Genomic DNA, 57671 nt, shown 5'->3' with positions numbered 1-57671 from the left:
GCCGGCGCCCAGCTTGTCCAGCATGAACATGATGCCCGGCAGTTCCTTGTCATCGCCGCCGAGGTAGCGCTCGATGCTGCCGGTCATGTGGGTGAAGAGGGTCTGCACCGAGGGGGACGCGGAGAGCGCCCGCAAGGCCGGCGCCGCCAGTGTCAGGTTGCGGCGCAGTTCCTTTATGTCGTCCAGCGACATGAACAACAGGCCGTTGTCCCGGAAGAAGGGGAGCGCGTACGGATAGAAGACGTCGGAGAAGTGTCCCTTGTCCTTCGCGAGCGTGTCGTACAACCGGGTGCCGAAGGCCCCCACCCTGTCGGCGTCCTGCCCCTCGATCACCACCACGATGTCCTCCATGCTGCCGAACTCGGCACGGAAGGCGCGGTAGTCGCGGTTGAAGGTGGTGTTTTGCGGCATCAGGTCGTCGCGGCCGGTGAGAAACTCCATGCGCTGGGCGGTGAGCCAGATGGAGAGGACGGACAGGACCAGCGCCAGGGCGAGCACCAGCCAGGGGCGCCGCGCCGCGAGGGAGAACAGGAGGCTTGTCTTCGGGGCTTCATTCATAGGATCATTGGCCTTTTCGGTTCAAAAAATTAAGCCCCTGCAACCTAGCACACACCGGACGGACAATCAACTGCACCAAGCAAATCCTTGTTTTCATTAGGAAAAAAAATCAATGCAAGGAAAAAACAGTGTACCTTTTGTCAAATACGTGGTAGATTTCGAGCCTTGTAACTATGAGCAAAGCAGCTACACTGAGTTAATCCGCCCCAATCCGGCAGAAAGGAGTATGTGGTGACGTCCCCCTTCAAACACCCCATATCACATGCACTCACCTCATTCAACGGCACCGTTTGTGAGCCGGAGTTGAACGTCGAACACAAGGCAGGGGCGACAGTCCACCAGTTCCCCCCCGCTCTCTGGAAGAGTAAACCGGGCAAGGCAAAGAGTCCTCTTGATCTCGCCATTGAAGGGAGCCGAGACTTCTTCTTCCGTGAACAGCTCCCCAAAGGTTATTGGTGGGCCGAGCTGGAATCCAATGTCACCATCACCGCCGAATATATAATGCTGCTCCACTTTCTTGGGCTGGTTGATCACGAGCGCCAGCGCAAGATGAGCAACTACCTCCTCTCCAAGCAGACCGAGGAAGGGTTCTGGACCATTTACTACGGCGGCCCGGGCGACCTTTCCACCACCGTGGAGGCGTACTTCGCGCTGAAGCTGGCCGGCTACCCCGCGGAGCACCCGGCGCTCGAGAAGGCGCGGGCGTTCATCCTCTCCAAGGGGGGCGTGATCAAGTCGCGCGTTTTCACGAAGATCTTCCTGGCCCTCTTCGGCGAGTTCGACTGGCTCGGCGTCCCCAGCATGCCGGTTGAGCTGAACCTGCTCCCCAACTGGGCCTACATCAACATCTACGAGTTCTCCAGCTGGGCCCGGGCCACCATCATCCCGCTCTCCATCGTCATGTTCAAGCGGCCGGTGCACAAGCTTCCTCCCGCGCAGAGGGTGCAGGAGCTGTTCGTGCGGCCGCCGCGCGCCATCGACTACACCTTCACCAAGGAAGAGGGGATCTTCACCTGGAAGAATTTCTTCATCGGCCTGGACCACATGCTCAAGGTCTACGAGCGCAGCCCGCTCCGCCCCTTCCGCAAACGCGCCATTGCCAAGGCGGAGGAATGGGTGCTCGAGCACCAGGAGGAGTCCGGGGACTGGGGCGGGATTCAGCCGGCCATGCTGAACGCGGTGCTGGCCTTGAGCGTTCTAGGCTACGACAACGGGCACCCGGCCGTGGCCCAGGGGCTCAAGGCGCTGGAGCACTTCTGCATCGAGACCGACGAGCAGCTCGTCCTGCAATCCTGCGTTTCGCCGGTGTGGGACACGGCGCTCGCCCTCAAGGCCCTGGTCGATGCCGGGGTGCCGCCGGACCATCCCTCCCTGGTGAAGGGAGCGCAGTGGCTTTTGGAGCGCGAGGTGAGAAAACCAGGGGATTGGAAGATCAAGTCCCCCGACCTCGATCCGGGTGGGTGGGCCTTCGAATTCCTGAACGACTGGTACCCCGACGTCGACGATTCCGGCTTCGTCATGATCGCCCTGAAGGGGATCGAGGTGAAGGACCGCAAGGCCATGAACGCCGCCGTCAAGCGGGGCATCGAGTGGTGCCTGGGGATGCAGAGCAAAAACGGCGGCTGGGGCGCCTTCGACAAGGACAACACCAGGCACATCCTGAACAAGATCCCCTTCGCCGACCTGGAGGCGCTCATCGACCCCCCCACCGCCGATCTCACCGGCAGGATGCTGGAGCTGATGGGGACCTTCGGCTACGCCAAGACCTATCCCGCCGCGCAGCGCGCGCTGGAGTTCCTCAGGAAGAACCAGGAACCGGAAGGCCCCTGGTGGGGGCGCTGGGGGGTCAACTACCTCTACGGCACCTGGAGCGTGCTCTGCGGGCTGGCCGCCATCGGCGAGAACATGGAAGAGCCCTACGTGAAGAAGGCGGTCAACTGGATCAAGTCGCGCCAGAACATCGACGGCGGCTGGGGCGAGACCTGCGAGTCGTACCACGACGCCACCCTGGCCGGCATGGGGGAGAGCACGGCATCGCAGACCGGCTGGGCGCTCCTGGGGCTCATGGCCGCGGGCGAGGCGCACTCCTCCACCGTGGTGCGCGGCATCCAGTACCTGATATCGACGCAGAAGCCGGACGGGACCTGGGACGAGACGCAGTACACCGGGACCGGGTTCCCGAAGTACTTCATGATCAAGTACCACATCTACCGCAACTGCTTCCCGCTCATGGCGCTGGGGACCTACCGCACCCTCACCGGCGGCACGGAGTAGGGGCTCGGGATGAAGGCCTTCGTCACCGGAGCCACCGGCTTCATCGGCGCGAGCATCGTGCGCGAACTCCTCAAGGACGGATGGCAGGTGCGCGTGCTGGTGCGCCCCGGCTCGGACCGGCGCAACCTGGCCGGACTCGACCTTGAGTTCCACGAGGGGGATCTCTCCGAGCGCCAGCAGCTGATCAGGGCCCTGTCGGGGTGTGACGCCCTCTTCCACGCCGCCGCCGACTACCGGCTCTGGACCCGGACCCCGCAGGCGATGTACGACGCCAACGTGCTGGGCACCCGCAACATACTTTCCGCGGCGCTGGCCGCGGGCGTTGGGAAGGTGGTCTACACCAGCAGCGTGGGGACCCTGGGAAACCCCGGCGACGGCACCCCCGGCACCGAGGAGACCCCGGTCGATTTCTGCGACATGGTGGGGGATTACAAGAAGAGCAAGTTCCTGGCCGAGCGCGCCGCAGAGTCGTACCTCGACAAGGGGCTGCCGCTGGTGATCGTCAACCCGTCCACCCCGGTCGGGCCCATGGACGTGAAGCCGACGCCGACCGGCAAGATCATCGTGGACTTCTTGAACGGCAAGATGCCCGCCTACCTCGACACCGGGCTCAACCTGATCGACGTCGAGTCCTGCGCGCGCGGGCATCTGCTGGCGGCCCAAAAAGGAAGGATCGGGCAGAAGTACATCCTGGGGAACCGCAACCTCACCCTCGCCGAGATCTTCGAGATGCTCTCGGCGCTCACCGGGCTGAAGGCGCCGCGGGTGAAGCTCCCCTACTACCCGATCCTGTGGGCGGCCTACGCGAACCACGCGCTCTCCCTGGTGACCCGGCGCGAGCCGCTCATCCCGCTGGCCGGCGTGCAGATGGCGAGGAAGTTCATGTATTTCGATTCCGGCAAGGCGCAGGCCGAGCTTGGGTTGCCGCAGACTCCCGTGGAGGACGCCCTGGAGCGCGCGGTGAAATGGTTCAAGGACAACGGCTACGCCCAAAACCGTTAGCCACGGAAAAACCTGAGGAAACCTGAGAAAGGCACAAAAACTAATTCCAAGGTTTAAAACCTTTCCAGAGATTTTCGTTTTTACCTTTTACAGGTTTAGGTTTTCTCCGGAGTTCTCAGATTTTCTCCGGGGCAAATGGTTTAGGTTCAGGTTTCTCAGAAATTCTCAGATGTTCTCCGTGGCCAATGGTTTGTTTTTTAATCGTGAGGGTTCTCAAGGAGATCCATGTACACATTGCTCAGCAAGATAAACGGTCCCGACGACCTGAAGAAGCTTGATGCCGAGGAGCTGGTGCTGCTCGCAGACGAGGTGCGCGGCTTCCTCATGGATACGGTGGCGAAGACCGGCGGACACCTGGCCTCCAACCTCGGTGTGGTCGAGCTCAGCATCGCGCTGCATTACTGTTTCGACTCCCCGAAGGACAACATCGTCTGGGACGTCGGCCACCAGGCCTACACGCACAAGATCCTCACCGGGCGCCGCGACAGCTTCCACACCCAGCGCTGCTACAAGGGAATCAGCGGCTTTCCCAAGCGCTCCGAGTCCCCCCACGACGCCTTCGGCGCGGGACACTCCTCCACCTCGATCTCGGCCGGCCTCGGCCTCGCTGTGGCCCACACCTTGAAGGGTGACGACGCCCGGGTCATCTCGGTCATCGGGGACGGCTCGCTCACCGGCGGCATGGCGCTGGAGGCGCTGAACCAGGCCGGACACCTGAAGAAGAACCTGATCGTGGTCTTGAACGACAACGAGATGTCCATCTCCAAGAACGTGGGCGCCCTCTCCTCCTTCATCTCCAGGAAGATGACCGGCACCTACTACCGCAGCCTCAAGAAGGAGATGGAAGGGCTCCTGGCCGGGATTCCCGCCATCGGCGGCAATATCCTGCACTTCGCCAAGAAGGCCGAGAACTCCCTCAAGGGGTTCCTCACCCCGGGGACGCTCTTCGAGGCGCTCGGCTTCGAGTACGTCGGCCCCATCGCCGGGCACGACATCCCCACGCTGCTGGGTGTGCTGGAGAACGTGAAGCGGCTGGAAGGCCCCATCCTGCTGCACGTCATGACCAAGAAGGGGAAAGGGTACGGCCCCGCCGAGGACATGCCGGACAAGTTCCACGGCGTCGCCCCCACCAAGCCCGCCAGCACCACCGCGACCAAGCAGGCTCCGCCCTCCTACACCAGCGTCTTTGGCAACACCCTGGTGAAGCTCGGGGAAAAAGACGAGAAGATCCTCGCCATCACCGCGGCCATGCCCGACGGCACCGGCCTCACCCCGTTCGCCGAGCGGTTCCCGGAGCGCTTCTTCGACGTCGGCATCGCGGAGCAGCACGCCCTGACCTTCGCGGCCGGGCTCGCCGTGGAAGGCTTCCGCCCCGTCGCCGCCATCTACTCGACCTTCACCCAGCGCGCCTATGACCAGGTCTTCCACGACATCTGCCTGCAGAAGCTGCCGGTCACCCTGGCGCTGGACCGCGCCGGCCTGGTAGGCGACGACGGCCCGACCCATCACGGCGCCTTCGACCTCTCCTACCTGCGCCACCTCCCCGAGCTGACCGTGATGGCGCCCAAGGACGAGAACGAACTGCAGCACATGCTGAAGACCGCCATCTACCTCGGCCGCCCCGTTTCGCTGCGCTACCCGCGCGGGGCCGGTTTCGGCGTCGAGATGGACAAGGAGTTGAAGTCGCTCGAGGTCGGCAAGGGTGAACTGCTGGTCGAGGGGAGCGATCTCACCCTGGTCGCCGTCGGTTCCACCGTCTACCCGGCGTTGGAAGCCGCCGCGCTCTTGAAGCAGAAGGGGATCTTCGCCTCCGTGGTGAACGCCCGTTTCGTGAAGCCTTTGGACCGCGAGCTGATCCTCGCCGAGGCCGGTCGCACCGGCTGCGTCGTCACCGTCGAGGAGAACGCCCTTCAGGGCGGCTTCGGCAGCGCCGTCCTCGAGGCCGTGGCCGACGCGGGGCTGACCGGCGTGCGGGTGAAGCGGATCGGCATCCCCGACGCCTTCATCGAGCAGGGGAGCCAGAGCCAGTTGCGCGCGGACCTCGGCCTCGACGGCGCCGGCATCGCCGCCACCTGCCAGGCCTTCCTCAAGGGAGCCGGCAGCGTCCATCCGCAATTGACCGTAGTGAAGTAGCAGCGCTTTAGTTATCAGTCAGGCAGCTAGACGCGGGACAGGCTGAAAGCTTCATCTCCTCGGCCTGTCCCGCAACTGTCTTTATCAGCCGTCAACCTAAGAACAGCCGGAAGGATACCTCTACAATGCGTTTTCCGATGCGATTGAATTACGATCTCACCCGTTACATCATGGGCAACAAGATGAAGAAACAGGAGAAGTATCCCCTGGTCCTCATGCTTGAGCCGACCCACCTCTGCAACCTCGCCTGCTCTGGCTGCGGCCGCATCAGGGAGTACGCCGATACCATCCAGGAGATGATGAGCCTCGAGGAGTGCCTGGACTCCGTGGACCAGTGCCCGGCACCGGTGGTCACCATCACCGGCGGCGAACCGTTCCTGTACCCCCACATCTTCGAGCTGATCGACGCGGTGCTCAAACGGGGCAAACACATCTACCTCTGCACCAACGCCCTGCTCCTGGAGAAAGCGCTGGACACCCTGAAGCCGCACCCCAACTTCGTGATCAACGTGCACCTGGACGGCATGGAAGAGACCCACGACCGCATCCTGGAGCGTCCCGGCACCTTCAAGATCGCCATGTCCGCCATCAAGAAGGCGAAAGAGCTCGGCTTCCGGCTCTGCACCAACACCACCATCTTCAAGGAAACGAACCTGATCGAGATCGAGATGCTCTTCTCTCACCTGAAGGATATCGGCGTCGACGGCTTCCTGGTCGCCCCCGGTTTCGGCTACGAGGCCGTCGGGGAGAAGCTGTTTTTGGAGCGGCGCGAGATCCAGAAGAAGTTCGAGTCCGTGTACGAGATGAGCAAGCGTTTCCGGTTCTTCTCCACCCCGATGTACCTGAGGTTTCTCAAAGGGGAGAAGGAGCTTGCGTGCACCCCGTGGGGGAACCCGACCCGCAACCCGCGCGGCTGGAAGGCCCCCTGCTACCTCATCACCGACGAGCACTACGGCAGTTTCGCCGAGATGATGGAGAAGACCCAGTGGGACAAGTACGGCGTCGGCAAGGACCCGCGCTGCGCCCAATGCATGATGCACTGCGGTTTCGAGCCCAGCGTCGTCGAGGAGATCGGCAAGAGCTGGAAAGAGATGTGGGAAATGTTCCTGTGGAACCTGACCTAAGGTCAGGGCCGTTCAAGATCTGTTAAAAACGAGAAGGGGCAGCCTCACGGCTGCCCCTTCTACGTTTGCACTGTCGACACGCCAATCTCAAACCGAGAGGAGTTGCCTCTTCATCTTCCTCTTATTCGACCCCAGTCACCTTCATTTCCACCTTGTCCAGGAACACCTTCCCCTTCAGGTCAAAGCGGTATACCTTCCCCGTCTTCCACTCCTTCTCGAAGCGAAGGCGGATATCGTTGCGCCCCTTTCCAGGGGTCCCGTCAACGAAGACCTCGCCGTTCTTGTAGTGGAGCGAGATCGTGCGGGTTTCAGCCCCGGACTTTACCGTCAGTTCCCGGCTCTCTCCCTCGGCAATGCGCACCGCGGTTTGCTCCACCGGCTGCTTCTTGCCATGCACCGTCAACTCCCCCGAGAGGAGGGCGACTGTCACGGCGCGCGGAGGACGCGCCGCCAATTGGGCGGCTGGCTGACGCACCGGCGATGGGGTGGCTGGCTGTCCCACCGGCGATTGTACGGCTGGCTGACGCGCAGGCGCAGGAGAAACCGGAGTTACCGGTTGCGGCTTTGGCCGCTCCCTCTCGACGATCATCGCAGGCGGCGGAGGCGCTGGGCGTTCCCTTTCCCTTATCACCACCGGCGTTTCCTCACGGATGATGACCAGTCGCGGCACCTCCCGCTCGAATCGGGAAGAACGGTCGTGAACCTGGACGAAGACATCCACACCCCGTAACGCCAGCGGTCCGGAGGTTCCCGTGTCAGTATAGAGTTCACCCCTTGCCCAGCGGCGGTCGTAGGGGAAACGGAGTCCTTCAAAGCTAAGGGCACCGCCGGCATAGGTTACGGTGAGATCCACCTCTCTCCCCTTGTAGTCAGCCACGGCGATCCTGCGGGTTTCACCGTCGGCGATGGTGAAGGTCAACGGTTCGTAGTGGTGGTGCCGGTCTCCGATCTTGATTTCTCCCCCCTGCAAGCGCACCCGAATCAGTTCCCCAAAGGCACCCTCACCCCGGTGTATGGCATCGATCCGTTCCTGTCGTTCCCGCTCCAGCGTGGCTTGACGTGCCCGTTCACGCTCCCGTTCTATCGCCTGGCGGCGTGCCTGCTCCTCCGCGGCCTGGCGGCGTGCCCGCTGTTCCTGTTCGTACACCCGGATTGCCTCTATCCGCTCCGCTTCACTCATCCGGTCCCAGCTTTCCTTGGGTACGCCGTACATGTAATTTGTGCAGCCAGCAAGCAAGGAAGCCAGGATGAGACAGATAATGGATATTTTCTTCATGTTATGTATCTCCGGTGATGTGGGAAATCGGCGAAGAGACGGGGGCCATCCAGGATGGGGACCGCCCTGAGATGTTGCGTTTAGCTCTCTACGCATGACTGTACGTCAGCCAGGCGGCGCTGGGCTATTACGCTTCCCAGACGCCAGGCTTCTTCAACGGACAAGATCGTTGCATGAGGGTGCGTGGATCGCCATTCATCCGCGGCCTGAAGCGAGCTCATGAAATGGACCTGGCTGCAAAAAGCGTTGCGCACATTACAGCAACCTGCTTGGGCGGCAGGTACCACGAGAGACACCACAGTTTCGACCGGAGTCAGGGCGGTAATTCCCGTTGGTGTAACCGTTAATCGAACCGCAACTCCTGTAACCGGGCACTGTGATTCCACCAGAGCCACCTGCCGCAGAGCCACAGGGTACATCAGAGCATCCAGTGCACACCATGTAAACAGATTGCAGCCGTCCACACTAAAGCGATGAGATGTCGGGACCAGAGAAAGTCCGCAGGCAACCACGTTGCCATCACCGTCATACACTGTGTCTTTAAAATCCATCAAAGCCGTATCTATGTCTTCCAGGGCCATATCCAGCGCGGCAGCTATGCTCGCCTTAGTCACTGGTTTGCCTTTTGCCAGCGTGCGCAACAAATGCAACCAGAACCTCGGATGACAACAATGCAATGCTACCAGGAGACGCTCTTCCAATAGATCGATGGACAATGGATCCCCCTCCCCTTTACCACCCAACGTCGGGAGAAAAGGGGACAGGCTACTTTTATATTCTCTACAGTCTGAACTCATAAAGTAGCCTGTCCCCTTTTCCCTTGTGTCTCAGAAGTAGACGATCCACCGGATGCGCCAACGGATCACCGCGGCATCAGCGCGAATACCCCCCAGCCCAGGTACTCACGCGTGTAAGCTGCGTGGCGCACGGGTTCCGAGGTCAGTTGGGCTCGGACCTCTTGCGCTAACTCGTCGTCTGGATTGGCTTCAAGCCATCGGCGCATGGTGAGCCATTTGGCCGCCTCGTATCTGTCCCAGCTGTCCTGGTCAGCCAGAACCATTTCAACGACATCATAACCAAGGTCGCCGAAAGAGGCGATAAGTTCTGGAAGCGTGAGAAATTCGGAGATCGAGTTGGCAAAACAACTCTTGGCAACATCTTCCGACGGCGGCAACTGCCGCCAATAGGGCTCGCCGATGAGGATAATCCCCCCGGTGCGCAGGCTCCGCGCAAGAAGCTCAATTGTGCCGGCGACTCCCCCGCCGATCCAGGTGGCCCCGACGCAGGCGGCCACAGCGACCTTCTCCTCAGAGACGTAGCCCACAGCATCGCCATGAATGAAATTGACTTGATCGGTGACGCCGAGTTCTACAGCACGCAGTTTCGCTTGTTCGGTGAACAACGGGCTCATATCGATGCCGGTGCCGATGACACCATGATCGCGTGCCCAGGTGCAGAGCATCTCTCCCGAACCGCTGCCCAGATCAAGCAAGCGGGTTCCCCTTTCCAGACGCAACGCCGCGCCAAGCGTGGCGAGCTTTTCTGGCGTGAACGGGTTATGGATGCGGTGAGCACTTTCAGTTATGTTGAAGATCCGAGGAATGTCCATTTCGGGAAATCTCCTTACAGAAGTGAATAGACTTGGTCACAGCCCAACGGCTTGAAGTTGACCGGCCGGAAGTTGGACCCGGTCCCTTTGGGGTTCAATCCCCTCCTCCGCGTCAAGGTGCCACCGCCGTTAGGCACTGTAAATTAATGATAGCTCCTGTTCAAGATAATTTTTCCCACCTATTCAGTCGGACCTCTCACCGCACCCGGTGACCCGCACGGTGCGTCCGATGAATCATACGGTGCGTCCGATGAATCATACGGTGCGTCCGATGAATCATACGGTGCGCCCGATGAATCATACGGTGCACCCGATGAATCATACGGTGCGTCCGATGAATCATACGGTGGGCCCGATGAATCATGCGGTGGGCCCGATGAATCATACGGTGGGCCCGATGAATCATACGGTGCGTCCGATGAATCAAACGGTGCGCCCGATGAATCAAACGGTGCGTCCGATGAATCAAACGATGCGTCCGATGAATCATACGATGCGTCCGATGAATCATACGGTGCGTCCGATGAATCATACGGTGCGTCCGATGAATCATACGGTGCGTCCGATGAATCATACGGTGCGTCCGATGAATCATACGGTGCGTCCGATGAATCAAACGGTGCGTCCGATGAATCAAACGGTGCGTCCGATGAATCATACGGTGCGTCCGATGAATCAAACGGTGCATTTTTTTGGGGGGGGGACTAGAGGTGGGCAGCGGGAATGTGCAGGCTCAAAGCACCCGCTTTTAAGGCTAGAAGGGCTATAGGACAATAAAGTTAGGGGGCACCTCACGGCACCCCCCTTCTTTTGCATCTGCGTACTGCGTTTATTTGTGGCGGAATTTGGAGGAAATCAAACAGGAATACTGTTGCCGTCTCCCTGCTCGTCGTGCGCTGCAACAGCTTTCTTGACCCTGGGGCGCCCCCTTCTTTCTTTCGCAAGATCGAATCCCGAGACGATAAGGATCTCAGGGGTGCGCACCGCTGCCATTTCCAGAAGAGAGACGATCTCATCCAGGTACTCGACGAGCAGTGCCTGGAGAGCCTCGCGCTCCGCGATAACTACTTTGCTCCCCAGCATCGACTCGTGGTAAATTCCGTCATATTTGTCCGAGCCCCCGAAATACTCCTCACGCAGCTTTGGGTGTGCCGCCCAGAACGACTCCGGAATTCTCGATGTATCCGAAAGAGACATCCTGAATCTTCGGTTTAAGAAATGAAACCTCGTTGGTCCTACGCTACGGTAGTTTCTCAAGATCCGGTGATATGCCACCTGATACCTCCTTCCTTCGCGTCTGCGAAGGGTCGGCGTTAATTAGTTTAATCCAATCTTCCGCCACGCTGAAATATACAATGGCGCAAAAAGCGACGCAAGCCAAAGGAGCAAAAAAAATGAGCCGTCCTCGGAAGGGGGAACAAGATAATCGCTCGCTGACGATGACGTTATCCACTTATCGAAACATCTACGCCGTAGTATCCCGGATCCCCCTGGGACAGGTGGCGACGTACGGACAAATCGCGTCACTGGCCGGCCTGCCGGGACATGCGCGCCAGGTCGGCTACGCCTTGAGCGCCCTCAACGATGCTGCCATCCCCTGGCACCGCGTCATCAACGCCAAGGGGGAGATCAGCCCGCGTTCCGGCGGCGGCCACGACGAACTGCAGCGGTTGCGCCTGGAGGCAGAGGGGGTCCTTTTCGACGCGCGCGGCCGCATCGCGCTCCAACGTTACCGGTGGCGCCCGTAACCGAACCTGCGTGAACAAGGAACCCGCGGCCGCAGTCGCCTTTGTCCCGGCAACGGTCACGGACTGAGCCCTACGCTCTCGGGTGAAATCTTCCTGCAAGAACAAATTGACATAAGGAACCAAAAAAGATTAGATTAGCCCCATTGTTTCATGTATCAGCACCCACACCCCCATCCTTCGCTTTGGCATAGACAGCTTGTTCTGATCGGGTATTTCCCTTGGAGGCTGCTGTGGACACCTATTTCGCTCCCGCCGAACGCGCTACCAACGAGAGAATAAATGAAGAGATCGCGATGGTCACCACCAGCCCGGTCATCCAGGAACTGCTGCACAGCATCGGCGGGCTGATAGCGGTACTGGACGAACACCGCCAGGTTGTCGGACTTAACGATTCCTTTCTGAAAACCCTGGGCATCGAGGATCCCTCGGCGGTGCTGGGGCTTCGCCTGGGCGAGGTGCTGGGATGCGTTCACAGCGGTGACGAACCCGGCGGCTGCGGGACCACGCGGTTTTGCAGCACCTGCGGCGCGGTGATCGCCATGGTCGCGGCGCTCGACGGCGAGGGGCCGGTGGAAGAGCTCTGTTCGCTGAGCACCTACAAGGGTGACACGGCGGCCGACTACGCGATTATGGTCCGCGCAAACGTCCTCAAACTGGATGGGCAAAACTTCATCCTGCTCTTCCTGCACGACGTCACACTGGAACACCTGCGCGCCGCGCTGGAGAGAACCTTCTTCCATGACATGGGGAACATGTTCACCGGACTGCTCGGCGCGAGCCAGTTTCTGGTCAGGGAAGATCACTCCGAGCTCGCGGCCATGATCTATCGCGCCGCACAGAGGCTGCACAAGGAGCTGGAGATCCAGAGATGCCTCTTCAAAAACGACTTCCTGGAGTACCGCCCGTCGCGCGACGACACCACCGCGGGCGAACTGCTGGCAGAACTGAAAGGGATCTTCTCCAAACACGACGCCGCCACAGAGAAGTCGATGCTGCTCCCCGACTCGCTCCCCCTACTCACCGTGAAGACCGACAAGTCCCTCGCCTTGCGGGTGATGTCGAACATGGTCCTCAACGCCCTGGAGGCGACGGAGGAGCACGGCGAGGTGAAAGTGTGGTTCGAGCAGGAGCATGACGCCCTGCGCTTCTGCGTCTGGAACGAAAAGCCGATCCCGGACGAGGTGCAATGCCGGATCTTCCAACGCAGCTTCAGCACCAAGGAGGGCTCCGGCCGCGGCGTGGGAACCTTCTCGATGCAACTGATCGGTGAGAAGATCCTGGGAGGAAAGGTGAGCTTCTCCTCTTCCGCACAGCAGGGGACGCTGTTCAAGTTCCGGATACCCTCCACCTGACCCACCCTAGCCCACCGCTCCAGCTTAAAACGCCTCCTGTTCCTGTCAGCAGTCAAAGCTCATCCTGATCGCACAACCTCCCGCGATGGCAAAGCCCCTGGCTCGTGCTATAGTCATAGCTGTGATTATTTCGCTATCAAGGGAGGATAAGGTAATGAGTCAGTATCAGATAGCCGTTATCGTAGGGAGCCTGAGGCGCGACTCGATCAACCGCAAGCTCGCCAACGCGCTGATAAAGCTCGGCCCCGCCGATTTCTCTTTCAAGGTCCTCGAGATAGGTGACCTGCCGCTGTACAACCAGGATGACGATGACAACCAGGCGCAGTCCGTGGTGCGACTGAAAAGCGAGGTGAAGGCGGCAACGGGGCTCATCTTCGTGACACCCGAGTACAACCGTTCCATGCCCGGCGTGCTCAAGAACGCCCTGGACAACGCCTCGCGTCCCTACGGCACCAGCGCCTGGACCGGCAAACCGGCCGGCATCCTGGGGGCTTCCATCGGCCAGATCGGCACGGCGCTCGCCCAGCAGCACCTGCGCAACACCTTGGCCTACCTCGACGTTCCGACCATGGGGCAGCCCGAGGTGTTCATCCAGGTCAAGGAAGGCTTCTTCGACGCCGCCGGGGACATCACCAGCCCCGACACCGTCAAGTTCCTGCAAGCGTGGATGGAGCGCTACGTAGCGTGGGTGAAGCGCCACGCTGCCTGACCGCGGCGACCGCAAAGGAAAAAGCCCACCGGCTGAGGCCGGTGGGCTTTCTTTTTTACCGCCGCGGACAACCTCTCTCAGATAATCCGTTTCGCTCCCAGGTAGCGCGGCCGGTAGTAGTCGCTGTTCATGTCGGATATGGTCACCTCGCCTTTCCCGGAGGAGGCGTGGATCATCTTGCCGTCACCAAGATAGATGCCGACGTGGGATGGATAGGATGCGTAGGTCTGGAAGAAGACCAGGTCCCCCCTGCGCAGCTCGCTCGCCGGGACGTCGCTGCCGACGTTGATCTGCTCCCGGGCCGTTCGCGGCAGGTCGATCTGGTTGGCGTGAAAGACCTGCTGCACGAAGCTCGAGCAGTCGATCCCGTCCGCCCCCTCGCCGCCGAACCGGTATGGGGTGCCGAGATAGCGCGCCGCGGTCTCGCTGATGTGCTCGATCTCCACCTCGGTAGCGCCGGTCATCGGGGGAAGCGGGGCGGGGACCGGCTCGCCCGCCACCTCCGCCGTCTCGAGGGCGGCGCTCCCGCGATAGTCGCCGGGGAGGCCGAGTCCGAAACCGAGGGGTCCGGGTACCGACTGCGATGCCTGGCCGGAGGCGGCATCGGACCGGGAGTCCGAAACAGCCAGGGCCAGGGTGCTTCGCATCATCTGGATCCGGAGCATCTCGGCGGCGACCTGCGGGGAGACGGTCTCCCTGCCGGCCGCACCCGTCGCCGACTGCAGCAGGGACTCGAATCCGGAAGGGGTGGCAGGCGCCTTCTTTGCCAGGGACCCGTCGCGTGGCGAGTTGATGGGGAATGTTGACTGCAAAGGATTTATGGTCATGTTGAGCTCGTCTCGCCGCTCCCCCGGCACATCGGGGCACCGCGGTGGGCGCGTTTTTGACACGCGGAGTCATCGCTCCGTCACCGCGCCGGATCCGGAGCACCGGGGAGCCCCGGCGTTGCTGTCTTTTCTGCGCGAAAAGGTACTAACGTGCCGAAGCTTGCAATTTGGCAGCCAAGATGGAGTGGGAAAGGCTCGATGAAAGATGGGTGCTGGGGCTTGGCTGGTGACGGGGTGTGCGGGGTCAGTCGCCGAAGGCTTCGCTGTCGTAGATCTCGGCAGATTCCCGGGAGGTCTTTACCACCGTGCCGCGATAAAGGATGTATTGTCTTTGACAAGCGCAGGAATAGGACAACCTCACGCTCCAGTGCGCCTGCACGTAACCCGGGTACTCGTTACGCAGGCCGCACTCACAGGTGAACCCGTTCTTGTCGTGCTCTATATTCGCCATGAAGTCCCCCTGCCCTGCCACAACAAAATAATGAAGATTCCAATTCCAAATTCAGTGCGCAGGTTTTTCTTCGTCATATCAGTCATTTTAACATGAACATCCGGCCGTCGGCCCCATTAAAAAGGGGGCCGACTTTTCTGTATACGATTCTATGCAGCTTCACATGAAAGTCAACTTCGCGGGGGGGATCGACCGCAAAAAGTCGATTCGCCCCGCGGGGAGGAGGGTCGCCGGGGGGTGCCAACCACAGCGGGAACCGGCAAATGCCAGTTGCTTTCTTGCCCGGCAATAGGGTAATGTATTCAACGCCATAGACATAGCGCTCGGTCCCCCCAGCGCCCCCACATACAGATCGATACACGATAATACTAAACCACCCGCGAGGGTGGGGCGGAAAGCCCATTGGGTCTCACGAAGACAGCCGGGTTGCCGAAATATCATATTAGGCAGCCCGGTTTTTTGTTCGGTAACCGAAATACGGATACTGGAGGTCTCATGCTGGCACTCGATAGCACCATTGGCTGTATCGAAGTATCCGAATCCGATGTCGTTGAAATATACCGTTCCGCCCCGATCACCCGCGCCGGCGACAAGCGCCCCGAGACCGTGGAGGCCTACGTCTGCGCGATCAGGAGGAAGACCCTGGTCAAGGTCTACCTCGGGCTGGTGGTGAACGACCAGCGGCTCTACTTCTACTCAAGCCCCGGCAAGGGGAAGAGCGACCAGGACTATGCCCACGAGGTGGAAAAAGCCCTGGACTACGCGAGGGCCATGGGGTTTGCGCCGGAACGGGTCGATCTCAGCTACAGCCCCGCGATGCGCGAAGTGGTGGTGCGCAACACCAAGGTCCTGCGTCTGGCCGGGACCAAGGGGACCGGCGCCCTCAAGCACGGCCTGGCCGGCGCCCCCGTCCTCCCCATCCTCCAGAAGAACGCCGTCGAGGCTCCCCCCCCCTCCGCCAGTCCCGCTCCCGTTGCCATCCCCGTTGCGCCGCCCGTTGTCGCCTCGACCGGCGCGGCCGCCAAAGTAGACAGCGACGGGGGAGAACTGCTCGGGGCGCTGGCCCAGTCGCAACACGAGCAGCGGAGCCTGGTCGCGGAACGGGACGCGCTGACCCAGCAACTGCGGCAGCTCTCGGCGCTGCACCAGGCCGCGACCGACGAGTTGGGCGCCGCGCGGCAGAGCAGGGAGGAACTGACCGGGGAGCGGGACGCGCTCCTTTGCTACCGGCGCCAGGCCGAAGAGTCCCTGGCATCGAAGGAGGCAAGGATCGCCGAGCTCGAGCTGCAGGCCGCGGAACTCCAGCAGCAGGCCGCCGACCTGCGCCGGGAGCTGGAGGTGCTGGCGAGTCGGCACGCGGAACAGTCCGGCGAGCGGGAAGCCCTGGTGGAAAACCTGGCCCAGGCCCGGCAGGACATCACCCGGCTCAGCGCGGAACGCGACTCGGCGCTGGCGGGCGCTGGAACGGTGACGCAGCGACACCTTGAAGCCACAGGCCAGCTCGAGGAGATCCGCAAGGAACTCGCGCAGGCTGCCGAGGCGGCCGTGCAGGCATCGCGACGCATCGAGGCCCTGGAGGAGTCGGGGAGGGTCACGGAAAAGGAACTGGCTTCCCTGCGGCGGGAAGTCGCGGCCGTCACCGCGGAACGCGATGCGGCGCTCAAACGGTTGGCCGTCCGGGACGGGGAGCGGGGAAGTGACGAGGCCGAACTGGAGCGGCTGCGCCAGGAGCTGGGGCGTGCCGCCGAGGAGAGGGATGCGGCCCTGGCGCGGCTTGCGGCCGCCGAAGAGCGGCGGGCACCGGAGACCGAGCGCGAGCCGGCGCGGTTGCAGCCGGAACTGGAGCGGCTCGAGGCGGAACGGGACGCCCTCCTGCGGCGAGTCGCGGCACTGGAGGAGGAACAAGCGGGACGGATGGAAAGCGTGCAACGCCAGCCGGAGTGGCAACGCGCGCAACAGGAAGAGAGTCCGGAGCCCGCGCCGGTAGCGGCTCCCTCCATGATGGCTTTCGAGCCCGCCGGCCCGGACGAGGAAGTCGCGCCGAGCCGGATCCTGCCGGGGCTTCAGGACGGCGCCTCGCAGCCGCTCCCGACATTCACCGAAGACACCCTCCCCCCCTTCGACGAGCTGCAGGCGCCGCCCGAGCCTTCGGCTCCCCTCCCGCCGGCTGACGCCCCCGAGGTCGCGACAACGGCGGAGACGCGAGGGTTCTCTTTCGGAGGGCAGGAAACCGCCTTCCTGCCCCTGGGTGACCTGCAGGACGGCTTCTTCTCCGCCGCCGGCGATGGCGAGCCGGTCCGCTTCCTGCTGGAAACCGGCCGTGACGCCATCGACTGCCCGTCGGCGGACGACGTGCTCGAACTGCACCACTCCATCAACAACGCCTACCTCTCACCGGAGGGAAGCGGTGGACAGGAAAGCTGCCAGGGATTCGTCTGCTGTCTGCGCAAGGGAGAAGGGAAAGAGGTGGTCGCCGCCATCTACGGCACGGCCAGCCATCGGACGAGGGTCTACCTCCCCGAAAGCCAGCCGGTGGACGAGGAGTCCTACGCCAGGACCGTGCGTGGTGCCATAAGTTTCGCCGAGGAGGTGGGACTGATGATGGAGCGGGTTCCGCTCGAGGCGACCGGCCAGAAACGGCAGGAGCGCCTCAAGCGGTGCCCGGCATTGAGGATACCCGAGCAGCGTTGACGCCGCGTCAGGCCTGCTTTCTCTTGAAGAGGAAGTCGCTCCACCTCTCCCCGGCCCTGGTGAGAGGCTGCTGCGACTTCCGGATCGGATCGCGCCCGATCTGCACCCACCCGGATGACCGCTGAAAGGCGACGATCTTGTTCTCCCGGATCAGGTAGTCGAGCATATAAGAAGGGACTTTCTTCTCGTCCCCGTTGTGAAAAATCACCGTGATACCCATGCCGTTCTCCGTTTCGATGTACTTCCCTGTCTGACCGAAAAAGTCGAATTCGACACCCACCTCCCTTTTCATAAACCATGCCAGCCCCTTAAGCATTCTAGCCCACAGGTCCCACCGATTCAAGACCTTATTGGCGCCACCCTACCACCCAGCGCTCCCCAGACCGCCCCCATCGCCCATAGAGCTTCGCTCTTCCGACATGCCACATCCCCCCGCGACCGTCCCCCAAAAAACGTCCCGCGCCCTTGCTATTTCATGAACAGCTGCTAAGTTTCTACATTGTGTTTGAAATCTCTAATAATAATCAGGAGGTGTTCACATGATTGTGACGGACTACGACAGCTCATAAATCCCGCCGGCACCAAGATCCCCCGTTGCACAAATCTGCTGTGGCTTTCTTTCCGGGTCCGAAGCAGCCTTCACGCGACACCAGAGACAAGGAGGATTTATGCAAGACAAGCTTTTGAAACGGTTTTCCGCTTTCTTGATTGCATCGACCGCGGCCACCGCTCTGTTGCTGGGCGGCTGCGAAGGGGACCGGGGTCCCCGGGGCGCGCAGGGGCCTGCCGGCACCGGCGTCTTCACGAACCTGAGTTCTTCCACTGCCGATCAGCAAGCCAACATCACCTTCGATCAGCAAAACAGCACCGTCAACAGCGTCACCATCCAGAGCCCCCCGGTGGTAACCTTCACGCTGAAGACCGCCAGCGGCCAGCCGGTGGAGGGGATCGGCAGGAGGAACGCCTCCGGTCAGCTCACCAACCTGGCGTTCTCCATCGCCAAGCTGATCCCGGCCAGCAACGGGACACCGTCGCACTGGGTCAACTACATCGTCACCACCGTCCCCACCGACGGCTCGGCGCCGCAGGCGACCAGGCCGACCAGGGACCGCGAGGGGACGCTGGTGTACTTAGGCGACGGCAAGTATCGCTACACCTTCGCCCGTGACATCAAGCTGATCCAGAGCCAGGTCAACGCCCTGACCTTCAGCGGCAACAACCGCAGAAACGATCTCGGCGACCTCACCTACGAGCCGACCCTCACCCATCGCCTGGTGATCGAGTACGGCGGCAACATCGCCAACACCTCGCCCCAGCTGATCTACAAGAACGCGATCAACATCGTCTACGACTTCATCCCCGCCACCGGCGCCAAGGTGACCTCGTCGACCACGGGCGCCGCCGAGCGCAACATCGTGCTCACGAAGTACTGCAACGAGTGCCACGGCAACCCGGGCGACCCCAACGACCTGAACCAGCAGGGGTGGGGCCTGGGCATCACCACCCCGCATGCCGGGCGTGTCGATACCCGCTACTGCGCGATCTGCCACACCAGCCAGCGCGCCTACGGCAGGGCCATTTCCAACCCGACCAACGGCGCCTTCACCGGCACCACCTACGTGACCGCCGACGCCGGCGTCACCGACCCCACCACGGGCGAAGCGCAGGTCCTGGGCGAGTTCGTCACCCTGATCCACAAGCTGCACATGGGGGGCAACCTGACCGAGACCGGCTACAACTACGCGGGGATCAACTTCAACGAGATCGGCTATCCGCAAAGCGCCGGCCTGTGCCGCAAGTGCCACCGCGCCGAGACGGACCAGCAGCGGGCGGTGACCCCGCAGGGCGACAACTGGCGCACCATGCCCAGCCGCAAGGCCTGCGGCAGCTGCCACGACAACATCCACTTCGCCACCGGCACCAACACCACCGGCGCGGCCCATCCGGTCTACACCAACGATGCGAGCTGCAACGCCTGCCACACGCCGACGGCGATCACGGAGTCGCACGCCCAGGCCCTGGTGAGCCCGCTCAACCCGGCCGCTCCCGCCGGGCTGACCAACTTCCAGTATGAGCTTGCCAGCGCCACCGTGGACGGCAGCAACAACCTGACCATCAAGTTCCGCATCCAGGGCAACGGCACGCCGGTCACCCTGGCCACCCCGGCTCCGGGACTCACCACCGCGCTCACCGGATTCACCGGCAGCCCGAGCTTCATCCTGGCCTACGCGATGCCGCAGCTTGACACCGGCGGCGCCGTCCCCGCCGACTACAACAACCTCGGCAAGGTGGCGGCTCAGCCCAGCACCATCAGCATCGCACAGCTCTTGAACACCAACAACGCGGCCATCGGCAACATCACCGGTCCCGACAGCAGCGGCTTCTACACCGCGACCATCAACTCCGCGTCCGCCTTCCCGGTCGGCGCCCAGATGAGGGCGGTCGCCATGCAGAGCTACTTCACCCAGACCGGCTTCGACGCCTCCATCGCCGGCCGCCACACCCGCGCAGTCATCGTCCCGGTCACCGGCGACGCGGTGCGCCGCACCGTGGTGGACCCGGACAAGTGCAAGAACTGCCACGAGTTCTTCGAGGCCCACGGCGGCCAGCGCGTCTACCAGACCCAGGTCTGCGTCACCTGCCACAATCCGAACCTGACCACCTCGGGCCGCACCATCGCTAACATCGCCACCTTCGCCTTCACCCCGATCCAGCTCGGCATCCTGACCACCTGGGACCCGAACTTCGCCACCAACAGGACCACCCTGGGTTACGCCCTCACGCTGCCCGAGTTCTCCAACAACTTCAAGGACCTGATCCACGGCATCCACGCCGGCGCGACCCGCACCAACCCGATCCGCGACGTGCGTAACGGCCCGGGCACCGGCATCACCCTGATCGAAGGCTCCGAGATCGCCTTCCCGAACATGCTGGGCAACTGCGACGCCTGCCACGTCACCCAGCAAAGCTACACTCCGGACGTCATCGAGGCGCTGCGCCCGAGAACGCTCCCGTCGACCCAGGTGACCAGGAGCGCCGCGTCGGTGGCCGCCCCGACCACCGCCACCCTCGCCGCCGCCCGTGCCACCGTGCCCAACCCCGAGGACCTGGTGGTGGCGCCGGTGACCGCCGCCTGCGTGGCCTGCCACGACACCCCGCTGGCCAAGGCCCACATGAACGCCAACGGTGCCCAGCTCGGCGCCGCCCTGGCCGGTCCTTCCTACACCAACATGGGCGTCGCCCGCTCGACCCTGCCGTCCGCCACGGAACAGTGCACCCTGTGCCACGGCCAGGGGCGCGTTGCCGACGTGATCACCATGCACGGGCAGAACCGCCCGGCGCTGGTCCCGTCCAGCCTCAACACCGGGAGCACCGCCGCGCGCATGGTGAAGATGCTCCTGAACTGGTGATGTTCAGCTTCTGATCCGCCGGGGGCGTTCGCGCCCCCGGTTTCATTTGCGACTGCATTTCCCCACGGTAACCAGATCCAACCAAGAAAGGAGGAAATGTCTTGAAAATCAAAACAAAATCAAGAACTCCAGCGCCCCCCGGCGCGCTCAAGGCGGTGGGAAGCTTGCTGTTGGCCTGCTCGCTGCTGCTCCTGGGGCACCAAAGCGCCGGGGCCACCGCGATAAACGGGGATTCCGAAACCATTTTGCGCATGAGGGAGGGGGTGTTCGACGACCACCTGTTCCCGCTCTACGAATACCTGAACCTCTCCGCCAGCGACGCCGCCGGCCCCGGGGCGATCTCGCTGGAGATCGGCGGCTGGGGGCGCGTCGACCTGGGCGACAGGAGCTTCGAGCACCGCACCGAGGGGGACATCCAGTACGGCTACCTGAGCTATCGCGCCAACCGCGGCAACTTCACGGCCAACGCGGGGCGGCAGTGGGTGGTGGAGGGGGTGGGGACCGAGAGGATCGACGGGCTCCACTTAAGAAGCGACCTGATCGGCGGCTTCACCGCGGCGGCGTACGTCGGCAACCCGGCGGTGACGCAACCGGACATCGACGGCGGCGACCTCATCTACGGCGGGCGGCTGGCCCACTCGATGCCGAAGTACTACTCCATCGGGGTGAGCGCGCTGAGGACCGAGGTGAACGGCGACGGTATCCGTGAGGAGGAGGGGGTGGACCTGTGGCTGCACCCCATCGCCCTGGTCGACATCACCGGCCGCTCCACCTACAACTCGCTCACCAAGGGATGGATGGAGCACGCCTACACGGCCAGCTTCACCCCCACCGAGACGCTCAGGCTCTCCGCGTCGCTGCAGAACGTCCATTACGAGGACTACTTCTACCAGGTCACCACCAACACGCTGAGCCTCGCTAACGGGTTCATCGCCCCCGGCGAGGAGATGTGGAACGTGGGGGGGAGCGTCGGCTACAACGCCACCAAGAACATCGGGCTTTCCGCCGAGTACAACCACTACGAGTACGACCTGGCCGGCGGCGCCGACTACTACGGGGTCACCGGCAATTTCAGCACCACGACCGGCCTCGCCGCCGGGCTCTCCTTCCACCGCATGGACGGCTCGACCGACCGGCTGCGCTACAACCAGTACCGCGCCTGGGCCACCCAGAAGTTCGGACCCGCCGACCTCACCCTGGACTTCTTCGACGTCGATTTCGACGGCAGCATCAACGGACGGGAGAACACCTTTTCCCTGGCGGCCGCCGCCGGGTATGATTTCAGCCGAAACCTCAGGGTCGCAGCCGATATCGACTACATCCGCAGCGCCGACTTCGACAACGAACTGCGCGGCCTGATCAGGCTCAGCTACGCCTTCGGCTTTGGAAAGGAGGGGAGATAGTGAAAAAGACAGCTTACGTGATGGTGGTGGGAATGATGCTCTCCTTCCTTTACGCCTGCGCCAACACCAACAGCGTCGCGAGGGTGCACCCGGAAGAGGTGAAGGGGCTTCCCAGGTGCGCGGAGTGCCACACCGACCAGTGGACCGCGCTCAGCCACCAGACCCAGGACTTCTACCTCAAGCACAAGATCTACGCGACGCAGCAGCGCGACGCCTGCAACACCTGCCACAAGGAGTCGTTCTGTGTCCGGTGCCACGCGCACAAGGAAGAAATCAAGCCCAGCGACAAGTACAAGGACAGGCCCGAACTGTCGCTGCCTCACCGGGGCGACTACCTCAGCCGGCACAGGGTTGAGGGAAGGATCAACCCCGCTTCCTGCCTGAAATGCCACGGGCGGCAAAACAATGAGAGGTGCAAAACATGTCACAGGTAACTAGACCAGCTCAAGCTCTTGCCATGCTTTGGTGCCTTTTGGTCCTGTCGCTTGTCGGCTGCGGGGATAACAACAACCACGCCAACTTCGATCCCGACAAGGGTGCCCATCCCGATGACTGGCTGCCGGCCCGGCACGCGGTGGCCGCCATCGGGCACCTCGAGGACTGCTCGCCCTGCCACGGCACCGATTTCAGCGGCGGCATCTCCAAGGTCGCCTGCACCAGCTGCCACCTGGGCAACCAGGTCGATATCCACCCGGTCGAGTGGGGCGGCCACGATTACGCCCGGCACGGCGAGTGGATCAGGGAGCGGGTGGTCGCCGGCGGGGTCGCTCCCGGCGCGCTCACCACGGGGGCCCTGGCCACCACCTTCCCGACCCAGGCCCGCGCCGCGACCGCCAGTTGCGCCACCAGCCTCTGCCACGGCACCGACTACCGCGGCGTGCGCAACTCCGGCCCCTCCTGCTTCGACGACCAACCGGGCTCCGTCGATTCGAGCTGCCACGCCGGCAACGCCTTCTCGGTCCACCCGCTGGACTGGTTCCCGGCACGGTTGACGGTCCGGGCCGGGATCGCCATGCCGACCATACTCCCCGCGCATGGCCCGTACGTGCAGACCTACGGCGCGGCCGAATGCATCGTCCCGGTCTGCCACGGCAACGGCTCACCGCCGACCATCAACGTCGGCGCCGGGAGCACCAGGATCACCGGCACCACCCCGACGACACCCAACTACCAGAGCTTCGGCTACCCCGGCTTCGTCAGCTTCACCACCGGCCGCAGCCAGGTCACGGTGACCAACACCGGACGCCTGTGCGCGGCCTGCCACACCTAGCAGGTCCCGAAGCCGGGAAAAGAGAAAGGGGGCCCCGGTCCGAAACCGGGAGCCCCCTTTTTTTTTGCCTCACCACAGCCGATCACACCTCGCACAGGGCGTCCGCGACCTCCTCGAGCTCGCGCGTCTGCCGCTCGGGATTCCACCCAAGCTCCGCCGTCATCAGCTCGACCACCACCGGCGCCGCCGCGCGCGCCCCCTTGCGGTCCAAAAGCCCCAGGGGGACGCGTCGTTCCAGGAAGTCGAGCGCACGCAGGGCCATCTCGTGGTGCACCGCGTAAAGGACCTCCCCCTTCAGGTAGGGATGCCCCGGGACCAGCCTCCCGCCGAGGGCGCCGCGGCAGTACCCGGCCACCTCCAGGGATCGGTCGCCGTAGCAGCGGTGCAGGTGCCTGGTGACGTCGGGGGGGAAGCCGTGCTTGCGCTCCAGTTCCTTCAAGAGCTCCTCGGTGAAGTTCTCCCCCCCCTGCAGCACGATGCGGTCGGTGCGGCAGGGGTGCCGGGGCGCGAGCCCCGCGTTGCTGACCGCGAAATCGACCGCGTCCAGGGCCATCTTGCGGTAGGTGGTCCACTTGCCGCCGACGATGGTGATGAGCCCGGTGGGGGAGCAGCTGACGACATGGTCGCGGGCGAGTTCCGCGGTGTCGGCGGTGAAGGGGTCGTGCACCAGCGGCCTCAAGCCGGCCCAGGAGGCGGTGATGTCGCCCGGCTTCGCGCCCAGGTTGAAGTAGCGCCGCAGGTGGCGCAGCAGGTAGTCGACGTCCTTCTCCCGGGCCACCGGGACTTCGCCCGCCTCGGCCGGCTCCTCGGTGGTCCCCACGAGGCAGGCGCCCTCCCAGGGGAGGATGAAGAGCACGCGGCCGTCGTCGGTCTTGGGGATCATGACGCCGGCGCCGGCGGGCGCGAAGCTCCCGGGGAGGATGATGTGGATGCCGCGGCTCACCCTGAGCAGGGACGCCGCGGTCGGGTCGTCCAGGCGGCGCACGATGTCGGCGGAGGAGCCGCAGGCGTTGACCACGCAGCGGGCGCGGACCTGCCAGGAGGCCCCCACCAGCGGGTCCCGCACCAGGGCGCCGGCCACCCTCCCCTTCTCCCGCATCAGCGCCACCACTTCCACGTAGTTGCCGATCACCGCCCCTTCCCTGGCGGCGGTCTGGGCCAGCGCCACGTTCATGCGCACGTCGTTGAACTGGCCGTCGTAGTACTGCACCCCCCCCTTCAACCCCTCCGCCCGGATCATGGGGAAGCGGCGCAGCATTTCGCCGCGGCCGACGAAGCGGCTGTGGCCAAGGCCCGCCTCACCGGCCAGGAGGTCGTAGAGCTTGAGCCCCGCCCAGACGTAGGGGACCTGGGCCAGGCCGTAGAGCGGGGTGACCAGGGTGAGCTGGTGGCAAAGGTGCGGGGCGATCTTCAAGAGGATGTTGCGCTCGCGCAGTCCGTCGCGCACCAGGTTGAACTGCACCCGGTCCCGGTGCAGCACCGCCGACTCGAGGTAGCGCACGCCGCCGTGGATCAGCTTGGTGCTCTTGCTGCTGGTGCCGCAGCCGAAGTCGCCGCGCTCCACGAGCGCCACCGACAGACCGCGGCTGGCGGCGTCGACCGCGATGCCGCACCCGGTCGCGCCCCCACCGATCACCAGCATGTCGAAGGTGCACCCGCTTTTCAGTATTTCCAGATTCGCGTTCCGGTCCGTCACTACTGCCTCCACAAGCAAAAATCGGTTTTTTAACGCAAAGGCGCAGAGGCGCAAAGGTAAAACTTCTTGGGCTGCGGCTGCCTCTACGGGGTTTGGCTTGCGGTACCGGTTTTCTCTGCGACTTTGCGTCTTTGCGTTACATACGCTTTGTCTTTAACGCCTTTGCTTCCAGCACCTTTCTTACTTAGCCCAACCAAGCGAGAGTTGCACGCATTTTTTCCAGCCGCGGTGCATTTCCTCGCGGCGCTCCCGGCTCAGGCGCGGGGCGAAGCGCCGGTCCAGCGCCCACAGGCTCCCGATCCGCGCCGTGTCGAGCACCCCGGCGCCGATCCCCGCCAGGAAGGCGGCTCCCAGGGAGGTGCTCTCCGTGCACCGGGGACGGAGCACCGGAGCGCCCAGCAGGTCGGCCTGGATCTCGAGGAGGAGGTCGTTGCGCGTCGCACCGCCGTCCACCCGCAGCTCGCTCAGGAGGACGCCGCCAGCCCCTTCCATGGCGCGGACCGCGTCGACGGTCTGGTAGGCGATGGCCTCGAGGGCGGCGCGCGCCAGGTGGGGCCGGCCGCTGCCGCGGGTGAGACCGGCGATCACCCCCCTGGCATAGGGGTCCCAGTACGGGGTCCCCAGCCCGGAGAGCGCCGGGACGAAGTAGACCCCGCCGGTGTCGGCCACGCTACGGGCGAGCGCCTCGACCTCGCCGGGCCCCTCGATCATCCCCAGCCCCTCCTCCAGCCACTGGACGGCGGCACCGGCGATGAAGATCGATCCCTCCAGCGCGTAGCGCACCGTCTCCCCGGGAAGTTGCCAGGCGATGGTGGAGAGCACCCCTTCGCCGCTCCCCGGGCGGGTGCCGCAGTTCATGACCACGAAGGCACCGGTGCCGAAGGTCGCCTTGGCCATCCCCGGCGCGAAGCACCCCTGCCCGAACAGGGCGGCCTGCTGGTCCCCCGCCACCCCGGTGATGGGGATCTCGGCGCCGACCACGGCGGCAGAGGTGTGACCAAAGTGGGCGGCGCTGCCGCGCACCTGCGGCAGCATGGCGCGCGGGACCCGGAAAAGCCGCAGGAGCTCGTCGTCCCACTCGAGGGTCTCGATGTTGAAGAGCATGGTGCGGCTCGCGTTGGAGAGGTCGGTGACGTGGCTCTTGCCGCCGGTCAACCGGAAGATGAGCCAGGAATCGACGGTACCGAAGCAGACCTCGCCGCGCTCGCAGCGCGCCCTGAGCCCCGGCACGGCATCCAAAAGCCAGGTGAGCTTGCTGGCCGAGAAGTAGGGGTCGAGCAAAAGGCCGGTGCGCTGCCGCACCATGGGCTCCACCCCCTCCCGCTTCAAGCTTTCCGTGAACTCCGCGGTACGCCGGTCCTGCCAGACGATGGCCCGGTGCAGCGGCTTGCCCGTGGCGCGCTCCCAGATCACCGTGGTCTCGCGCTGGTTGGTGATGCCGATGCCGGCCACGCTCCCCGCTTCGGATCCGGAGAGCGCCTTGCGCACGCAGTCGAGCTGCCCGAGCCAGATCTCCTCGGCGTCGTGTTCCACCCAGCCGGGCTGGGGGTAGTGCTGGGTGAGCGGCTGGGAAAAGGTGGCGACAGCCTCGCCATCGCCGCCGTAGAGGGTGGCCCTGCTGCTGGTAGTGCCCTGGTCGATGGATAGGAGCTGGCTCACGTATCCTCCTTTAAAGGGGACAGGCACCTGGCGGAGCCAGTCCCCTATTTGAACCTGAAGATGAACCGGGTGCCGACCCGCTCTTCCTGGTGCTGTCCCGTGGAGGACCACCCCCCGGCCGGGTCCTGGTCGTAGTAGAGCATGAGGTCGGTGCGCGGCGTGAGGTGCACCCCCACCTCGCCGGTCCAGCGCGGCGCACGCCCGAGGGTGAAGTCGTAACCGGGGCGGTAGCCGGTTTCGAGCCGGCCTCCCAGTTCCTGGCCTCCGGCGAGCCCCTTGGTGGCCACGGTCACGATGGAAAACTTGGCGGCGGCAGAGAGGTAGAGGCTCTCGGACAGCGACAGGCGCCAACCGGCCTGGGCATGCAGCCGATGGGTGGACTGCTCGATGCCGCCGTGCAGCTCCTGGCCGGTACCGCGGTACCCCACCCCCAGCTCGGGCTCCAGCGTCAACTGGTAGCTCGGGCTGTAACGGAGACCTGCGTTGGTGAGGAAGTGATCGGGGTCGAAGAACTTGGCGGTCGCCGCCGGTTCGGCAGGGGCGAGGGTGGCCATGGGGTCGGAGAGGGTCGGCGCGCCCAGCCCCGCCGCGTACAGCTCCACAACCTGGATCAGGAGTAATGAGAGGGTAGCCAACAGGACTTTCATGGGGAACAGTGTAGCAAAAATCCGATTCACCCGCTTGCTATTATTAATTAACAAGGCCCGGACCAGCAAAGGGAAAGGGCCCCGGAAACGTTCCCGGGGCCCTTTCTTCGCCTCTTTGGCCGAGGCGCTTGCTGTGCCTGCGCCTGGGCGCAGGGTTAATGGTCTACGCTAGTCGTCGCCGACGACCGAGAACCGGTGCACGTTCCAGATGGCGTTCGGACCGGTGGTGCCGTGGCAGGTGATGCATGCCTCACCGGCGGGGTTGACCGCGCTGCGGTTCACGTCGACCTGGCCGCCCATGGTGGCGAAGTGGGCCAGGGCGTTGGGCCTGCTGTGGCAGGCGCGGCAGGTGGCGGTGAACGGCGAGTTCACCTTGTCCTGCAGGTTGGGCACGGACTTGCGGTCCGCGTCGACCTGGGTGACGTTGTTGCCGACGCCTACCGCGGTCTGCAGGGTGAGCGCCACGCCGGTCGTGGTCTGCCAGGTGCTCGGCTGTACCTTGTCACCGATGCGGGTGTAGGTCGCCTTGGAGGCGTCGACCGCGCCGCTGCTGGTCAGGGTGTCTTTGTGGCAGGCCCTGCAGTCCTTCAGGACGCCCGGGAAGGTGACTTCCTCGAAGTTGAAGTCGAAGTCGCCGCTGGTCCCCCTGTCGCGCACGAAGGCGAGCGGGATGCCGACCACGAGCGAGTTGTTGCCGGCGTGGATGCCGTGGACCATGTCCTTGAAGTTGTTGGAAGCTTCGGGGTACTGGGTCGGGTCGCTCCCGAGGGTCGCCACCAGTTCGGTCATGGCGTCCTTGGCTTCCTGGCTGATGGTGCCGGTGAAGGCGGCGTTGGTCAGGAAGTTGGTGACCGCGCCGAGCGAGGTGCCCACCGGGTTGGCGACGATGAACTGGATCAGCGACTGCTGAGCGCCGCGGCCGGAGGTGGAGAGGTTCGGCACGTGGCACAGGGTGCAGATTGCCTCGCCCACGGTATCCTTGCCGATCACGCGGTTGCCGCCGTGCCCTTCGAACCACTCGTGGCAGTTGGCGCACTTGGCCGGGTCGATGACGACGCGGCGGGCGGTGTCGCCGGTGACGGTCTTCACCGAGGAGAGGGCGTGACGCGCGGTGGCCGTGGCGATGCCGCCGGTGCCGGCTGACTGGGTGAAGTAACCCTGCAGGCCCACGGCCCTCATGGTGGCGCCGACCGGGAAGGCGGAAGCGGAGTTGACCACCGCGGTGTAGTAGCCGCTGCTGTCCGGGGTCCCCAGGGTGCCGGTGGTCCCGCCGACGAGGCTCGCGATGGAGACCGACTTCGGCTGGGCCGCCTTCACGCCCAGGTTGTTGTAGTCGCCCGAGTAGAGCGAGGCGGGCTGGTTCGGGGTGTCCTTGAAGTAGGCGAGCAGGAAGCTCGGGCCGCCGGTGTAGCCGACCAGCGGGTTGGTGGAGGTGCCGTCGAAGACCACGTTGGTCTTGGCCGCGGTGAGCGAGCCGGTGTTCTTCTGGATCCTGAACTTGATGCTCAGGTTGTTGGTGCCCGAGTCGACCGTGGCGCTGGCCACCTCATAGAAGAAGTTGGTGAGGCCGGCCGGGGTGTTCGGGTTGTTCGGGGTCGCGATCTCGGTCTGGTGCAAGAGGTCGGCGTCTGCATGGCAGCCTACGCAGTTGGCGTCGCTTGCCTGTGCGCCTGCGGCATGACCGGCGCCGGTGGCGAAGTTCACGCCGTCATGGCAGGCGCCACAGGCCTTGCGGCTCGGCTTGGTTTTCCAGTTGTTGGCCTGGGGTGCGAGCGCGAGTTGGTCGGCGTTGTCCCCCTTGTGGCACTGACGGCAGTTGCGCACGTCCTTGGGCAGGATGACCTCGTTGAAGAGTACGCCCGCATAGTTGTAGTTGGTCTTGGTGAGCTTGTTGCCCATGTGGATCTTGTGGATCATGGTCACGAACTCGCCGGAGACCTCGCCGTCGGCGATGTAGGTCGAAGCCGAGGTGATGGCGCCGTTGGCGTCCCTGGTGATGGCCGGGAAGGCGCCGGAGGTGGAGGCGACGTTGGTCCGGCCGATCGCCCTCTGCGAGGTGTGGCACATGAGGCAGTACCTGGCGTCGCCGCGGCCGCCGTGCGGGGTGGTGACGCCGATCTTGCCGTGGCACTCGTTGCAGGCCGCGGTGGTGATCATGTCTTTGACCACGGTCGGGGCGACGTCAGGGGTCGCCGGGACGAAGGTGGAGACGAAGTACTTCTCGTTGTAGAAGTTGCTCAGGGTGCTGCCGTCGTTCAGTTGGGCAATGGACGGGGTGGAGCGGACCCCGACCATGAGGCGATGGGTCAGGTTGGCGTCGTAGGTGACCATGCCGCCGGTGCCGGCCTTGATGTCCTTGCCGAAGATGACGGTGTAGGAGCCGTCGCCGTTGTCGATGACGGTGTAGCCACTATCGGTGGTGGGGCGGCTGGTAGCCGTCACCATGTAGGAGAGCCACTGGTCGGGGCTGCCGCTGGTGCCGGGCTGCAGCTGGGCGATGACCAGGTTGAAGGCCTTGAGCCCCCTGATACCCTTGCCGGTGTCCTTGTTGATGACGGTGAAGCTGACGATCGGCTTGTTCCCCGGGATGGAGACCGAGCTGATGGAGCCGTCCAGGGTCGTGTTGTTCAGGTCCTCTGAGCCGAGCACGTTGGCATCCTGTGCCGGGAGCAGTGCCGCGGAGCTCAACTTGCCGGAAAGGGCAAGGCCATTGCTGCTGTAGGCAAGCTGCTGTCCACCGTTGTTGACCCACAGTGTCGCCGCATCGGTGTAGGTCTTGCTGACCGAGGCGAGGGTCTGGTTGGCGTCGCCAAGGACGCCGGTGAGGCCGAGAAGCTGCGACAACAGGACGGTCCTGTTGGTGCTGTCCTGGCTGATCACGATGCTGATCGGGTTGGAACCGGTGATAGCGCCGGCCGCAGGAGGATTGCTGAGGTCGATGGGGACCACGGTGCGGTAGGTGCCCTGGGCCACGACCGCCTTGAACACGAGGATGGTCTTGGTCGCCGGCAGGGTGAAAGTCAGGTTGCTGAAGCTTCCGTCCGTACCGATGGCTGCGGTCCCGAGTTGGGCACCGTCCAGCGCATTGTAGACAAAGACGTTGTTCACGGCACCGGCCGAGGTCGAGGAGAGGAAGACAGCCTTGGCTGCGGCCTTGGCGATGTCGACCTTACCGCTCACCGTCACCTCCGTCCCCTTCTCGGTGCGCTTGGTGCTGGATCCTCCTCCGCTGCAGCCCGCCATAGGCAACAGCACACATACTAAGAGTGCTACAAGGTACCTTAGGTTTCTGCCGATCATAGTTTCCTCCTGTTGTTGGTGTCCTGCATCGTTCCTCATCGTGGCCATCTTGAACTGTAGGCGAAGTCCTCCTTTAGATCGTGATGCTGCGTCGTTTATGGCTAGGGGGTTACCTGTCCACTGACCGTGACGCCCAGGGACGGACGGTTCGGAGTGACCGGGAGGGCGGCACTTGCCGCCGAGCGGTTCCCGGCGGCGTCGAAGGCCTTGACCGTGTAGGAGTAGGTGATGGCCGAGGTGACCGAGGCGTCGGTGAAGCTCCTGGAGGCGGTGGTGCCGACCTTAACGCCGTCACGGAACACGTCGTAGCCAGTGACGCCCACGTTGTCGGTGGAGGCGTTCCATGAAAGCGCGACCGAGCTGGTGGTGCCAGTGATAGCGGTGGTGACCGCCGCCAGGCCGGTCGGTGCAGTCGGAGGCGACAGGTCCAACTGCGCCAGCAGGTCGCCGGAGAGCTGCCCGGTCACGGTGACGCTGAGCGAGGCCTGGTTCGGCTTCACGGAAAGCGGTGCGCTGGCGGACGAGAAGTTCCCTGCCGCATCGAAGGCGACCACCGTGTAGATGTAGGTGACGTTGGAGGTGACCGGCGAATCGATGAAGGTGGTAGTGGTCGTGGTTCCGATCTTGGCGCCGTCGCGATACACGTCGTAGCCGGCCACGGCGTTGTTGTCGCTGGCCGCGGTCCAGGTCAGGACGACGGTGCTGGTGGTGGAGTCGATGGCAGCGGTGGTTGCCGACAGCCCGGTTACCGCCGACGGGGCCGTGATATCGGCGAAGTTCGGCTCCAGCGGCGGGTTGGTGACCTGGGCGGTCATGCTGACCACTGCCGCGGCGATTGCTCCCGGGTTGTCGACGGCGACCTGGGCAGCCGCGGTGGTGAAGACGTCGACGAAGGTCTGATAAGCGGGGAGGGCCGGGTTGACGTCGGCGATGGCCTGGTTGATCACGGTCATGACGGCCGTGGTATCGGTGACCGTACCGCCGGCCTTGGAATCGACAATCATCTGGTCGATAACCATCAGGGCGGCCTGGTAGGCCGTACTCTGGGCCGGCGGCGCCAGGATGTCGGCGACGTTGAACAGGTCTCCCACCTGGGCGTTCGCCGCCACAACCGCGCTCTGCAGAACCTGTGTAGTGATGGTGGTGACGGTGGCCTTCTGCTCCAGGATCAGGGAGAGCTTCTGGAAGGCGGCCTCGGTAAGGGGACTCACCGTTACCGGGACGTCCGGGTTGAAGTTGTCCACTACCGCGCTGAAGGAATCGGCCGCCGTGAAGGGGACCGGCCCGTTGGTGCTCTCGCTCAGGTAGGTGGCGCCGGCTCGGCCGGTAACGGTGACCACCACCGGCCCGGTGACCGAGGCGGGGATCTTGACCGCGTAGTTGCCGTCCGCGCCGGTTGTCCCGGAGCCGAGCAGGGCCCCGCGACTGCCGTTCAGTTGCAGCCGGTACACCGACACCAGGGCGCCCATGATGGGGCCCTTCACGGCGATGCCGGAGATTATCCTCGTGCCGCCACCGCCACCGCCGCCACCGCCGCCGCAACCGATAAAAATCAGCGGTAGGCAGAGGAGCAGTAGGACCGCCACAACCTGTTTTTTCCAGGGAATGCACATATTATTTTCTCCTTCTACTAGAGTCAGGAAAATGATCGCGCCTTCTCGCTAGTTCTCCGCGGGTAGCGGGTTCCCGCTGCCGTGGCAACCTAACTTGATGCAGGAGGGGCCGCTGGCGAACACACCGGCCAGGGTCGTGCCGTGGCAGACCGCGTTGCGGCAGGTCGTGAAGCTTATCCTCGGTGCTGTCTCGAAGTAGTTGACGTGGCCCGCGATGTTTGCCGCGGTGGTGGCCCCCACCTTGCCCCACTGGTGGATCTGCGGGGCCTGCGCCGTTCCCGCCATGTGGCAGTCGGTGCAGGCCGGCCCCGAGTTGGCCACCCCAGTGAGGGCGGTGCCGTGGCAAAGGACGGTGGCGCAGGAAGTGGTGCCATTGGTCCCTGCGTAGCCGCCGTGCAGCGCATAGGCAAGCCCCCCCCACAATACCGGGTGCACCGAGGTGGCGCCGCCGATGTGGCAGGTGAGGCAGGAGACCTTGGCGATGCCGCCGGTCAGATCGGCGCCATGGCACTCGGCACAGCCGTTCACATCTTCCTCGGCGGCCACGCTGTGGCCGGCCGGGAGCCAGTTGGCCGGGTGCTTGCCTGACGCGGGGTCGAACTTCGCCTGCGGGTTGGCATCCCCGCATCCCGACAGGGCCAGCGCCAGCGCACCAAGAACCGCAAAAGAAAGAACTTTTGACGTTATTTGTGGCATGTCAGGCACCTCTCGTTATTGGTACGTCCGTGGCACTTGGCGCAGGACGCAGGATTGATCTTGCCGTCGATCCTGTGCTGACTCATGTAATCGCCGCGGTGCGGCAGGTTCCTCTCCACCGCCTCCGAGAACTTGACGTTGGGTTTGAGCTCCTCCTTGTGCGCGTGGCAGTCGGAGCAGAAGGATTCGGCATGGCAGGAAGCACAGGCCCTTCTGGCATTGCTGGCAAAGACGCTGTGTTTTTTGAAGAAGTCCACGGCTTGGTGGTTCATGGCCGCATAGGCATCGGTGTGGCACTCGGTACAGTTGGGCGTACCGGTCACCGCCTCAGGGTGGATCAGCGCACCGCTCTTGGTGTTGGCGCAGGCAACGAGAAGGAGCGCCATGAGCGGAACCATCAACAGAATCAGTATTTTACTTTTCACTCTTGCCCCCCTTTTCGCCACACTTCATATCGAAAGCGTAGGCAACTTTCACGAGCGCTCTCCACTCCCTGTCGAAATCCGGGCTCTGCGAGTACTCGATGTCCCCACCTACCTTGAGCTTTTCGGTGACCTCGTAACCCGCGATGCCGGTGAGTGCGTAGCTGCTCTTCACGCCGTCGATGGGGCGATCGAAGAGGACGTTGTAGAAGTCGACGCCGAACTCGGCGTGGCCCGTCTTCTTTAGGGCATAGAGCCGGTAGTCGTAGTAGCGGGTGCGGTCGCTGGAACCATCCATCCGGTGCCCGGAGGCCCCAAGCGAAAGGGCGTTGGCGGTGGTGTACGCGACCTTCCCTCCCACGTAGTCCGCGGAGCCGAGAATCTCGTAGCCGTAGTTCTTGTACTCGGCCGAGAGGGTCAGGTTCTTCACCGGGGTCCAGGCTGCGCTGACGCCGGCCGCGGTCACCTTTTCCCTGGGGTCAAGCAGCCCGCCGTTGTTTTGGAGGGCAAAGGCCGTGGTGGTCACGTTGTAGAAGTAATCCTGGTAGTTGATCCTCGAGAAGTCCGCGCTGAGGGTCACCGCGTCGATGGGGGCGACGGAGAGGGTGTAGGCATGCTCCATCCAGCCGTCGGTGATCGAGTTGTAGGAGGAACGACCGGTGAGATCAACCTGCTTCACCGGATGCACCCAGAGGTCGATCCCCTCTTCCTCGCGGTCGCGCGCGATGTCGCTCTCGTTTCTGAGGGCGCTCACGCCGACCGAGTAGAGGCCGGGCTTGCCCTGGGCCACCCGCCCGCCGTAGATGAAGTCCCCCCCCTTGTAGTTGGGGGTCGTCACCACCGGCGAACCGACGAAGGCCGCCGCCGTGATGCCGGCCGCGAAGTCGCTGCGCGCATAGAGGCCGTCCACACGCTCGGTGGCGACACCCTCGGTGATGAACTGGCGCCCGGCGTTAACCACCAGGTTGTTCTTCGACGCCTGGTAGCTCAGGTAACCGTACTGCAGGTCGCCGTCGGTGTAGTGGTCGGTCGACTTGTCGACGAGGTCGACGCGTCCCCAGGCGCCCAGGTGCAGCGAGGTGGCGCTGCCGTCCTTCTCCGCCGCGGTTACCGAGAAGCGCAGGTACTCGTAAAGCGGGTAGAGGTCATCCTTGTTGATCGACCTGGTCATGCGCAGGTAAGTGTTGGAGCTCCCGGTGATGGTGTAGTCCGCAGCCATAACCGGCTGGGCCAGCATCACCGACGACGCGGCCAGCATCACCCACGCAATCTTCGGCAGACTGCGTTGTTCGCGTCCTGATCTTTTCTCTTGGTGGCTTATCAAGACATCCCCTCCTTTTCCGTAGTGTGGACCGTATTCTGGAAATCCGCTGCTGCGTTGAGAGCAAGTCACGGCGTCGCCCTTGGCGAACAAAGTGGCGCCGGTTTTATCTATCACGCTAATTAGCCTTAACTACTTATCAAAACGGAAACAACCGGGAATACTTTCAGACGTGCTGGCACACCAACCGCTGCTATGTATTAAATGAATTTAACCAAACAGGGGGTTCACTCGGATGTGCTTGACTATTAGGACTATTGCTAAACGTACAACAGTTTTTTTGTAGTGCAAGCTGCAGAAAAGTTTTTTATTCCAGCAGATGCCAAACAAAATCATTTAAACCCTCTAACAAATCTCATCAGCCTAAAGCATTATCCAGGACTAATAGCAGATGATACAGCTACGCTTTTTTCAGTGACTGTAACCACCAGTTCCTCAGCCAGTGCCGCGCGGGCATTGACTGTCTGCACTTTTAACGACACCGAATCCACCCCCCGAAGACAAAAAAAAGCCCCGATGCGTTCGGGGCTTTTTCGTCAGCAAGACTATCCTGTACCGGGTCGGACGGAAGGGTCAGAAGTAGGAAACCACTTCAAAATCCTTGTTCGCCATCTTCTCGAATTCCGGGCCGGTAAAGGCAAACTCGTGGACCTCCCCGGCCTCAACCGGGTGGTCGAACTGCTGCATGGGGAGCTTCAGTTCCTTGACCGCCTTCCCGGTCTTGTCCTGCACCGCGTCGGTCTTGCTGCTGTAGGTAACGGAAACGGTGTGGACAAGGTGTGACACTGGGGTCCCGGCCGGTGCGGTCTGCGTGATCTTGATAGTTGCGGTCGGTGTTAGGATCTTGCGCAATTTCGCGGCGAAGAAGTCGACGTCGCCGGAGATCTTCAACACGTGCTCGCAGGCGAGTCGCTGGGCGTCGGTCATCTTGTTCTGCTTGATGTGGACCAGCTTGTCGCGGCTGGCTGCGACCTGTTCCGTGGTCAGGTTCGCGGCCTGGTACATCTTGACCTTGTCCCCCGCCTGCAGGGCGGTGAGGAAAGAGGTGGCGAGCGCCTGGGCGGCGGCCACATCCTTCGGCGCCGTCTTTTGTTCAGCCTGCACCTTCCCGGCCGGTTGGTCGGCGGGCTTGCCGTTGCATGCCGCGATGGCCGCCGCGATGGCAGCGAAGATTATCAGCCTGACTGCGTTTCTCATAGCGTCTCCTTGAATGAAATAGCCCGGGGATGTCGCCACCCCCGGGTTATCAGTTGCAAGTCTTTCTCCGGCGCCCATCGGGGGGAAGGCGAACCTTCCCCCGTCTGGAATGCATCGGGTTACCACCAGCGGTGTACGGCCTTGATGGTCGGAACCGTGGTGTTCAGGGTGTTCTGAGCGGTGCCGTGGCAGACCAGGCAGGTCTCAGATTTGAGCAGCGCGGTGCTGCGTGCCTCGTAGATGGAACCACCGTTGGCCACCATGTGGGCTTTGGCCTGTGCGGTGTCGTGGCAGGAGTAGCAGGCCGCGCTGATCGGGGAGATGATCAGGGTGGTGTTTGCGGCCTCAGTGATGGCGCCGGTGGCGCCGGTGAAGCTGAAGCCGGAGCCCAGGGCAGCGCCCGCGAACGGAACCAGCTGCGGTGCGTAGTAGGTGCCCGGGACGGTTTCGGTGCCGGTGGAAATGAACGGCACGGTGGCCGGTACGTTGCCGGTTGCGACGGTGGTCGGCAGCAGGCTAGTAACTGCAGCAGCAGATGCGGAAGCGCTGAAGTCATAGGTGCCTGCTACGTGGCACTGCTCGCAATCCCTCAGGTAACCGGGGTAGCTGATCTCCCAGTACTTGTCGCCTGCGGAGACTTCCCAGGAGAACTTGTTGACGCGCTTGGCGCCGGCGTGGATGGCGTGGATGGCGTCTTTCGTGTTGACGCCCCAGCCGGAGTTGACGCGGTTGACGTTGTGGCAGAATACGCAGGTCGGTGCATCGTTCCTCTGGCCGGAGTGGAAGGTCGGTGCGATGCCGAGGGCAACGTGGCAGGCGTTGCACTTCGCGTTGCTGACGATGGTGCGGCGTGCGGTGTAGCCGGTAGCGGTTTTCCAGACGTTCGGGGTGACGACCATCAGGCCGCCGACGTTGGTCCCGGCGTTGTAGGCCCACTTGGTCTTCAGGGTTGCCGGAACGGTCAGGGTGCTCAGGTCGGTCTGGGTGAGCGGAGTGGCGGCCGAGCCGTAGGTGTAGCCGATGCCGCCGGTCAGCATCTTGGCGGTGTCAGGAACGATGACGTTCTTGACGGTCAGGGTGTAGTAACCGTTGCCGTCGATGGCGGAAAGGGTGGCAGTGGTGCCCGGGGTGGTGCCGTTCCAGACGTTCTTGATGTACGCGCTGGCGGTCGCGTTGAAGTCGGCCGGAGCGGTAGGAGTTGCACCTACCGGCGTGTCCTGCGGTACGGCGAAGGCGAAGTATGCGCTCGGAGAACCGGTGAAGCCGTTCATGAGCTCGGTTACGGAACCGGCGGCGTAGGTGTTGAATACCACCGGCTGGCCGTCCTTCAGGAAGCGGAAGGTGATGGACGGGTTCTTGTTGCCGTCGCGCTGTACGCTCTTCACATCCCAGGTAATTACTGCTGCGCCCGGAACGGTCACGCCTGCTGCCGGGAGGTAGCCTGCGTAGGTATGGGTGTTGGTGCCGCCAAGCTCAGGAGCGGTCGGGTCCGGATCCTGTACCGGGAGATGCGCGGTGGCGATCTCTGCGGTGGAGGTGGTGCCGGCATGGCAGCCTGCGCAGGAAGAATCGTTGGTCTGGCCGCCCATGTGGGAGGCGAAGTCGACGGTGCTGTGGCAGGAGCCGCAGGCCTTGATGGTCGGTTTGGTCTTCCAGTTGTTGCCGTCGACGCCCTTGTGGCACATTGCGCAGTTGCGCACGTCCTGCGGGTAGGTGACTTCCGCGGTGGAAACGCCGAGGATGGTCTCAGCCGGGGAGAGCTCCTCGCCCATGTGGATCTTGTGGATGAAGGGAGTGAAGTCGCCGTTGGTGGTCTGGTCGGTGCCGACGATGTTCTGCGGGGTGTGGCACATGACGCAGAGCTTGGTGTCCGGACGGGAAGCGAAGTGGCCGCCGGAGAAGCCGAGCTTGTCGTGGCACTGGTTGCAGGCGTCAGAGGTCACGATGTCGCGGGCATATGCCTGGGCGCCGTTCACGGTGTACATCTCGCCGGTGGCCGGGATGAAGTCGTAGATGAGGTTTGTCACGCCGCGAACTGCGAAGTTGGCGGTGGCTGCGTTGGTCTGCGGGTTGATCGGGCCGGCATAGGCGCCCGGGGTCTTGCCCACCACGCCCGGGACTGCGACGGAGCGGACGGAGATGCCGATACGGTGGATCAGGTTGCCGTCGTACGGAACGGTGGCAACGGTCTTGACGTTCTTGCCGAAGATGGCGGTGTAGGAACCGTCACCGTGGTCGATGATGGTGTAGCCCTGGGTAGCGAGGGCGCCGGTGGTGGAGTTGAAGGTGGAGACCGCGTCGGAGGACGGGCGCGGGTTGGTGCCGCTCAGGATGTAGTTGAGCCAGTAGGAGTTGCTCCCTGCGGTTTCGGGCTTCAGCTGTGCCACGTGGAGAGCGAAGGTCCTCAGACCGGAAATCCCTTTACCGGTGGCCTTGTTGACAACCTGGAAGTTGACGATCGGGTTGTTGCCCGGGATGTAGGCGCTGATGACGCGGCCGTCCAGCTGGGTGTTGTTCAGGTCGTCATAGGTCAGGGTGGATGCGGCGCGTGCCGGCAGCAGGTTGGCGTTGGATACGGTACCGGAGAGCGCAAGACCGGTGCTGGTGTAAGCGAGGACACTGCCGCCTGCGTTCACGACCTGGGTCGCACAGTCGGTGTAGGTCTTGCCGACAGAAGCAAGGGTCTGGTTGGCATCGCCAAGCTGGCCGGAGAGGCCGAGCATGGCCGACGTTGCAGTGGTGATGTCGGTGCTCTGCTGGCTGATCACGATGCTGATCGGGTTGCTTGCGCTGATCCCGCCGGCAGTCGGAGGATTGCTCAGGTCAACCGGTACCAGGGAGCGGAAGGTACCCTGGGCCACGATGGCCTTGAACACCAGCACGGTCTTGGCGGCCGGCAGGGTGAAGGTCAGGCCGGAGAAGCTGCCGTCGCTGCCGAGGGTAGCGGTGCCGAGCTGGGCGCCGTCCTGGGCGTTGTAGACGAAGACGTGGTTGACTGCACCGGCCGAGGTCGATGACAGGAACGCCGTCTTGGCGGCAGCCTTGGCAACGTCGACTTTACCGCCGACGGTTACTTCGGTGCCCTTGCTGGTGATCTTGGTGGTGGATCCCCCCCCGCTGCAGCCTGCGAGAGGCAACAGCACGCATACTACGAGTGCTACGAGGTACCTTAGGTTTCTGCCAATCATAGTTTCCTCCTGTTGTTTGTGTACTGCTCCGATAGTTCCATCTCTACTGCCGACTTCTGTTTTTTCCCCCTTGTGCTTGAATCATCGGTACTGTTACGGTCCGGTGTTCACCTGGCCGCTCACCGTTACCCCGAGGGACGGGCGGTTCGGAGTCACCGAAAGTGCTGTGCTGAAGTCCGAACGGTTCCCTGCCGCGTCGAACGCTTTAACCGTGTAGGCATAGGTGGTGGCCGAGGTGACCGACGGATCGGTGTAGCTGGTCGAGGCGACGGTTGCCAGCTTCACGCCGTCGCGGTAGACCTCGTAACCGGTCACGCCGACGGTGTCGGTCGCGGCGGCCCAGCTCAGGGCCACCGAGCTGGTGGTGCCGGTAAGGGCGGTGGTGACCGCGGCGAGGCTCGTCGGAGCGGTGGGCGCCACGATATCCAGGCGCGACAGCAGGTCGCTGGAGATGGAACCGCTCACCGTCACGTTGAGCGACGCCTGGTTCGGTTTCACCGACAACGGTGCGCTGGCTGCGGCGAAGTTGCCGGCCGCGTCGAAGGCGACCACGGTGTAGGAGTAGGTGACGTTGGGGGTCACCGCCGGATCGGTGAAGCTGGTCGTGGTGGAGCTTCCCACCTTGCCGCCGTCGCGGTAGATGTCGTAGCCTGCCACGGCGATGTTGTCGGTGGAGGGGTTCCAGTTGAGGACAACGGCGCTGGTGGTCGCGTTGAGCGCGTAGGTGGTAGCGGTGAGGCCGGTGACCACGGAAGGCGCGGTTACGTCGCTGAAGTTCGGCTCAGCCGGCGGATTGGTGATCGACTGGGTCAGGGTCCCCACCGCGGTGGTGAGCGACGGGTCGGCCGCCACGGCCTCTGTGGCAGAGATGGTGAACAGCTGCGCGAAGGTCTGGTAGGCGGGAGCGCTCGTGCTGACGTCGGCCACGGCCTGGTTGATGATGGTCGTCACGGCGGTGGTATCGGTGACCGACCCCGTTGCCTTGGAGTCGACGATCATCTGGTCGATGACGGTAAGGGCCGCTACATAGGCCGCGTTGCCGGCCGGGGGCGCCAGGATGTCGGTGACGTTGAACAGGTCGCCGACCTGGTTGTTGGCGGCGACGACCGAGCTCTGCAGCACCTCGGTGGTGATGGTGCCCGGCTTCTGCGCCAGGATCAGCGGCAGCTTCTCGAAGGCCGCCTCGGTGAGCGGGCTCACCGTGACGGGGACAGCCGGGTTGAAGTTGTCCACGGCGGCGCTGAAGGACTCAGCTGCCGTGAAGGGGACCTGCTGGCCGGTAGTCTCGCTCAGGTAGGTGGCGCCTGGCTGGCCGGTTACAGTCACTACGAGCGGCCCGGTAACGGAGGCCGGGATCTTGACCGCGTAGTTGCCGTCCGCGCCGGTTGTTCCGGAGCCGAGCAGGGCCCCGCGCACACCGGCCGTGGTCAACCGGTACACCGAAATCAGCCCCCCGGCGATCGGCCCTTTGGTCGCGACGCCTGAGATTGTCCTCGTGCCACCGCCGCCTCCGCCGCCACCGCAGCCGATGACCAACAAAGGCAGGCAAATGAGCAGCAAAGCGGCGGCTATGTGTCTCTTCCAGGGAATACACATGTTAAGTTCTCCTTCTGCTTTGATCGGGTGAATGAAGGAACAATCAGGCTATTACTCCGCCGGTGCTCCGCTGTTATGGCACTTGGTGCATGCTGGCCCGCTCAACCAGACGCCCTGCAGATTGGCGCCGTGGCAGAATTCATTACGGCAGGACGCGTAATTGAAGTGACCATTGACGTGGGTGAACGGGTTCGCCATCCATTGGATGTGTCCCGTGATATCTGCCGACGTAGTCGCGCTGGCGCCACCCCAGGCGTGAATCTGGGGCGCTGCGGCAGTCCCGCCCCCGTGGCAGTTGATGCCGCAGGAGGGGGCGCTGGCACCGCCGAGGAGGTCGGTGCCGTGGCATTCGGCGACCGCGCAGGACGCGCTGCCGTTGGCCTGGACGTAGCCCGGGTGCATGACGTAGGCTACCTGCCCCCACAGGACCGGGTGGACCGAGGTGGCGCTGCCGGCGTGGCACCCCGTGCCGCTTACCGGATCGTTCATGCAGGATTTTTTGGCGATACCACCGCCCCTGAGGTCTTCTCCGTGACATTCGGCGCAGCCGCTGATGTCTTCCTCGGCGGCCACGCTGTGACCGGTCGGGAGCCAGTTGGCAGGATGCTTGCCGGACGCGGGGTCGAACTTCGCCTGCGGGTTGGCATCCCCGCATCCCGACAGGGCCAGCGCCAGCGCACCAAGAACGGCAAAAGACAGAACTTTGGTCGTCATTTGTGGCATGTCAGGCACCTCTCGTTGTTGGTACGCCCGTGACACTTGGCGCACGACGCAGGGTTGATCTTGCCGTCGATCCTGTGCTGGCTCATGTAGTCGCCCCTGTGCGGCAGGTTCCTCTCCACCGCCTCGGAGAACTTCACGTTCGGCTTCAGCTCTTCTTTGTGCGCATGGCAGTCGGAGCAGAAGGATTCGGCGTGGCAGGAAGCACAGGCCCTTCTGGCGTTGCTGGCGAAGACGCTGTGCTTTTTGAAGAAGTCGACGGCCTGGTGGTTCATCGCCGCATAGGCATCGGTGTGGCACTCGGTACAGTTGGGCGTACCGGTCACCGCCTCAGGGTGGATCAGCGCACCGCTCTTGGTGTTGGCACAGGCAAAGAGCAGGCAGGCCATGAGCGGCATCATCAACAGAATCAGTATTTTACTTTTCACTCTTGCCCCCCTTTTCGCCACACTTCATATCGAAAGCGTAGGCAACTTTCACGAGCGCTCTCCACTCCTTGTCGAAATCAGGGCTCTGTGAGTACTCGATGTCCCCACCTACCTTGAGCTTTTCGGTAACCTCGTAACCCGCGATGCCGGTGAGTGCGTAGCTGCTCTTCACGCCGTCGATGGGGCGATCGAAAATGACGTTGTAGAAGTCGACGCCGAACTCGGTGTGGCCCGTCTTCTTCAGGGCATAGAGCCGGTAGTCGTAATAGCGGGTGCGGTCGCTGGAACCATCCATCCGGTGCCCGGAGGCCCCCAGCGAAAGGGCGTCGGCGGTGGTGTACGCCACCTTCCCTCCCACGTAGTCAGCTGAGCCCAGGAGCTCGTAACCGTAGTTCTTGTACTCGGCCGCCACGGTCAGGTTCTTCACCGGGGTCCAGGCCGCGCTGACACCGGCCGCAGTCACCTTTTCCCTGGGATCAAGCAGCCCGCCGGGTTGAAGGGCGAAGGCGGTGGTGGTCACGCTGTAGAAGTAGTCTTCGTAGTTGATCCTGGAGAGGTCGGCGCTGACGGTCACCGCGTCGATGGGGGCCACGGAGAGGGTGTAGGCATGCTCCATCCACCCGCCGGTGATGGAGTTGTAGGAGGAGCGCCCGGTCAGGTCGACCTGCTTCACCGGGTGAACCCAGAGGTCGATTCCCTCTTCCTCGCGGTCATGCGCCTTGTCGCTCTCGTCTCTGAGGGCGCTCACGCCGACCGAGTAGAGCCCGGGCTTGCCCTGGGCCACACGTCCGCCGTAGATGAAGTCCCCCCCCTTGTAGTTGGGAGTGGTCACCACGGGCGAACCGGCAAAGGCCGCAGCGGTGATCCCGGCGGCGAAGTCGCTGCGCACGTACAGGCCGTCGACTCTCTCGGTGGCGACACCCTCGGTGATGAACTGACGTCCTGCGTTGACCAACAGGTTGTTCTTCGCGGCCTGGTAGCTCAGGTAGCCGTACTGGAGGTCGCCGTCGGTGTAGTGGTCAGTCGACTTGTCGAAGAGATCGACGCGGCCCCAGGCCCCCACGTGGAGCGACGTGGCGCTGCCGTCCTTCTCCGCCGCGGTGACCGAGAAGCGCAGGTACTCGTACAGCGGGTAGAGGTCTTCCTTGTTGATGGTGCGGGTCATACGCAGGTAGGTGTTGGAGCTGCCGGTGATGGTGTAATCCGCAGCCATGACCGGCTGGGCCAGCGTCACCGACGATGCGGCAAGCATCACCCACGCAATCTTCAGGAGACTACTTTGTTCGCATCCTGATCTTTTCTCGTGGCTTATCAAGACATCCCCTCCTTTTCGTAGTATGAGTCGTGGTCTGAAAAAATCCGCTGTGCTTTGACCGTACGCGACAATGCGGTTCAACACGCTATGAGGCGGCGCAAACCATCACCACCGGACGATGTCATTAGCTGCTTCTCGAAGTTAGAAATCTTGGGAATACTTCTTGGACGTGCTGGCACATCCGCCACAACTCAATGATTAATAACCCAGCATCAGAAAATGCTCGATGTGCTCGACTTTTTTGAGGTTGTTACAAAAAGACGGGCTTGCACTGCAAGCAGGAATGGATCTAAACCTGCTTCTACTCGATTTATGACTGTTCGCCCCGCCCTGCACCCAGTGGGTACCTAGTCATTTAGTTGTCACCACCTTTCGCAGGTGATGGAGAGCAATATCCAGTGAGCCAGAGACAGAGGTTACTTTTATAAAACAGGTCGTTATAAAATATTCGCTTGATGGTCCGCTGTCGCAGAGGTTCGTACAGTCACCGTTTACTACTCTTTGACACTCAACGCGGGAAACTCTGTTTGCACGATCTTTACCAATGTCATAAGCATCTGAAGTAGCGGCACTCACAACCTTGGGTCCTGACTCCATCAATCTTAAAAAAACAAAACTTTGACACATGAAAATGATAAATTTGACGTAGCAGCTTCAATCACCTCACAGAGCAGCCTAATCGGCAATGCTTATAAAGACTTTAGGAGAAAAGTGACATTGGCGTGAAATAAGTCCCACGCGGCAATGAGAGAGGGGAACGTTGCACTGACAGAAACACTGGAGCCAGAGAGTGAAAGTTGGCGGGAGGGCGTTGAGCGATGGTAGACGGCGTCAGGAGATTTCCTTGCCTGCGGCAGGCGGCGCCTTGACCAGCAGCAGGAGAGCTGCTGCGGCTACGCCGGCGAGCGACGCTCCAAAGAGAAAGGGCGCGACGTTCCCCTCGTACTGCCAGATGCCGCCGAAGATGAGGCTCGCGGGCAAGGCGCCCGCTCCGATCGCGAAGTTGTACCAGCCAAAGGCGGCCCCCCGCTGCGCCGGTTGGGCCATGTCCACCAGAAACGCCTTCTCCACCCCTTCCGTGAGCCCGAAGAAGAGGCCATACACGCCGAAGAGGAGCCAGATCTGCCATTCGCTTCGGGCTACGCCGAAGCCGAGGTAGGAGAGGGAATAGACGCACCACCCGGCGACGATCACGGAACGCCTGCCGATACGGTCGGAAAGGGCGCCAAAAGGCATGGAGGAGAGCATCTTGACCAGGTGAAAGAAGGCCCACAAAAGCGGGAGGCGATAGGACGGGGTACCGACGGCCCCCGCCTTGAGGAGCAGGAAGGCATCCGAGGAGTTGCCCAGGGTGAACAGGAACAGGACCAGCAGGTATCTTCTCAGCCGGCCCGGGGGGAGCGTGGCAAGGTGCAGCCCCGTCTCCTGCCGTGGCGAGCGCTCGGCCTCTTTCACCTGCCACACGATGAGCAGCACGGCGATGAGGCCCGGAATCCCAGCCAGCCAGAACAACTGGCGCAGGTCCGTGACGAAAAAGGCGAGCAGGAAGGTGGCCAGAAGCGGCCCCACCAGGGCGCCGGCATGATCCATTGAGCGGTGGAAGCCGTATGCCTTGCCCCGCAGCGATGGATCGACCGAGTCGGCGATGAGGGCGTCGCGCGGCGAGGTACGGATCCCCTTGCCAACCCGGTCGCCGGTGCGAATGAGCAGCACGGCCAGGGGCGAGGTCGCGCTCCCTATCAGGGGACGCATGAGGGCCGATATGGTGTACCCCGCCAGTATCAGACGCTTTCTGCGGCGCACCCGGTCTGAAACAATGCCGGAAAGCAGTTTCAAAAGAGAGGCGGTTGATTCGGCGACGCCTTCAATGGCGCCGAGAAAGGCGGGTCCCGCTCCGAGCAGCCCGGTGAGGAACAAGGGGAGCAGCGGGTAGATCATCTCGCTGGAGACATCGGTGAAGAAGCTGACCAGCCCCAGTATGAAGACATTGCCAGTGATGCCCTTGAACACGTGACACCTCCGCGGTTCAGTCTAGCCCAATAACAGCCGGTAACAACCGTTGCTCGCGTCAGACACTTAATAATTAAAATAAATCAATTCTATTGACATTTGGAGTTGGATTTATTACCTATCTTTGAACAAAATCCTATGACAGGGGAGGCGAAGACATGGAGAAGAAAACAGGGTTCATCGGCGGCGGCAACATGGCGGAGGCGATCATCAAGGGGCTTCTGGCCGGGGGCGTGCCGGCGGCTGAACTTGCCGTGTCCGAGCCGTCCGAATCACGCCGCAACCTGCTCGCCGAGCGCTACGGCGTGCAGGTTCTCTCCGACAACGTGGAGTTGTGCCGGATGAGCGATACCATCGTGCTGGCCGTGAAGCCCCAGGTGGCGCCCCAGGTGCTCGGCGCGCTCGGCACGGGTCTCACCGACAAGCTCTTCATCTCCATCATGGCGGGCGTGAAAAGCGCGGCCATCGAGGGGATGCTCGGCACCGACGCGCGCGTGGTCCGGGTGATGCCCAACACCCCCGCCCTGGTACTCCAGGGAGCATCGGCCATCTCACGCGGCTACAATGCCACCGAGGACGACCTGGTGCTCACCCGCAGGATATTCGACCTGGTCGGCACCACCTGCGTCGTGGACGAGAAGCTGCTCGACGCCGTCACCGGCGTTTCCGGCAGCGGGCCGGCCTACGTGCTGACCTTCATCGAGGCGCTGAGCGACGCCGGTGTCAAGCACGGCCTCACCCGCGACGTCGCCACAGCACTTGCCGCCCAGACCGTCTACGGCACCGCGAAGCTGCTCCTGGAGAGCCACGAGCACCCCGCGGTCCTGAAAAGTAACGTCGCCTCGCCCGGGGGGACCACCATCGCCGCCATGCACTCGCTGGACCGCGACGGCTTCCGCGCCGCCACCATCAACGCCGTCGACGTCTGCGTGGCCCGCTCGAAGGAACTGGGGGAGAAATGAAGGTACGGGCGAGCGTGATCGTGCAGGGCAGGGTCCAGGGGGTTGCCTTTCGCCACCACACCGCCCGCACCGCCCAACAGCTCGGGGTGGCGGGCTGGGTCCGCAACCTCCCCGACGGATCCGTCGAGGCCTGCTTCGAGGGGGAAGAAAAGGACGTAGTCGCGATGGTGCAGTGGTGCCGCAGGGGGCCGGAACTGGCCCGGGTGGACGAACTGATCGAGAAGCTGGGCGAATACACCGGTGAGTTCACCGGTTTTCAGGTAAGGGGGTAGTGATGCATAAAGCAAGCGGTGGTCCATGGAAGCGCCTGGCCCTTTGGCTCCTCGCCCCCCTCCTCGTGCTCGTTCTCGCCACGCTGGTCTCCGCCAAGGAACTGGACCTCGGCAAGGCGGTCAAGGTCGGCAACGGCAGGATCATGGTGGTAGAGTTCACCGACCCGGACTGTCCCTTCTGCATGAAAGCGGAGTCCTATTTCCAGAAGCGCAGCGATGTCACACGCTACATCTTCTTCATCCCCTTGAAAAGACATCCCGCCTCCAAGGGGAAGGTGCAATACATCCTCTCGGCCAAGGACAAGGAGAAGGCCTACCTTGAGGTGGCGACGGGGAACCTGAACCGGTGGAAGCTGTCGGAGGTCACGCCCGAGGGGATCGCGCTGCAGCAAGAGCACGAGCAGATCGCCAAGGAGCAGGGTCTCAACGCGACCCCGATCTTCATCATCTATGGCACCGTGGTACGGGGGTTCGACCTGAACAGGCTGGAGCCGCTGCTGAAATAGAAACAGGGGCTAGGGCCTGGGGGCTAGGGGCTGGCAAAACCATGCCGTCCCCCCCGTCCCGTCGTCCCGTCGCCCCTTGCTCATCAGGCAGTATCCTCACGCCGCCAGCCCGTAGCCCGTAGCCCGTAGCCCGTAGCCCGTAGCCCGTAGCCCGTAGCCCCTAGCCCCTAGCCCCGCCTTTGCCTCTGCCTTCAATCGGCCACCCCTTCTCGAACCCGTCCGGAAAGAAGCGCTCCTTGGTGCGGTTGAAGTAGCCGTACTGGATCTTCGGGAACGCCTTCTTCACCTCCTGCAGCAGCCGGTACATGCCGATGCCGCGCGTGCGCACCCCCATCCTCTCGTTGTAGAAGGCGGGATCTATGGAGAGGTTGCGCATCTGCAACATGTCCACCCCGGTCTTTTCGATGAACTTCAAAAGCGCCTCGACCTCTGACGGGCTGTCGGTCACCCCCGGGGAGACCAGGTAGTTGATCATGGTGAACAGCCCCTTCTGCTTGGCCGCCTGGACCGACTCGACCACGTCCGCGAAGCGGTACCCCTTGGGGCGGTAGTAGCTGTTGTAGAACCCTTCCTGCACCGAGTTCATGGAGAAGCGCATTGAGTCCATGCCGGCGTCGCACAGCATGCGGACCCGGTCGGGCATGGAACCGTTGGAGTTGAAGTTGACCGTGCCGCGTGAGCTCCCGGCCTTGAGCCTTTTGGTCGCCTCGGCCACGGTGTCCGCCTGCATGATCGGGTCACCCTCGCACCCCTGGCCATAGGAGACGATCGGCTCCGGCGCCTGCAAAAGGTGCGGCAGCATCAGCTCGACGATCTCTTCCGGCGTGGGGACGAAGGGAATGCGCTCGTGGTTGGACGGGCAGCAGTCTGAAGGCTGCAGGCTGATGCACCCCAGGCAACGCGAGTTGCAGACCGGCGAGGTCGGGATGGGCGCCTCCCACCTGCGGAAGAAGAGGTTCTTGGCGGCGAAGCAGTGGTAGTCGACGGCGCAGCGCGAGAGCTGCTCGATGAGCCGGTTATTTGGGAACTCGGCCAGCATCTTGCGCACCAGCGGATCGAGCTTCCTGTCGTCGTAGTTCTTGGGAAGCCAGTTCTCGTTGTCGTCCACGCGGGTCGCGGCCACCACGAAGCATTCCTTCTCCTCGTCCCACCCAACGGCCGTGTAGGACCAAAGCGGAAGATGCACCTTCTTCTTGCTGTAGTCGCAGGCCGGAAGCAGGGTGCGCATGTATCCCGGGGCCATGAAGGCGGAAACGGCCTGGATCTTCATGCTGCGCCGCCCCTCCCGGACCTGGCTCAGCGTCACGAAGCTTCCCTGCTCCTCGTCCCAGGCGATGGGAGGGGTGTCGGGAATGGTGAACAGGCGGCTGTCGTCCGGCAGCGGGATCAGTTCGACCGACTCCGGCAACACCGCCTCGTCAGCGCTCATGCCCGCCATGGTGAGGTAGGGGTGGTCGTAGATGTTGCCCTGGCTATCGGCATAGAGCAGTTTCGGCAGTTTCTTCTTATTCATGTCTATCCTGTGAAACCTTTAGCCGCGGAGAACTTCTGAGAAAATCTGAGAACTGCACCAAGCGGGATAGAACCTGGACCAAAGACTTTCGATGAACAAAGCCTTCCGTTTTGTGCCTTTCTCAGAAGTCCTCAGATTTTCTCCGTGGCCAATGGTTTTGTTTTTGATTCGGCAGCCGCTTACAGTAACAAAAAACGGTGGCGCGGGCAAGGGATGCGTCCCGAGCCGCTGCCGGCGCCGCGGCGCGCCAGCCACCATTTTTCTGGCAACACCTCCGCTAATGGGCTACAATCCCCGCCCATGAAGATCCTGCTCGCCACCCTGCACGCCAAGTACGTCCACGCCTCGCTGGCACTCCCCTATCTCGCCTCCGCCTGCGCCACCCTGCCGGAACTCGACTGGAGCATCCTCGAGCTCACCGTCAACGAACTGCCGGACCAGTTGCTGGCGAAGCTCTACGCCGAGCGGGCGGACGTGGTCATGTTCTCCTGCTACATCTGGAACACCGAGCTGACCCTCAAGCTGGCATCGGATCTCAAGCAGTTGGCCCCGAACACCTTCATCGTCCTCGGCGGGCCGGAGGTCTCCTTTGGTTCCTTCGAGATGATGGTGCGCAACGGCGCCATCGACTGCATCGTGCGCGGCGAGGGGGAAGAGAGCTGCCGGGAGTTGCTTCAAGCCTTGTCCCAGGGTGGGGCGTTGGAGGAGATCGCCGGCATCACCTACCGTGAGGGCGAGGAGGTCATCGCCAACCCCGAGCGTGGGGCGCTCTCAGACCTGGATCGCATTCCCTCGCCGTTCGCGGCGAGACTGGTCGATCTCAAGAAGCCGCTGGTGTACTACGAGACCTCGCGCGGCTGCCCTTTCTCCTGCGCCTTCTGCATGTCCTCCATCGAGAGCGGCGTCCGCTCCTTTTCCATGGCGAGGATCAAGGCGGACCTCACGCAGCTCATGGAGGCAGGGGTGCAGACCGTGAAGCTCGCCGACCGCACCTTCAACTACGACGCCCGGCGCGCCAACGAGATCTGGCGCTTCATCCTGGAGCACAACCGGGGCAGCAAGTTTCATTTCGAGATAGCGGCGGAGCTTTTGACGGAGGAGAACCTGAACCTGCTGGCGCAGGTACCGGCGGGGATGTTCCGTTTCGAGATCGGCGTCCAGTCGGGGGGGGAGGAGACGCTGGCCAAGGTGGAGCGCAAATCAAGTCTGGATAAGCTCTACGCCAACGTCGCGCGGCTCAAGTCGGCGACGGCGGTCACGGTGCACCTGGACCTGGTGGCGGGCCTGCCCGGTGAATCGCTGCCGGGGTTCCTGGCTTCGGTGCAGGGACTCTGCGCGCTCGATGCCGACCACATCCAGGTCGAGCCGCTCAAGGTCCTGAAGGGGACGGCGATGCGGGGCATCGCGCGCAAGGAGGGGTACGCCTACGCGGAGGCAGCGCCCTACAAGATCCTGCGCACCCCGTGGCTCAGCTTCGAGGAGATCCGGCGCATCGAGGGGATCAGCCGTCTTCTCGACCTGGTCTACAACAGCGGCAGGTTCGCCACGACGCTGCGGGTCTTCGCCGCCGAGCGTCCCCTGTCGCAAATCTTCGACGAAGCAGCACAATTCTTCGACTCCGCCGGACTCTTCGCCGGCAACCTTTCCCTCGCCTCGCTGTTCGAAGCCCTTTGGCGCTTCGCCTCCCGCGGGAGGGACGACGAGGCACTGGAGCGGCTGCGCGACGCGCTCTGCTTCGACCTTTGCCTGACCGGCTACCCCAGCGGCAACCTGCCCGGCTTCTTCACCCCCGGGCCTGGACCGGTTGAACCGGTCGCCCCTCCGCGTCTGCAATCCAAACCCGGCGAGCGGGTCCGCTATTACCGCCGCACCTTCGCCAGGGATTACCGCTGCACCCCCTGGCGGGAAGAGCCCGCCTCGGTCACCTTCGTCTACCGTTCAGCCCCCGGCGCGGGTCTCCAGGTACAGGTCCTGTAGGTTCTCCCCGGCCCAGCCCGGCCTCGGCCCGGCATCGCTCCGGCATCGCTCCGGCATCGCTCCGGCATCGCTCCGGCATCGCTCCGGCATCGCTCCGGCATCACTCCGCGTCCCACGCCCTATTCCCTCCCCTTGCGCTCTCGGCTCGGCGGGCCATACTTGATCCTTAGCTTTTTCTCACCAAACGGAGCCTCAGCGGAGTGACCATGGAATACTTCACGGTTTGCTGCCAGCGCAGGGGAAGCGTCTCGGTCGACGGGATCTACCAGGGCGAGAACAAGGACGGCGAAACGCAACGGGTGTTCCGGTGCTGCGCCGGCCTGCACGACATCTCGCTGCAATGCCGCGTGGGGCAAAGGTGCAAGGAGATGACGCAGCGGGTCACCATCTGCGGCACCAACGCCATCGTCCCCCTGGTGGTCCGTTTCTTGTGCGACCTGCAGGAGTAGCGGTAGCCGCCCCTACTCGGCGCTTTTCAATATCTGCAGCACGAAGCTCCAGTACCTGGCCACGCTCTCGATGTAGACCCGTTCATCCGGCGAGTGCACCTTCTCCATGTTCGGTCCCAAAGAAACCATGTCCATCCCGGGAATCCGCTCTCCTATGATGCCGCATTCCAGTCCCGCATGGATCGCCTTCACCTCGGGCTCTTGCTGGTACAGATCCCGGTAGCACCTGCGCGCCAGCTGCAACAGGGGCGAATCGATGTTGGGCTGCCACCCCGGATACCCCTCGCTCACCTCGACCGCGGCGCCACCGAGCTCCAGGATGGACAGGACCGTCTCGACCACCTCGGTCAGCCGCGAGGCGCTGGAACTGCGCTGACTGGTGATGAGGACCAGCTCGTCCCCCTCGGTGTGGATCACCGACACGTTGGTGGAAGTCTCGACCAGCCCGGCAATCTCGACGCTCATGCGCTGCACGCCGCTGGGAAGCGCGGCGATGGTTTTCAGCACCTGCCGCTGCAGCCGCGGTTCCAGCACCGTCGTCGCCCCCGCCTCGCACGGCTCCAGGGTGAGTCGCACCCCCGGATCTATCGTCGGCAGCTCGGCAAGGAAGGTCGCGCCCAGTTCCGCCACCACCGGTTCCGCCTTCGCCACCCGCTCCGGCGCCATGAGAATGGTGGCGCCGCACTCCCTGGGGATGGCGTTTCTCATGTTGCCGCCGTCGATGGATGCCACTCTCGCGCCGAGACCCGTGAGCGCCATGAGAGCCCTGTTTACGAGCTTGATGGCGTTGCCCAGCCCCTTGTCGATCTCAAGGCCGGAGTGCCCTCCCTTGAGCCCCTTCACCGTGAGCCGCAGGGGGACCCAGCCGGAAGGCGCCTCTTCCCGCACCAGCGGCCATCTCCCCACGGTGTCCTTGCCGCCGGCACAACCGATGTAGAGGGCACCCTCCTCCTCGGAGTCGAGGTTCAGCAGGGACCTGCTCGACACGAGCGCCGGGGAGAGGTTCTTGGCCCCCGCCAGTCCGGTCTCCTCCTCGACCGTGAACAGCAGCTCCAGCGGACCGTGCTCCACCGCCTGGTCCTCCATGATCGCCAGCGAGGTGGCCACGCCGATGCCGTTGTCGGCGCCCAGGGTGGTTCCGTTCGCCGTCAGCACCTCCCCCTTGCGCACCAGTTCTATGGGATCGTTGAGGAAATCGTGCACCTTGTCGGCGTTCTTCTCGCAAACCATGTCCAGGTGGGACTGCAGGCAGATGCTGCTCACCCGCTCCTTCCCCGGTGTCGCCGGGAGCTTCACCACGATGTTGCCGCTGTCATCCCTGGCCCGCTCCAGGCCCAGCTCTTTGGCACGACCGAGGATATACTCCCCGATGCGCTCCTCGTGTCCCGAGGGACGGGGAATGGCGGAAATTGCGGCGAAGCAGTTCCAAAAAGTCCGGGGTTCCAAGCCACGAATCGCGTCAGTCATGTCGGCTCCAAAATAAAGAAATTCCCCTGCGCTTTTTCGCAGGGGATTCGAGGGTGTCGTCACTGCCGGTGTCTCAAGGGATGCCGATCTAGAGGTTCTTCACCTTGGCCTTCACCCGGGCGAACTCCGGCGTCGAGTCGGGAAGCCAGCTCTTCTCCGGCAACGTAGAGATTTCCTGCTGGATATCCTTGATCCTGTCCACCGTCTCCGGATGGGAGGAGAAGTACTTGGCGATCTTCCCGGGCTGCCGCTCCTCGGTGGCGTCGAGCTTCTTGAAGAAGCTGACCATCCCCTGCGGGTTGTAGCCCGCCTTGTACATGGTTTCCACGCCGAGGTAATCGGCCTGGCTTTCCATCTCGCGGCTGTAGTACATGCCGCCCGCCTTGCCGAAGAGGTCGGCCGCCATCTTGGAAAGCTCTCCCCCCTGGCCGCCGAGCAGCAGGCTGACGATGAGGCTGTACCCGTATTGCTGCGTCATCTGCCGGGTGGAGTGCCGGGCCACCACGTGGTTCATCTCGTGCGCCATGACCGCCGCGAGCTCCGTCTCGCTGGCCGCCGCCTTGATCAGGCCGGTGTTCACATAGGTGTGCCCGCCGGGAATGGCGAAGGCGTTGATGCTGTCATCCTTCACCACCTGGAAGGTGAACGGGAAATCCTGCTTGCGGACCCCGGTCAGGAGTTTCCTCCCCACCCCCTCGATGTAGGCCTGCACCTCCGGGTCCCTCACCACCTGGTGCTGCTTCTCGACCTCCACCGCGAACTTGTCCCCCAGTTGCTTTTCCTCCGCAACCGAGATCAGGTTGAAGCCCCCCACCGAAGACTTGTTCACGGCGCAGCCGGAGATGAGGGAAAGACTCAACAGGATGGGCAGGAAAAGCCCTTTCAGACACTTCATATGCACGCCTCCGAATCAGCAGATTGTTTAAGGATGGCAGGAATCAGCGCTCGGTAGGATCTCTCCATTCCACCGCGCCGAATGCCCTGTCACTAACGAAGGTATAGACGAGGCTTATGGTCCCTTCAGCCCGGTACTTGTTAGGAATATTAACATAGTTCGTGTTCCGTATCGACTCGGAATATTGAATGCCAATCGCATGGCTGCCGTGGATTCTTATAGTCAAGGCGCCATGGCCTCTGAAGACACTCTCGGAACCATCATGATCGGGACCCAAGCTGCTGACATAGTACCAGCGACCGGTCAGATCCACCATCGCTCTCTCGCCAAAGAGAAAGTTCATCGCCAGTAGCACCTGCGGTGTCACGCCGTAGTGATAGCCTCGCTCCTCCGCCACATCGGACTCGAGCCCGGTGGCGCCGAAACCTACCCCGCCCAGGAGCGAGCCCTGGGCCGCTACGCCGGGGCCAATCCAGTACTGTCCGGTGGTCCCCAGGGAGAGGGCCGTGCTCGAGACCCTGAACACGTAAGGGGATATGTAATCGTAGCTGCCGTAGAGTCCCCATATGCCGCGATAGTCCCGACCAAGCTCGTAGCGCGTCCCCTTCAGTAGCCCCCTGATGGTAAGGGTATCGACCAGGTTGTGTTCCCGGGCCCTGGTCGAGATCTCGAAATTGAAGTAGTCCAGCGGACGGTTGTAGCTGTACCCCGGCTTGCCGGGGAGCCCGTAGGCCATGGAAAACTCGAAGATACCGATGCTGTCCTGGCTGGGTTCCTTGACCGGGGCGCTGAGGTTTTTTGAGTGAACGTCGAGGCTGAAGCCGCCCCTGCACAGCCAAAGGGTCGCCGGGCTGTGGCTCGGGAAGACGGTATCGAACCGCTTGCCGAAGAGGGCACGGTTCACCGCCGTCGGTGGCGAGATTGCCGCGGCGGCGACCCGGTATCCGAAGGACGGCTTCGCCCCCCCCTCTTCCAGGACCAGGTCAGCCATCCGGAACAGGGCCTCTCCCAGGAGCGCACCGGCGTTGCCGGTCGTGATGAGGTCGTTGGTCGAGGGGCGCGAGTTCTCGCCGGCCATTTCCCAAAGGAAACTTCCGGCGTTGCTGTACACCAGGGATTGCCAGAAGTTCAAGCCCGCGGAGCGCGCCAGTCCGTACATGGTAGCGCCTTCGTACGGGTGCCCGAACTGGTTCACCTTGAAGGTATCCTGGTCGAAGGTCCAGTCCTGGTGCGTCAACTGGTGCCAGAAAGTGGACGGGTTGGTCGCGTAGGTTCTCTTCCCCTCGTCGGTCTTTTTATCATGCAGCGCGACCCTGTCGAAGGCGTTGAGCAAAACGATGAAAGCGGGGATCTCGAGCGCGGGTATCAGGTAGCTTTTACCTTCACCCGTTTCCCAGGAAAGGGCACGTCGCGGTTCGCTGCCGGGGTAAAGCTGTGGAGCGGGGTCAGCTTGTGCGACGTTATAGCCGGAGCGGCTCCTGGTGTTCTTCCAGTTATATAGAGAGGGGCCTTCCAGCGTGGCGAGCCGGCTCAACCCTTCCAGGGCCGGCGATGAGGTGGATGAGCTGAGACCTTGGCCAGAGACGGCGACTGGTTCTGTCATGGCCAGCGACAGTCCCGGCGCTACCATAACCAGACCCACGATAGCGACTGCAAGCGAATAGACAGGAGCGAATCCAGGAAAGCTTTTCATTCCGCCTCCCATAACGTTATGACCAGGGCGTCTGCCCGCTTGTTTTTGGGGTGCGTTTCCTGCCGACAGACAACGGCAAAACGTCGGCGAAATTAACAAGTCATAATCTAACCACCCTGCTTCCAATGTCAAGGAGCGGCCTTGCGGGCTGCGGTCTCCGGCGTTTCGGCCATAAAAAAAGCCCCGTCGGTAAAACCGACGGGGCTGCAGCTTGAAGGGGGGTGATGTTACAGCTTTCGGAAGGATTCCATCTCCCTGTGCATGGATCCGATCAGTTCGTTGATGGTCTCGATCTCGCACAGCATCTTCTTCGCCTCCTGGGCGGTCCCCTGGATCAGTCGATCGACCTCTGCCACGTCGTTGCGCAGCACGTCACCGATCGCAATCTGTTCCATGCAGGTTTCCTTCAATCGTTTCACCTTGTCGTTGTCTTCCTGGACGCTCTGCATGTAGAGACGGTTGCCGCGAACCTGCTCGTCGGTAGAGCGCGTTATCTTCGTCGAGAGGGCGCGCATGCGCTCCAGGCTGCGCACGATGAGTTGGGCCCCGGTCTCCTCTTCCTGGATGGCACGGCTGAACTGTTTGACGCGGGTGAGGTTTTTCTCCGCCTCCTCGGTGATCAGCTTGCTCCCCGAGGCCTGCTCGTCGGTGGCGGCGGCTATTTGCTGTACCATGCGTGACGCCTCGGCCGCGCTCTCCTCGATCCTGTGCAACGCCTCGTCCGCCTTCTCCGAGACGGTAACCCCTTCAGCGACCTTCTCCTTGCCCAAACGGGCGGCGGTCTCGGCGGCGGCGGTCTCTTTCTGGATGTTGGCGACCAATTCCTCGATCTCGTCCGTGGAGGCCGACGTTCTCTTGGCGAGGGCGCGTACCTCTTCGGCAACGACGGCGAAGGCCTTGCCCCGCTCTCCCGCCTGCGCGGCGATGATGGAAGCGTTCAGCGAAAGGAGATTGGTCTGGGCGACGACCTCCTTGATGACGTCCAGGAACTCGCCGACGCGCAGGGAATGTTGCGACAGCCGGTTGATGGCGTCGACGGAGCGGTCGCTGTGCTCCTCTATCGCGGTCATGGAGGCGATGGTTGCCGCCATGGCCTCCATCCCTTCCACGGCCTGGACGCGGACCTTGTCTGAACAGTCGGAGGTGCGGCGGGCGTTGTCGCGGATGTCGACTATGGAATGGCCGATGGTAAGGATGGAATTGTAGGTTTGTTCCGTGGAGTTGGTGAGGGCCTCGATGTTCGATGCCGTCCCCTTGATGCTGACAGCCATTTCCTCGATGGAGGCGGAGGTCTCCATGACCGAGGCGGAGTACTCCTGGATGCTGAGGGCGATGGCGTCGGTGGCGGCGCTCATTTGGGTGGAGATGGAGGCCCGCTCGTCGGTACGTACGGCAATGTCCTCTATCTCTTTGAGCAGGTCACGGAAAAAGGCGTTCATGTCATCGACCGCGGCCATTGTCTCCTGTTCCCTGGCCGCTTGTCGCTCGTTATTGTGAACGGTCTTACTGAAGTCAGCGGTGAGACAGCCGTGCCTGCTGGAGATATCGGCGGCAAGTTTGGAGACATTTTCCACCATCACCAAGACGCGGTTCATCAAGGCTTCGTTGCACTCCATCAGTTGCTGCAGTTCGTCGGCCTTGCCCGAAACGGCTGGGGAGGCGGTTTCACCGGTGATCCTCCCCAGGATTTTCAGCTGCTGTTCCACGTAAAGTCTGAGCGCTTCCTTGATGATCTGGTAGCAGAATGTGCCGACGATGAATCCCGCGGCCAGGCAGCCGAGGGCATACAGCGGGGCGAAGGCCTTCGCCCCGAAGAAGAGCCAGGAATAGAACGGGAAGACCAGCCCCATGAGCAGGCCGAAGCAAACCATGAATATGTAGGTGCTGCGAAGTGAAGAAAGGTATTTCCGGAAAAACATAGAAGCCCCGATCGCATTCAAATATGCCAATTAGTACATTAAAAGTCGATAGCTGTCAATCCAATAGGTATAACACCCCAACTGGCGGGGTTGTACGCTTTGACGTAGCGACATGAACAGGTGGAGAGAAGGCGGGAACCGTGGATAGGTCTGGAGCAAGGAGAGCTGAACTGCTCGGAGGAGCGTGTAAGCCAGAACCGGAACGCGAAAAAGCCCCGTCTGGACGAACCAGACGGGGCTTTTTCAATTAAATTCCCTGCGGCGACCTACTCTCCCACACCGTTACCAGTGCAGTACCATCGGCCCTGAGAGGCTTAACTTCCGTGTTCGGGATGGGAACGGGTGTGACCCTCTCGGCATAGCCACAGAGAAA

Annotated in this window: 46 protein-coding genes, 1 rRNA gene and 1 riboswitch (1 of these 48 running past the window's edge); of the genes, 18 read left to right on the top strand and 29 right to left on the bottom strand. The window is 62.9% G+C overall.

The window, feature by feature from the left end; genetic code table 11:
• Nucleotides 1–558 carry the start of an MMPL family transporter gene (locus tag KOL99_RS18615; protein ID WP_216511974.1) on the bottom strand. Its footprint begins 2112 nt before the window's first position, so the window shows 558 of its 2670 coding nt (coding positions 1–558); the start codon lies at nt 556–558; its stop codon lies beyond the left edge, outside the window.
• A gap of 231 nt (nt 559–789) precedes the next feature.
• Between KOL99_RS18615 and shc the strand changes: the two genes are divergently transcribed.
• The 4 genes from shc to hpnH all read left to right on the top strand — a co-directional run bounded on the left by shc (nt 790) and on the right by hpnH (nt 7091).
• On the top strand, nt 790–2832 hold the full coding sequence (gene shc / locus KOL99_RS18610) for a squalene--hopene cyclase (RefSeq protein WP_216511973.1): 2043 nt from the start codon (nt 790–792) through the stop codon (nt 2830–2832).
• Nucleotides 2833–2841: 9 nt separating this feature from the next.
• Nucleotides 2842–3834: a hopanoid-associated sugar epimerase gene (gene hpnA / locus KOL99_RS18605; RefSeq protein WP_216511972.1), complete on the top strand. Its 993-nt coding sequence runs from the start codon at nt 2842–2844 to the stop codon at nt 3832–3834.
• 225 nt (nt 3835–4059) lie between these two features.
• Nucleotides 4060–5967, top strand: a complete 1908-nt coding sequence (gene dxs / locus KOL99_RS18600; RefSeq protein ID WP_216511971.1) for a 1-deoxy-D-xylulose-5-phosphate synthase — start codon at nt 4060–4062, stop codon at nt 5965–5967.
• Between the two features lie 125 nt (nt 5968–6092).
• Nucleotides 6093–7091, top strand: coding sequence for an adenosyl-hopene transferase HpnH (gene hpnH / locus KOL99_RS18595; RefSeq protein ID WP_216511970.1), 999 nt, complete (start codon nt 6093–6095; stop codon nt 7089–7091).
• Between the two features lie 121 nt (nt 7092–7212).
• Here the strand turns inward: hpnH and KOL99_RS18590 are convergent, their stop codons facing one another.
• The 3 genes from KOL99_RS18590 to KOL99_RS18580 all read right to left on the bottom strand — a co-directional run bounded on the left by KOL99_RS18590 (nt 7213) and on the right by KOL99_RS18580 (nt 9976).
• Nucleotides 7213–8367 (bottom strand): hypothetical protein, encoded by a 1155-nt coding sequence (locus KOL99_RS18590; protein WP_216511969.1) that lies wholly within the window; start codon nt 8365–8367, stop codon nt 7213–7215.
• An 80-nt stretch (nt 8368–8447) separates the two neighbouring features.
• Nucleotides 8448–9083 (bottom strand): organomercurial lyase MerB, encoded by a 636-nt coding sequence (gene merB, locus KOL99_RS18585; RefSeq protein WP_216511968.1) that lies wholly within the window; start codon nt 9081–9083, stop codon nt 8448–8450.
• Between the two features lie 146 nt (nt 9084–9229).
• The gene (locus tag KOL99_RS18580; protein WP_216511967.1) at nt 9230–9976 is read right to left on the bottom strand and encodes an SAM-dependent methyltransferase; all 747 of its coding nucleotides are present in this window, start codon (nt 9974–9976) and stop codon (nt 9230–9232) included.
• 229 nt (nt 9977–10205) lie between these two features.
• On the opposite strand from KOL99_RS18580, the gene KOL99_RS18575 reads away from it, so the two are divergent.
• Nucleotides 10206–10745 (top strand): hypothetical protein, encoded by a 540-nt coding sequence (locus tag KOL99_RS18575; RefSeq protein ID WP_216511966.1) that lies wholly within the window; start codon nt 10206–10208, stop codon nt 10743–10745.
• A gap of 86 nt (nt 10746–10831) precedes the next feature.
• On the opposite strand, the gene KOL99_RS18570 is transcribed toward KOL99_RS18575, so the two are convergent.
• A complete protein-coding gene (locus KOL99_RS18570) occupies nt 10832–11251 on the bottom strand; it encodes a hypothetical protein (protein WP_216511965.1) in 420 nt (139 codons plus the stop codon).
• A 164-nt stretch (nt 11252–11415) separates the two neighbouring features.
• Here KOL99_RS18570 and KOL99_RS18565 point away from each other — a divergent pair, with 164 nt between their 5' ends.
• The 3 genes from KOL99_RS18565 to KOL99_RS18555 all read left to right on the top strand — a co-directional run bounded on the left by KOL99_RS18565 (nt 11416) and on the right by KOL99_RS18555 (nt 13785).
• Nucleotides 11416–11724 carry an MGMT family protein gene (locus KOL99_RS18565; RefSeq protein WP_216511964.1) on the top strand — a complete coding sequence of 103 codons (309 nt, stop codon included), beginning with the start codon at nt 11416–11418 and terminating at the stop codon, nt 11722–11724.
• 230 nt (nt 11725–11954) lie between these two features.
• Nucleotides 11955–13076, top strand: coding sequence for a sensor histidine kinase (locus KOL99_RS21940; protein WP_216511963.1), 1122 nt, complete (start codon nt 11955–11957; stop codon nt 13074–13076).
• Nucleotides 13077–13230: 154 nt separating this feature from the next.
• Nucleotides 13231–13785 carry an NADPH-dependent FMN reductase gene (locus tag KOL99_RS18555; protein WP_216511962.1) on the top strand — a complete coding sequence of 185 codons (555 nt, stop codon included), beginning with the start codon at nt 13231–13233 and terminating at the stop codon, nt 13783–13785.
• Nucleotides 13786–13862: 77 nt separating this feature from the next.
• On the opposite strand, the gene KOL99_RS18550 is transcribed toward KOL99_RS18555, so the two are convergent.
• Together KOL99_RS18550 and KOL99_RS18545 are read right to left on the bottom strand one after the other, a co-directional pair.
• Nucleotides 13863–14612 carry a C40 family peptidase gene (locus KOL99_RS18550; RefSeq protein ID WP_216511961.1) on the bottom strand — a complete coding sequence of 250 codons (750 nt, stop codon included), beginning with the start codon at nt 14610–14612 and terminating at the stop codon, nt 13863–13865.
• A gap of 244 nt (nt 14613–14856) precedes the next feature.
• Entirely contained in the window at nt 14857–15063 is a 207-nt protein-coding gene (locus KOL99_RS18545; protein ID WP_216511960.1) for a hypothetical protein, read from the bottom strand.
• A gap of 357 nt (nt 15064–15420) precedes the next feature.
• Nucleotides 15421–15497, top strand: a riboswitch (cyclic di-GMP riboswitch).
• 61 nt (nt 15498–15558) lie between these two features.
• Between KOL99_RS18545 and KOL99_RS18540 the strand changes: the two genes are divergently transcribed.
• Entirely contained in the window at nt 15559–17754 is a 2196-nt protein-coding gene (locus KOL99_RS18540; protein WP_216511959.1) for a coiled-coil domain-containing protein, read from the top strand.
• A gap of 7 nt (nt 17755–17761) precedes the next feature.
• Here KOL99_RS18540 and KOL99_RS18535 read toward each other — a convergent pair whose 3' ends face one another.
• A complete protein-coding gene (locus KOL99_RS18535) occupies nt 17762–18046 on the bottom strand; it encodes a GSU3473 family protein (protein ID WP_236026432.1) in 285 nt (94 codons plus the stop codon).
• Nucleotides 18047–18422: 376 nt separating this feature from the next.
• Between KOL99_RS18535 and KOL99_RS18530 the strand changes: the two genes are divergently transcribed.
• The 4 genes from KOL99_RS18530 to KOL99_RS18515 all read left to right on the top strand — a co-directional run bounded on the left by KOL99_RS18530 (nt 18423) and on the right by KOL99_RS18515 (nt 23837).
• A complete protein-coding gene (locus KOL99_RS18530; RefSeq protein ID WP_216511958.1) occupies nt 18423–21164 on the top strand; it encodes an OmcA/MtrC family decaheme c-type cytochrome in 2742 nt (913 codons plus the stop codon).
• A gap of 101 nt (nt 21165–21265) precedes the next feature.
• Nucleotides 21266–22567 (top strand): porin family protein, encoded by a 1302-nt coding sequence (locus KOL99_RS18525; protein ID WP_216511957.1) that lies wholly within the window; start codon nt 21266–21268, stop codon nt 22565–22567.
• The gene (locus tag KOL99_RS18520; RefSeq protein WP_216511956.1) at nt 22567–23001 is read left to right on the top strand and encodes a cytochrome C; all 435 of its coding nucleotides are present in this window, start codon (nt 22567–22569) and stop codon (nt 22999–23001) included. Before KOL99_RS18525 ends, KOL99_RS18520 begins: the two co-directional genes overlap by 1 nt.
• Entirely contained in the window at nt 22989–23837 is an 849-nt protein-coding gene (locus KOL99_RS18515) for a cytochrome C (RefSeq protein WP_216511955.1), read from the top strand. Before KOL99_RS18520 ends, KOL99_RS18515 begins: the two co-directional genes overlap by 13 nt.
• An 82-nt stretch (nt 23838–23919) precedes the next feature.
• Here the strand turns inward: KOL99_RS18515 and KOL99_RS18510 are convergent, their stop codons facing one another.
• The 15 genes from KOL99_RS18510 to KOL99_RS18440 all read right to left on the bottom strand — a co-directional run bounded on the left by KOL99_RS18510 (nt 23920) and on the right by KOL99_RS18440 (nt 45645).
• Complete coding sequence (locus KOL99_RS18510) at nt 23920–25533, bottom strand: glycerol-3-phosphate dehydrogenase/oxidase (protein ID WP_216511954.1); 1614 nt, start codon at nt 25531–25533, stop codon at nt 23920–23922.
• Between the two features lie 180 nt (nt 25534–25713).
• Nucleotides 25714–27192, bottom strand: a complete 1479-nt coding sequence (gene glpK / locus KOL99_RS18505; protein WP_216511953.1) for a glycerol kinase GlpK — start codon at nt 27190–27192, stop codon at nt 25714–25716.
• Nucleotides 27193–27236: 44 nt separating this feature from the next.
• Nucleotides 27237–27827 carry a hypothetical protein gene (locus KOL99_RS18500; protein ID WP_236026431.1) on the bottom strand — a complete coding sequence of 197 codons (591 nt, stop codon included), beginning with the start codon at nt 27825–27827 and terminating at the stop codon, nt 27237–27239.
• Nucleotides 27828–28007: 180 nt separating this feature from the next.
• On the bottom strand, nt 28008–31139 hold the full coding sequence (locus KOL99_RS18495; RefSeq protein WP_216511951.1) for an OmcA/MtrC family decaheme c-type cytochrome: 3132 nt from the start codon (nt 31137–31139) through the stop codon (nt 28008–28010).
• Nucleotides 31140–31240: 101 nt separating this feature from the next.
• On the bottom strand, nt 31241–32752 hold the full coding sequence (locus KOL99_RS21935) for a fibronectin type III domain-containing protein (protein WP_216511950.1): 1512 nt from the start codon (nt 32750–32752) through the stop codon (nt 31241–31243).
• 48 nt (nt 32753–32800) lie between these two features.
• Nucleotides 32801–33448, bottom strand: coding sequence for a hypothetical protein (locus KOL99_RS18485; protein ID WP_216511949.1), 648 nt, complete (start codon nt 33446–33448; stop codon nt 32801–32803).
• A complete protein-coding gene (locus KOL99_RS18480; RefSeq protein WP_216511948.1) occupies nt 33436–33873 on the bottom strand; it encodes a cytochrome C in 438 nt (145 codons plus the stop codon). The genes KOL99_RS18485 and KOL99_RS18480 overlap by 13 nt, the downstream gene beginning before the upstream one ends.
• Nucleotides 33863–35194 carry a hypothetical protein gene (locus tag KOL99_RS18475; protein WP_216511947.1) on the bottom strand — a complete coding sequence of 444 codons (1332 nt, stop codon included), beginning with the start codon at nt 35192–35194 and terminating at the stop codon, nt 33863–33865. The genes KOL99_RS18480 and KOL99_RS18475 overlap by 11 nt, the downstream gene beginning before the upstream one ends.
• Before the next feature lie 570 nt (nt 35195–35764).
• A complete protein-coding gene (locus KOL99_RS18470) occupies nt 35765–36388 on the bottom strand; it encodes a hypothetical protein (protein ID WP_216511946.1) in 624 nt (207 codons plus the stop codon).
• A 119-nt stretch (nt 36389–36507) separates the two neighbouring features.
• A complete protein-coding gene (locus KOL99_RS18465; protein WP_216511945.1) occupies nt 36508–39576 on the bottom strand; it encodes an OmcA/MtrC family decaheme c-type cytochrome in 3069 nt (1022 codons plus the stop codon).
• A gap of 93 nt (nt 39577–39669) precedes the next feature.
• Nucleotides 39670–41172, bottom strand: coding sequence for a fibronectin type III domain-containing protein (locus KOL99_RS21930; protein WP_216511944.1), 1503 nt, complete (start codon nt 41170–41172; stop codon nt 39670–39672).
• A 51-nt stretch (nt 41173–41223) separates the two neighbouring features.
• Complete coding sequence (locus KOL99_RS18455) at nt 41224–41886, bottom strand: hypothetical protein (RefSeq protein WP_236026429.1); 663 nt, start codon at nt 41884–41886, stop codon at nt 41224–41226.
• On the bottom strand, nt 41883–42320 hold the full coding sequence (locus KOL99_RS18450; RefSeq protein WP_216500444.1) for a cytochrome C: 438 nt from the start codon (nt 42318–42320) through the stop codon (nt 41883–41885). The genes KOL99_RS18455 and KOL99_RS18450 overlap by 4 nt, the downstream gene beginning before the upstream one ends.
• Nucleotides 42310–43572: a hypothetical protein gene (locus KOL99_RS18445; protein ID WP_236026427.1), complete on the bottom strand. Its 1263-nt coding sequence runs from the start codon at nt 43570–43572 to the stop codon at nt 42310–42312. The genes KOL99_RS18450 and KOL99_RS18445 overlap by 11 nt, the downstream gene beginning before the upstream one ends.
• Nucleotides 43573–44466: 894 nt before the next feature.
• On the bottom strand, nt 44467–45645 hold the full coding sequence (locus KOL99_RS18440; RefSeq protein WP_216511941.1) for an MFS transporter: 1179 nt from the start codon (nt 45643–45645) through the stop codon (nt 44467–44469).
• A 158-nt stretch (nt 45646–45803) separates the two neighbouring features.
• Between KOL99_RS18440 and proC the strand changes: the two genes are divergently transcribed.
• Genes proC through KOL99_RS18425 form a run of 3 tightly spaced genes read left to right on the top strand, consistent with a single transcriptional unit; the run spans nt 45804 to nt 47385 of the window.
• Nucleotides 45804–46607, top strand: coding sequence for a pyrroline-5-carboxylate reductase (proC, locus tag KOL99_RS18435; RefSeq protein ID WP_216511940.1), 804 nt, complete (start codon nt 45804–45806; stop codon nt 46605–46607).
• The gene (locus KOL99_RS18430) at nt 46604–46879 is read left to right on the top strand and encodes an acylphosphatase (RefSeq protein ID WP_216511939.1); all 276 of its coding nucleotides are present in this window, start codon (nt 46604–46606) and stop codon (nt 46877–46879) included. The genes proC and KOL99_RS18430 overlap by 4 nt, the downstream gene beginning before the upstream one ends.
• Before the next feature lie 2 nt (nt 46880–46881).
• Nucleotides 46882–47385, top strand: a complete 504-nt coding sequence (locus KOL99_RS18425; RefSeq protein WP_216511938.1) for a thioredoxin fold domain-containing protein — start codon at nt 46882–46884, stop codon at nt 47383–47385.
• Nucleotides 47386–47545: 160 nt separating this feature from the next.
• Here the strand turns inward: KOL99_RS18425 and KOL99_RS18420 are convergent, their stop codons facing one another.
• On the bottom strand, nt 47546–48898 hold the full coding sequence (locus KOL99_RS18420; RefSeq protein WP_216511937.1) for a radical SAM protein: 1353 nt from the start codon (nt 48896–48898) through the stop codon (nt 47546–47548).
• Nucleotides 48899–49198: 300 nt separating this feature from the next.
• On the opposite strand from KOL99_RS18420, the gene KOL99_RS18415 reads away from it, so the two are divergent.
• Together KOL99_RS18415 and KOL99_RS18410 are read left to right on the top strand one after the other, a co-directional pair.
• Nucleotides 49199–50875: a B12-binding domain-containing radical SAM protein gene (locus tag KOL99_RS18415; RefSeq protein ID WP_216511936.1), complete on the top strand. Its 1677-nt coding sequence runs from the start codon at nt 49199–49201 to the stop codon at nt 50873–50875.
• 206 nt (nt 50876–51081) lie between these two features.
• Nucleotides 51082–51324, top strand: coding sequence for a hypothetical protein (locus KOL99_RS18410; RefSeq protein ID WP_216511935.1), 243 nt, complete (start codon nt 51082–51084; stop codon nt 51322–51324).
• A gap of 12 nt (nt 51325–51336) precedes the next feature.
• Here KOL99_RS18410 and KOL99_RS18405 read toward each other — a convergent pair whose 3' ends face one another.
• The 5 genes from KOL99_RS18405 to rrf all read right to left on the bottom strand — a co-directional run bounded on the left by KOL99_RS18405 (nt 51337) and on the right by rrf (nt 57668).
• On the bottom strand, nt 51337–52791 hold the full coding sequence (locus KOL99_RS18405) for an aminoacyl-histidine dipeptidase (protein WP_216511934.1): 1455 nt from the start codon (nt 52789–52791) through the stop codon (nt 51337–51339).
• Between the two features lie 88 nt (nt 52792–52879).
• Nucleotides 52880–53686 (bottom strand): M48 family metallopeptidase, encoded by an 807-nt coding sequence (locus tag KOL99_RS18400; RefSeq protein ID WP_216511933.1) that lies wholly within the window; start codon nt 53684–53686, stop codon nt 52880–52882.
• A 43-nt stretch (nt 53687–53729) separates the two neighbouring features.
• The gene (locus KOL99_RS18395; protein WP_216511932.1) at nt 53730–55379 is read right to left on the bottom strand and encodes a DUF3943 domain-containing protein; all 1650 of its coding nucleotides are present in this window, start codon (nt 55377–55379) and stop codon (nt 53730–53732) included.
• A 227-nt stretch (nt 55380–55606) separates the two neighbouring features.
• Nucleotides 55607–57298, bottom strand: coding sequence for a methyl-accepting chemotaxis protein (locus KOL99_RS18390; RefSeq protein ID WP_216511931.1), 1692 nt, complete (start codon nt 57296–57298; stop codon nt 55607–55609).
• A gap of 253 nt (nt 57299–57551) precedes the next feature.
• A 5S ribosomal RNA gene (gene rrf, locus KOL99_RS18385) occupies nt 57552–57668 on the bottom strand.
• Between the last annotated feature and the right edge of the window lie 3 nt (nt 57669–57671).

It is taken from the genome of Geomonas azotofigens, from assembly GCF_018919395.1.
Taxonomy (GTDB): domain Bacteria; phylum Desulfobacterota; class Desulfuromonadia; order Geobacterales; family Geobacteraceae; genus Geomonas; species Geomonas azotofigens.
This window is presented reverse-complemented; position numbering and strand designations above follow the sequence as displayed.

Excerpts from the sequence above, each read along its gene's own strand:
- KOL99_RS18550 (WP_216511961.1), bottom strand. The coding sequence starts at position 14,612 with ATGACCATAAATCCTTTGCAGTCAACATTCCCCATCAACTCGCCACGC.
- KOL99_RS18390 (WP_216511931.1), bottom strand. The coding sequence starts at position 57,298 with ATGTTTTTCCGGAAATACCTTTCTTCACTTCGCAGCACCTACATATTC.
- KOL99_RS18395 (WP_216511932.1), bottom strand. The coding sequence starts at position 55,379 with ATGAAAAGCTTTCCTGGATTCGCTCCTGTCTATTCGCTTGCAGTCGCT.
- KOL99_RS18495 (WP_216511951.1), bottom strand. The coding sequence starts at position 31,139 with ATGATCGGCAGAAACCTAAGGTACCTTGTAGCACTCTTAGTATGTGTG.
- KOL99_RS18545 (WP_216511960.1), bottom strand. The coding sequence starts at position 15,063 with ATGGCGAATATAGAGCACGACAAGAACGGGTTCACCTGTGAGTGCGGC.
- KOL99_RS18565 (WP_216511964.1), top strand. The coding sequence starts at position 11,416 with ATGACGTTATCCACTTATCGAAACATCTACGCCGTAGTATCCCGGATC.
- KOL99_RS18465 (WP_216511945.1), bottom strand. The coding sequence starts at position 39,576 with ATGATTGGCAGAAACCTAAGGTACCTCGTAGCACTCGTAGTATGCGTG.
- proC (WP_216511940.1), top strand. The coding sequence starts at position 45,804 with ATGGAGAAGAAAACAGGGTTCATCGGCGGCGGCAACATGGCGGAGGCG.
- KOL99_RS18405 (WP_216511934.1), bottom strand. The coding sequence starts at position 52,791 with ATGACTGACGCGATTCGTGGCTTGGAACCCCGGACTTTTTGGAACTGC.
- KOL99_RS18420 (WP_216511937.1), bottom strand. The coding sequence starts at position 48,898 with ATGAATAAGAAGAAACTGCCGAAACTGCTCTATGCCGATAGCCAGGGC.
- KOL99_RS21930 (WP_216511944.1), bottom strand. The coding sequence starts at position 41,172 with ATGTGTATTCCCTGGAAGAGACACATAGCCGCCGCTTTGCTGCTCATT.
- KOL99_RS18530 (WP_216511958.1), top strand. The coding sequence starts at position 18,423 with ATGCAAGACAAGCTTTTGAAACGGTTTTCCGCTTTCTTGATTGCATCG.
- KOL99_RS18470 (WP_216511946.1), bottom strand. The coding sequence starts at position 36,388 with ATGAGAAACGCAGTCAGGCTGATAATCTTCGCTGCCATCGCGGCGGCC.
- KOL99_RS18400 (WP_216511933.1), bottom strand. The coding sequence starts at position 53,686 with ATGAAGTGTCTGAAAGGGCTTTTCCTGCCCATCCTGTTGAGTCTTTCC.
- KOL99_RS18485 (WP_216511949.1), bottom strand. The coding sequence starts at position 33,448 with ATGCCACAAATAACGTCAAAAGTTCTTTCTTTTGCGGTTCTTGGTGCG.
- KOL99_RS18455 (WP_236026429.1), bottom strand. The coding sequence starts at position 41,886 with ATGACGACCAAAGTTCTGTCTTTTGCCGTTCTTGGTGCGCTGGCGCTG.
- KOL99_RS18410 (WP_216511935.1), top strand. The coding sequence starts at position 51,082 with ATGGAATACTTCACGGTTTGCTGCCAGCGCAGGGGAAGCGTCTCGGTC.
- KOL99_RS18445 (WP_236026427.1), bottom strand. The coding sequence starts at position 43,572 with ATGCTTGCCGCATCGTCGGTGACGCTGGCCCAGCCGGTCATGGCTGCG.
- KOL99_RS18555 (WP_216511962.1), top strand. The coding sequence starts at position 13,231 with ATGAGTCAGTATCAGATAGCCGTTATCGTAGGGAGCCTGAGGCGCGAC.
- KOL99_RS18425 (WP_216511938.1), top strand. The coding sequence starts at position 46,882 with ATGCATAAAGCAAGCGGTGGTCCATGGAAGCGCCTGGCCCTTTGGCTC.
- dxs (WP_216511971.1), top strand. The coding sequence starts at position 4,060 with ATGTACACATTGCTCAGCAAGATAAACGGTCCCGACGACCTGAAGAAG.
- KOL99_RS18575 (WP_216511966.1), top strand. The coding sequence starts at position 10,206 with ATGAATCATACGGTGCGTCCGATGAATCATACGGTGCGTCCGATGAAT.
- hpnA (WP_216511972.1), top strand. The coding sequence starts at position 2,842 with ATGAAGGCCTTCGTCACCGGAGCCACCGGCTTCATCGGCGCGAGCATC.
- KOL99_RS18580 (WP_216511967.1), bottom strand. The coding sequence starts at position 9,976 with ATGGACATTCCTCGGATCTTCAACATAACTGAAAGTGCTCACCGCATC.
- KOL99_RS18515 (WP_216511955.1), top strand. The coding sequence starts at position 22,989 with ATGTCACAGGTAACTAGACCAGCTCAAGCTCTTGCCATGCTTTGGTGC.
- KOL99_RS18430 (WP_216511939.1), top strand. The coding sequence starts at position 46,604 with ATGAAGGTACGGGCGAGCGTGATCGTGCAGGGCAGGGTCCAGGGGGTT.
- KOL99_RS21935 (WP_216511950.1), bottom strand. The coding sequence starts at position 32,752 with ATGTGCATTCCCTGGAAAAAACAGGTTGTGGCGGTCCTACTGCTCCTC.
- KOL99_RS18415 (WP_216511936.1), top strand. The coding sequence starts at position 49,199 with ATGAAGATCCTGCTCGCCACCCTGCACGCCAAGTACGTCCACGCCTCG.
- KOL99_RS18535 (WP_236026432.1), bottom strand. The coding sequence starts at position 18,046 with ATGAAAAGGGAGGTGGGTGTCGAATTCGACTTTTTCGGTCAGACAGGG.
- KOL99_RS18590 (WP_216511969.1), bottom strand. The coding sequence starts at position 8,367 with ATGAAGAAAATATCCATTATCTGTCTCATCCTGGCTTCCTTGCTTGCT.
- hpnH (WP_216511970.1), top strand. The coding sequence starts at position 6,093 with ATGCGTTTTCCGATGCGATTGAATTACGATCTCACCCGTTACATCATG.
- KOL99_RS18540 (WP_216511959.1), top strand. The coding sequence starts at position 15,559 with ATGCTGGCACTCGATAGCACCATTGGCTGTATCGAAGTATCCGAATCC.